The organism is Fodinibius sp. GM21 (assembly GCF_058386955.1).
In genome coordinates, this window is sequence record NZ_JBYEIQ010000008.1 from 1 (window position 1) to 46,469 (window position 46,469).

Annotated in this window: 37 protein-coding genes, 3 tRNA genes and 1 pseudogene; 34 read left to right on the forward strand and 7 right to left on the reverse strand. The window is 42.3% G+C overall.

All coding sequences use genetic code 11. From position 1 onward, the window contains the following. The 10 genes from ACT3IB_RS15050 to rpoC form a co-directional block, all read left to right on the forward strand. On the forward strand, positions 1-84 hold an 84-nt coding region (locus tag ACT3IB_RS15050; RefSeq protein ID WP_491539888.1), incomplete at its 5' end, for an EF-Tu C-terminal domain-related protein. 70 nt (positions 85-154) lie between these two features. Next, positions 155-227, forward strand: a tRNA-Trp gene (locus ACT3IB_RS15055). Between the two features lie 25 nt (positions 228-252). Continuing rightward, entirely contained in the window at positions 253-435 is a 183-nt protein-coding gene (secE, locus tag ACT3IB_RS15060; protein ID WP_491539853.1) for a preprotein translocase subunit SecE, read from the forward strand. Beyond that, positions 432-995 carry a transcription termination/antitermination protein NusG gene (gene nusG, locus ACT3IB_RS15065; RefSeq protein WP_491539854.1) on the forward strand — a complete coding sequence of 188 codons (564 nt, stop codon included), beginning with the start codon at positions 432-434 and terminating at the stop codon, positions 993-995. Before secE ends, nusG begins: the two co-directional genes overlap by 4 nt. Before the next feature lie 73 nt (positions 996-1,068). After that, positions 1,069-1,500, forward strand: coding sequence for a 50S ribosomal protein L11 (gene rplK, locus ACT3IB_RS15070; protein WP_491539855.1), 432 nt, complete (start codon positions 1,069-1,071; stop codon positions 1,498-1,500). 16 nt (positions 1,501-1,516) lie between these two features. After that, positions 1,517-2,218: a 50S ribosomal protein L1 gene (rplA, locus tag ACT3IB_RS15075; protein ID WP_491539856.1), complete on the forward strand. Its 702-nt coding sequence runs from the start codon at positions 1,517-1,519 to the stop codon at positions 2,216-2,218. 21 nt (positions 2,219-2,239) lie between these two features. Then, positions 2,240-2,764 carry a 50S ribosomal protein L10 gene (rplJ, locus tag ACT3IB_RS15080; protein ID WP_491539857.1) on the forward strand — a complete coding sequence of 175 codons (525 nt, stop codon included), beginning with the start codon at positions 2,240-2,242 and terminating at the stop codon, positions 2,762-2,764. Positions 2,765-2,819: 55 nt separating this feature from the next. Next, positions 2,820-3,191: a 50S ribosomal protein L7/L12 gene (gene rplL / locus ACT3IB_RS15085; protein ID WP_491539858.1), complete on the forward strand. Its 372-nt coding sequence runs from the start codon at positions 2,820-2,822 to the stop codon at positions 3,189-3,191. A 179-nt stretch (positions 3,192-3,370) separates the two neighbouring features. Beyond that, positions 3,371-7,186, forward strand: a complete 3,816-nt coding sequence (gene rpoB / locus ACT3IB_RS15090; protein WP_491539859.1) for a DNA-directed RNA polymerase subunit beta — start codon at positions 3,371-3,373, stop codon at positions 7,184-7,186. A gap of 52 nt (positions 7,187-7,238) precedes the next feature. Further along, a complete protein-coding gene (gene rpoC / locus ACT3IB_RS15095; protein WP_491539860.1) occupies positions 7,239-11,579 on the forward strand; it encodes a DNA-directed RNA polymerase subunit beta' in 4,341 nt (1,446 codons plus the stop codon). 134 nt (positions 11,580-11,713) lie between these two features. Here the strand turns inward: rpoC and ACT3IB_RS15100 are convergent, their stop codons facing one another. Then, positions 11,714-12,058, reverse strand: a complete 345-nt coding sequence (locus tag ACT3IB_RS15100) for a YtxH domain-containing protein (RefSeq protein WP_491539861.1) — start codon at positions 12,056-12,058, stop codon at positions 11,714-11,716. A 292-nt stretch (positions 12,059-12,350) separates the two neighbouring features. Here ACT3IB_RS15100 and fsa point away from each other — a divergent pair, with 292 nt between their 5' ends. The 3 genes from fsa (at position 12,351) to ACT3IB_RS15115 (ending at position 15,186) form a co-directional block, all read left to right on the forward strand. After that, positions 12,351-13,013: a fructose-6-phosphate aldolase gene (gene fsa / locus ACT3IB_RS15105; RefSeq protein ID WP_491539862.1), complete on the forward strand. Its 663-nt coding sequence runs from the start codon at positions 12,351-12,353 to the stop codon at positions 13,011-13,013. Positions 13,014-13,133: 120 nt separating this feature from the next. Continuing rightward, on the forward strand, positions 13,134-14,516 hold the full coding sequence (locus ACT3IB_RS15110) for a replication-associated recombination protein A (protein WP_491539863.1): 1,383 nt from the start codon (positions 13,134-13,136) through the stop codon (positions 14,514-14,516). Between the two features lie 100 nt (positions 14,517-14,616). Further along, the gene (locus ACT3IB_RS15115; RefSeq protein WP_491539864.1) at positions 14,617-15,186 is read left to right on the forward strand and encodes an NADPH-dependent FMN reductase; all 570 of its coding nucleotides are present in this window, start codon (positions 14,617-14,619) and stop codon (positions 15,184-15,186) included. Between the two features lie 51 nt (positions 15,187-15,237). Here ACT3IB_RS15115 and ACT3IB_RS15120 read toward each other — a convergent pair whose 3' ends face one another. The 4 genes from ACT3IB_RS15120 to ACT3IB_RS15135 form a co-directional block, all read right to left on the reverse strand. Continuing rightward, positions 15,238-15,942 (reverse strand): response regulator transcription factor, encoded by a 705-nt coding sequence (locus tag ACT3IB_RS15120; protein WP_491539865.1) that lies wholly within the window; start codon positions 15,940-15,942, stop codon positions 15,238-15,240. Next, positions 15,932-17,629 carry a sensor histidine kinase gene (locus ACT3IB_RS15125; RefSeq protein ID WP_491539866.1) on the reverse strand — a complete coding sequence of 566 codons (1,698 nt, stop codon included), beginning with the start codon at positions 17,627-17,629 and terminating at the stop codon, positions 15,932-15,934. The genes ACT3IB_RS15120 and ACT3IB_RS15125 overlap by 11 nt, the downstream gene beginning before the upstream one ends. 169 nt (positions 17,630-17,798) lie before the next feature. Next, positions 17,799-19,823: a M1 family metallopeptidase gene (locus ACT3IB_RS15130; protein WP_491539867.1), complete on the reverse strand. Its 2,025-nt coding sequence runs from the start codon at positions 19,821-19,823 to the stop codon at positions 17,799-17,801. A 36-nt stretch (positions 19,824-19,859) separates the two neighbouring features. Continuing rightward, complete coding sequence (locus tag ACT3IB_RS15135) at positions 19,860-20,240, reverse strand: response regulator (protein ID WP_491539868.1); 381 nt, start codon at positions 20,238-20,240, stop codon at positions 19,860-19,862. 442 nt (positions 20,241-20,682) lie between these two features. Between ACT3IB_RS15135 and ACT3IB_RS15140 the strand changes: the two genes are divergently transcribed. From ACT3IB_RS15140 to ACT3IB_RS15180, 9 genes are all read left to right on the forward strand, one after another. Further along, positions 20,683-22,056 (forward strand): TolC family protein, encoded by a 1,374-nt coding sequence (locus ACT3IB_RS15140; protein WP_491539869.1) that lies wholly within the window; start codon positions 20,683-20,685, stop codon positions 22,054-22,056. 68 nt (positions 22,057-22,124) lie between these two features. After that, positions 22,125-23,330 carry an efflux RND transporter periplasmic adaptor subunit gene (locus ACT3IB_RS15145; RefSeq protein WP_491539870.1) on the forward strand — a complete coding sequence of 402 codons (1,206 nt, stop codon included), beginning with the start codon at positions 22,125-22,127 and terminating at the stop codon, positions 23,328-23,330. A 66-nt stretch (positions 23,331-23,396) separates the two neighbouring features. Further along, the gene (locus ACT3IB_RS15150) at positions 23,397-26,534 is read left to right on the forward strand and encodes an efflux RND transporter permease subunit (RefSeq protein ID WP_491539871.1); all 3,138 of its coding nucleotides are present in this window, start codon (positions 23,397-23,399) and stop codon (positions 26,532-26,534) included. Between the two features lie 126 nt (positions 26,535-26,660). Further along, a tRNA-Leu gene (locus tag ACT3IB_RS15155) sits at positions 26,661-26,748 on the forward strand. 7 nt (positions 26,749-26,755) lie between these two features. Further along, positions 26,756-26,829: transfer RNA gene (locus ACT3IB_RS15160), tRNA-Ile, on the forward strand. Between the two features lie 330 nt (positions 26,830-27,159). Further along, the gene (locus tag ACT3IB_RS15165) at positions 27,160-28,335 is read left to right on the forward strand and encodes a tyrosine-type recombinase/integrase (RefSeq protein ID WP_491539872.1); all 1,176 of its coding nucleotides are present in this window, start codon (positions 27,160-27,162) and stop codon (positions 28,333-28,335) included. A gap of 557 nt (positions 28,336-28,892) precedes the next feature. Then, positions 28,893-29,135 carry a hypothetical protein gene (locus tag ACT3IB_RS15170; protein WP_491539873.1) on the forward strand — a complete coding sequence of 81 codons (243 nt, stop codon included), beginning with the start codon at positions 28,893-28,895 and terminating at the stop codon, positions 29,133-29,135. Beyond that, positions 29,120-29,380, forward strand: a complete 261-nt coding sequence (locus ACT3IB_RS15175) for a type II toxin-antitoxin system RelE/ParE family toxin (RefSeq protein ID WP_491539874.1) — start codon at positions 29,120-29,122, stop codon at positions 29,378-29,380. Before ACT3IB_RS15170 ends, ACT3IB_RS15175 begins: the two co-directional genes overlap by 16 nt. Positions 29,381-29,467: 87 nt before the next feature. Beyond that, the gene (locus ACT3IB_RS15180; protein WP_491539875.1) at positions 29,468-29,596 is read left to right on the forward strand and encodes a tyrosine-type recombinase/integrase; all 129 of its coding nucleotides are present in this window, start codon (positions 29,468-29,470) and stop codon (positions 29,594-29,596) included. Positions 29,597-29,705: 109 nt separating this feature from the next. On the opposite strand, the gene ACT3IB_RS15185 is transcribed toward ACT3IB_RS15180, so the two are convergent. Together ACT3IB_RS15185 and ACT3IB_RS15190 are read right to left on the reverse strand one after the other, a co-directional pair. Further along, positions 29,706-29,972 carry a type II toxin-antitoxin system RelE family toxin gene (locus tag ACT3IB_RS15185; RefSeq protein WP_491539876.1) on the reverse strand — a complete coding sequence of 89 codons (267 nt, stop codon included), beginning with the start codon at positions 29,970-29,972 and terminating at the stop codon, positions 29,706-29,708. Positions 29,973-29,983: 11 nt separating this feature from the next. Then, positions 29,984-30,247: a type II toxin-antitoxin system Phd/YefM family antitoxin gene (locus ACT3IB_RS15190; protein WP_491539877.1), complete on the reverse strand. Its 264-nt coding sequence runs from the start codon at positions 30,245-30,247 to the stop codon at positions 29,984-29,986. 477 nt (positions 30,248-30,724) lie between these two features. Between ACT3IB_RS15190 and ACT3IB_RS15195 the strand changes: the two genes are divergently transcribed. The 12 genes and pseudogenes from ACT3IB_RS15195 to ACT3IB_RS15250 form a co-directional block, all read left to right on the forward strand. Then, complete coding sequence (locus ACT3IB_RS15195) at positions 30,725-31,327, forward strand: RNA polymerase sigma factor (protein ID WP_491539878.1); 603 nt, start codon at positions 30,725-30,727, stop codon at positions 31,325-31,327. Positions 31,328-31,486: 159 nt separating this feature from the next. Further along, on the forward strand, positions 31,487-32,566 hold the full coding sequence (locus ACT3IB_RS15200) for a FecR family protein (protein WP_491539879.1): 1,080 nt from the start codon (positions 31,487-31,489) through the stop codon (positions 32,564-32,566). A 49-nt stretch (positions 32,567-32,615) separates the two neighbouring features. After that, entirely contained in the window at positions 32,616-35,963 is a 3,348-nt protein-coding gene (locus ACT3IB_RS15205; RefSeq protein WP_491539880.1) for a SusC/RagA family TonB-linked outer membrane protein, read from the forward strand. 18 nt (positions 35,964-35,981) lie between these two features. Then, positions 35,982-37,469: a RagB/SusD family nutrient uptake outer membrane protein gene (locus ACT3IB_RS15210; protein ID WP_491539881.1), complete on the forward strand. Its 1,488-nt coding sequence runs from the start codon at positions 35,982-35,984 to the stop codon at positions 37,467-37,469. A gap of 62 nt (positions 37,470-37,531) precedes the next feature. Then, the gene (locus ACT3IB_RS15215; RefSeq protein ID WP_491539882.1) at positions 37,532-38,644 is read left to right on the forward strand and encodes a glycoside hydrolase family 130 protein; all 1,113 of its coding nucleotides are present in this window, start codon (positions 37,532-37,534) and stop codon (positions 38,642-38,644) included. A gap of 66 nt (positions 38,645-38,710) precedes the next feature. Continuing rightward, positions 38,711-39,655: an ROK family protein gene (locus ACT3IB_RS15220; protein WP_491539883.1), complete on the forward strand. Its 945-nt coding sequence runs from the start codon at positions 38,711-38,713 to the stop codon at positions 39,653-39,655. Between the two features lie 13 nt (positions 39,656-39,668). Further along, positions 39,669-41,021 (forward strand): sugar porter family MFS transporter, encoded by a 1,353-nt coding sequence (locus tag ACT3IB_RS15225; protein WP_491539884.1) that lies wholly within the window; start codon positions 39,669-39,671, stop codon positions 41,019-41,021. Between the two features lie 146 nt (positions 41,022-41,167). Then, the gene (locus tag ACT3IB_RS15230; RefSeq protein ID WP_491539889.1) at positions 41,168-41,335 is read left to right on the forward strand and encodes a tyrosine-type recombinase/integrase; all 168 of its coding nucleotides are present in this window, start codon (positions 41,168-41,170) and stop codon (positions 41,333-41,335) included. A 77-nt stretch (positions 41,336-41,412) separates the two neighbouring features. Then, on the forward strand, positions 41,413-42,411 hold the full coding sequence (locus tag ACT3IB_RS15235) for a hypothetical protein (protein ID WP_491539885.1): 999 nt from the start codon (positions 41,413-41,415) through the stop codon (positions 42,409-42,411). 171 nt (positions 42,412-42,582) lie between these two features. After that, complete coding sequence (locus ACT3IB_RS15240; protein WP_491539886.1) at positions 42,583-43,269, forward strand: hypothetical protein; 687 nt, start codon at positions 42,583-42,585, stop codon at positions 43,267-43,269. An 11-nt stretch (positions 43,270-43,280) separates the two neighbouring features. Then, positions 43,281-45,587: a hypothetical protein gene (locus ACT3IB_RS15245; RefSeq protein WP_491539887.1), complete on the forward strand. Its 2,307-nt coding sequence runs from the start codon at positions 43,281-43,283 to the stop codon at positions 45,585-45,587. A gap of 120 nt (positions 45,588-45,707) precedes the next feature. Continuing rightward, positions 45,708-46,469 (forward strand): annotated as a pseudogene (locus tag ACT3IB_RS15250) (hypothetical protein); the annotation flags it as partial.

The window sequence follows — 46,469 nt, forward strand, 5'->3', positions numbered from 1 at the left end:
GCGATGGAAGAAGGTCTGCGTTTTGCGATCCGCGAGGGCGGCCGCACGGTAGGCGCCGGTGTTGTAACTGAAATTATTGAGTAATAAGTCACGTTTCTGCACATAAAATTGCACGAAAGAATAGGTTTTTCAGAGGCCTGTTCTTTCGGCATATACGGGTGTAGCTCAATTGGCAGAGCAGCGGTCTCCAAAACCGAAGGTTGTGGGTTCAAGTCCTTCCACCCGTGCAAGTTTAGAATTGGATATAAATTCATGAATAGCATAAAAGAGTATTTAAACGATGTGCGCAAGGAGATGAAGAAAGTCTCCTGGCCGGATCAAGACGAGTTGGTTGACTATACTATTGTTGTAGTAGTATTTACGATACTCTTGTCTGCATTTATTTTTGCGGTAGATCAAGTTTATAGCACGATATTAGAAGCCATTTATCAATGACACAAGAAGATCAGCATCAGTGGTATATAGTCCGTGTTTTTTCAAATCACGAGAAGAAAGTAAAGCGTTACTTGGATCGTGAGATTGAAATGCAGGGATTGGAGGACAAAATCAGTGAGGTGTTGATTCCTACTGAAACAGTCATTGAAATACGGTCAGGGAAGAAGAAGACGCGCGAAAAGAATTTTCTTCCCGGTTATATTATGTTGAAGACAATTTACGATGAAGAGGTAAATAACCTTATTCAAGGTGCTCCTTCAACAATAGGATTTTTAAAGAGTAAGAATGAACATAAGCCCAAACCGCTTCGAAAGTCTGAAGTAAATAGAATTCTTGGGCAAGTTCAGGATAATGAAGACGCAATGGAGCAGGGGGGCAAGATTGAAATCCCCTATGACGAAGGAGATATTGTTAAAGTCATTGATGGTCCATTTAAAGATTTTGATGGAACCGTACAAGAGGTTAATACTGATAAACTCAAACTACGTGTTCTTGTAAGTATTTTCGGTCGAAAGACCCCGGTTGAAGTTGGTGTGAACCAGGTAGAACCTGCAACTTGACCACAAATTAATCACTTGATGCAAAGTGAGCTATTACGCGGCAAATAAAAATTAGTACAAGCAGTAAATTAAAATGGCAAAAAAAGTAGATCAAGTACTTAAGCTCCAGATTCGTGGCGGGCAGGCAAACCCTGCACCACCTGTTGGACCTGCATTAGGTCAGGCTGGAATCAATATTATGGAGTTCTGTAAGGCATTTAATGCTGCCACACAGGAAGATGCCGGGACTATTATTCCGGTTGAAATTACTGTGTATCAGGATAAATCCTTCACTTTCATAACGAAGACTCCACCTGCTGCAGTACTGCTAAAACAAGCTGCTGGGATTAAGTCCGGTTCCGGAGAGCCAAACAGAACGAAAGTTGGCCAGGTAACTTGGACCCAGTGCAAAGAGATAGCAGAACAGAAGATGCAGGATCTCAATGCTTTTGAGATTGAGAATGCTGCAGAAATGATTGCAGGTACTGCCAGAAGTATGGGGCTGCGAGTACAAAGAGATAAATAGAAGGTAAAATTAATTTATGTCAACTAAACGAGGAAAGAAATACCAAGAGGCCGCAGAGCTCATTGACTCCGAGTTGGAATATACTCTGGAGGAAGCTTGTGATCTTGTGAAGAAAACCTCTACGGTGAACTTTGATGCATCCGTCGATTTGGATTTACGTCTGGGAGTTGATCCCCGACATGCCGATCAGATGGTGCGCGGTTCTGTTACCTTGCCACACGGTACGGGTAAAGAAATAAGCGTATTGGCTTTAGTTAATGAAGCCAAGCAAGAAGAAGCCGAAGAGGCCGGAGCAGATCATGTAGGTCTTGAAGAGTATATCGAAAAAATTGAAGAAGGATGGACAGACGTTGATGTAATTATTGCCACCCCGGATGTTATGGGGCAGATAGGTAAGCTTGGACGCATTTTGGGTCCGCGTGGACTTATGCCGAATCCGAAAAGTGGTACTGTTACAAACGATGTCGCTGAGGCAGTTCAAGAAGCCAAGGCTGGGAAGATTGATTTCCGTGTAGACAAGTACGGTATTCTGCACGCGTCAATTGGACGAGTAAGCTTTGATGCCCGCGAAATCCGTGAAAACGCTCTGGAATTTTTGCGAACGGTCATGAGACTCAGACCCGCTTCTGCTAAAGGATTATATATCCGAAGCGCGTTTATGAGTTCAACCATGGGCCCAAGCATTCCACTGAGTCGTTCATCCGTAATTTCTGCATAAAGACAAAATAGGAACTAAATAATGCCAACATTAGCAGAAAAGAAACAAACTGTTGAAGAAATTACCGAAGATCTGAAGAGTTCAGGTGCTGTATATATAACCAACTACTCAGGTATGTCGGTAAAAGAAATCAACAACATGCGTGGCGAATTCTTTGAAGGCGATATCAAGTATAAAGTGTATAAGAACACCTTGGTAAAACGAGCTATGGACGAAGTCGGCGGATATGAAGATCTGTATCCCCACTTGGTTGAACAAAATGGCTTTGCCTTTGTAGAAGAAGAGCTTGCCGCACCCGCAAAAGTGATTAAGAATCTATTTGACGAAACAGAAAAGCCAAAATTTAAAGCTGCAATCATCGACGGAGATTATTACGGTGAGGATGAGCTTGAAACCTTGGCTGCAATGAAATCTAAGAGCGAAGTTATCGGAGACATTGTTGGTCTCTTGCTTGCTCCTGTTTCCAATGTTGTAGGTGCTTTACAAGCTCCCGGTCGAAATATTGCCGGAGCCCTTGAAACAATCGCCGAGGAAGGCGACGAATAATAAATACGAACATTACGAATTTTCAATTCACAAAGACCAATCGGAGAAATAAACAATGGCTGACGTTAAAGAATTAGCTGAACAATTAGTCAACTTAACTGTAAAAGAAGCAAACGAACTCGCAAACTTTCTTGAAGAGGAATACGACATTAAGCCTGCAGCTGCTGGTGTAGCTGTTGCTGCTGGTGGCGGAGAAGGTGGCGGCGAAGAAGAACAAACGGAATTTGATGTTGTTCTTACCGGAGCCGGAGACAAGAAGATTGCTGTGATTAAAGAAGTTCGCAGCATCACTGGTCTCGGTCTTAAAGAAGCCAAGGAATTGGTTGATAATGCACCGAACCCCGTTAAAGAAGCTGTCTCTAAAGAAGAAGCTGAGGACCTTAAGTCTAAGCTTGAAGAAGCAGGCGCTGAAGTTGAGCTTAAGTAATTAACGCTCAATAAAATACTTATTTGTCATTAGCCAATATCGTTATACGGTATTGGCTATTGGCGTCTATTTGCATGCTACCCACTCACTTTGTATAAAGTGCTTAGAAGCGGCAAATTCAGCTCATCATCATCTAATTAATTTTAAAGGAGAGGTTCCTTTTGAATAAACAAAGTAAAATGGAGAAAATACCTTTCACCGACCGCTTATCATTTGGCAGTACCGAACATGTGCTTGACTATCCTGATTTCCTGGATATACAGCTCGAGTCATTTTCGGACTTTACTCAATTAGATATTGCACCGGAAGACCGTAAGAATCAAGGTCTTCAGAAAATATTTAACAACAATTTTCCAATTCAGGATTCTCGGGAAACACATATTTTGGAGTTCATGCACTACAGCGTGGATACTCCCAAATATAGTATCAAAGAATGCCAGGAGCGTGGTCTTTCATATGCCGTACCACTAAAGGCAAAGCTTCGTCTTTCTGCAGTTGACGATGATGACGAGACTACCGAAACTATTGAGCAGGAAGTATTTTTGGGTGATCTGCCTTGGATGACGGAAAAAGGCAGCTTTATTGTCAATGGATCTGAACGAGTAATTGTAAGTCAACTTCACCGATCGCCGGGTGCTTTTTTCGGTCAAAATGTACATCCCAATGGAACGCAACTGTATAACGCTAAGGTAATTCCTTTTAAAGGATCTTGGATTGAGTTTTCAACTGACATCCGAGATGTGCTTTGGGCCTATATTGATCGTAAGAAAAAGGTTCCTTTTACAACCTTGCTTCGGGCATTGGGATATTCCAGTGATGAGGAGTTGTTTAACCTCTTTGGTGGAACTGAGCTCGTTGAAATTGAATCTAAGAAGCAATATAAAAAGGAGCTTGTCGGTCGACGTCTTGCTACGGATATCGTAGAAGAGAAAATTGAAGAAGTCATTGATGATGAAACGGGAGAGGTTACGGAAGCGGAAAGCCGTGAAGTGCTCCTCGAAGTTGATCATGAATTGACGGAAGATGATTATGGGCTGCTCAAAGAAGCGGATTTAGATAAGGTTCGAGTTCAGACACTTGAGCCGGAAGAATCTGAGCGTGACGTGTTTATGAATACGATGCGTAAAGATCCTTCCCACGATGAAGAATCGGCACTTGCAGAGATCTACCGCCAGATCAGAACTGGTGAAATGCCGGATGCTGAAACGGCTCGACAGGTGCTTGAACGTCTGTTCTTTAGTGATAAAAAGTATGATCTTGGCGAAGTAGGCCGGTATCGGTTGAACAAGCGTCTGAAAATTGACGTGGACATGGATATTCGTTATTTGACGAAGGATGATATCCTGGCCATCATTAAAGAGATTATCCGACTCAAAAACATGAAGGCTCAAGTTGATGATATTGACCACTTGAGCAATCGTCGTGTTCGTACTATCGGTGAGCAAATTTCACAGCAGTTTTCTATCGGTCTTGCGCGGATGTCGCGAACGATTAAAGAACGAATGAATTCTCGTGATGCGGAGCAGCTGACACCACAGGATTTGGTTAATGCACGGACAATCTCGTCTGTTATTAACACCTTCTTTGGTACCAATCAGCTTTCGCAGTTTATGGATCAGACCAATCCTATGGCGACATTGACGCACAAACGTCGTATGTCGGCACTTGGGCCTGGTGGGTTGACGCGTGAACGAGCCGGGTTTGAGGTTCGTGACGTCCACTACACGCACTACGGTCGTTTGTGTCCTATTGAAACGCCAGAGGGACCTAATATTGGACTTATTACATCTCTGTGTGTGCATTCAAAAGTAAATGACTTTGGTTTCCTTGAAACCCCATATCGCAAGATTGAGGACGGAAGGGCAACAAAAGATATTGAGTATTTATCCGCCGAGCAGGAAGACGAGACTATTATTGCCCAGGCGAATGCTCCTATTGATGAGAAAGGAGTTTTTAAGAATAATAATATTTTCTCTCGTTTCCGTGATGGGGAAGTTGGTTTGGCCGATCCGGAAGAAATTGAGTTTATGGATGTTTCTACAAACCAGATTGCATCTGTTGCTGCATCGTTAATTCCTTTTGTTGAACATAATGATGCCAACCGTGCTCTTATGGGGGCCAACATGCAGCGTCAGGCTGTACCGTTGTTGCGACCTGAATCGCCGGTTGTTGGTACTGGATTGGAGCACCGTGCAGCAAAAGACTCACGTGCTATCATTACCGCTGATGAAGATGGAGAAGTGGTGTATGTAAGCGCAAAAGAGATCCATGTCAAGTACGATCGTACAGATATGGAGCAGCAATGCTACTTTGATGAAGGTATCAAGAAATACGAACTTTCGAAGTTTGAACGGACTAATCAGGATACAACCATTAACCAGACACCAATTGTTGAAGTTGGTGATAAGGTTAAGAAAGGTGAAACGTTGGCCGATGGCTGTGCTACTGACCAAGGCGAACTTGCGTTGGGACGAAATGTGCTGATTGGTTTTGTACCGTGGAGAGGATACAACTTTGAGGATGCGATTGTAGTAAGTGAGCGCGTTGTACAAGAAGATATGTATACCTCTATCCATATTGAAGAATTTGAACAGGAAGTTCGTGATACCAAGCGTGGTGAAGAAGAATTAACTCGCGAAATCCCCAATGTTAGTGAAGATGCTACTAAAGATCTTGACGAGCAGGGAATTGTCCGAACGGGTGCCAAGATTAGCCACGGAGATATTCTTGTAGGAAAGATTACGCCAAAGGGTGAAACCGATCCTACACCGGAAGAAAAACTTCTGCGCGCAATCTTTGGTGATAAAGCTGGTGATGTTAAAGACGCATCACTGAAAGTTCCTCCCGGGGTATCAGGTACTGTCATTGATACGAAACTCTTTAGCCGTAAGCGTGATGAGCAGATTTCACGCAAAGAGGAGAAAAAGCAGGTAGAACTCGAAAATGAGCGCCACCAGGAAAAGGTTGATGAGCTGAATAATAAAATGGTGGATAAGCTTTATACCTTATTGAGAGATAAGACATCTCCCGGGGTGTATGATTTTAGTGGCGTTGAGCTTATCCCGAAGGGTGAAAAATATCGTAAATCAGACTTTGAAGAGCTCGATCCCGTTAGAATTAATGAAAATATTCAGTGGGCTACAGATGATGAATTGGTAGAACACGTGCGATTGCTCTTTAAGAACTATCGTTCGCTTCGTAGAGAAATTGATACCGAAGCTAAGCGAAGAAAATATCAGATTCAGGTTGGAGACGATCTACCACCCGGAATTATTCAGAAAGCAAAAGTCTATGTTGCCAAGAAGCGTAAGCTGCAAGTAGGTGATAAGCTTTCCGGTCGACACGGGAATAAGGGTGTGATCGCTAAGATCGTACCGGAAGAAGATATGCCGTATATGAAAGACGGAACGCCTGTTGATATTTGTCTCAATCCGCTGGGTGTGCCATCACGTATGAACCTCGGACAGATTTATGAGACGATTCTCGGATGGGCCGGTAAGAAACTGGGTGTTAAATTTGCATCACCTATTTTTGATGGTGCCAGTGAAGAGCAGGTCAAAGAAAAAATGCGTGAAGCGGGCTTGCCCGAAGATGGCCGCGTTACATTATATGATGGCCGGACCGGCGAACCCATGGATCAGAAATCAACGGTTGGATATATGTATATCCTGAAGTTGAATCACTTGATTCAGGATAAAATGCATGCCCGCTCGATTGGACCGTATTCTCTTATTACGCAACAGCCACTGGGTGGTAAAGCACAGTTTGGTGGTCAGCGTCTTGGTGAGATGGAGGTGTGGGCATTGTATGCCTATGGAGCTTCCAGTATCCTCAAAGAGATGCTTACTGTAAAAAGTGATGATGTGAAAGGTCGTTCTCGCGTTTACGAAGCTATTGTAAAAGGCGAAAACTTGCCTGAAGGTGACGTACCAGAATCATTCAAGGTACTGCTACGCGAAATGATGGGTCTTGGCCTTGATATTCACATCGACTAATTAGAACAACAGAATTTACACTGTTAAATAAAGTCAATCCGGAGGTACTTCCTTGCCGACTACTAATACATTAACAGTTTCGAAAGACTTCGATAAAATTGGTATTTCCCTTGCGTCACCTGAGACTATCTTGTCTCGGTCGCACGGCGAAGTCTTAACTCCCGAAACAATCAACTATCGTACATTTAAACCGGAAATGGATGGTCTTTTCTGTGAAAAGATCTTTGGACCGGTTAAAGACTATGAATGCCACTGTGGCAAATACAAACGGATCCGCTATAAAGGGATTATTTGTGACCGTTGTGGTGTAGAGGTTACCAGAAAAGCCGTTCGACGTGAACGTATGGGGCATATTTCCCTTACCGTACCCGTCGTGCATATCTGGTACTTCAAGTCACTGCCCAACAAACTTGCATATTTGCTCGGTTACTCTTCCAAAAACCTTGAGAAGATTGTCTATTACGAGACCTATGTGATCATGAACCCCGGCGTTGCCCGTGATCTTGGTTACAAGAAGGGAGACCTTATTTCTGAAGAAGAGTACTATGATATTCAGGAACAACTCCCCGAAGATCAGTGGGAGATGGATGACGATGATGAAGATAAGTTCAGAGCTAAAGAAGGGGCCGAGGCTATTGAAGAGCTGTTGGCAACCCAGGATCTGGATGAACTGGCTTATCGTCTGCGTTACGAAGCCCGTAACGAAACGTCGCAGATGCGCAAGAAGAAGAAGCTAAAGCGCCTGCAGGTGATAGAATCATTCCGAGCGGCAAATCAGCACACCGAAAACCGTCCGGAATGGATGGTTCAAAGTGTGATACCTGTTATCCCTCCGGAATTGCGACCTCTGGTACCTCTGGAAGGCGGTCGATTTGCAACATCGGATCTTAATGATCTCTATCGACGAGTAATCATCCGAAATAATCGACTCAAGCGTCTGATTGATATTAAGGCGCCGGATGTGATTTTGCGTAATGAGAAGCGTATGCTTCAGGAAGCGGTTGATTCGCTTTATGACAATTCACGCAAATCCAACGCAGTACGCAATAACAACCGTCCTCTGAAATCTCTCAGCGATATGCTGAAAGGTAAGAGCGGACGATTCCGACAAAACTTGCTTGGAAAACGTGTTGACTACTCTGGCCGTTCTGTTATTGTGGTAGGACCTGAGCTGAAGATGCATCAGTGTGGTCTCCCCAAAGAGATGGCGGTTGAGCTTTACAAACCATTTATCATCCGCCGCTTAATTGAACGTGGATATGTGAAAACAGTTAAGTCGGCGAAGAAAGTCGTTGATCGCCGAGATTCGGTTGTTTGGGAAGTGCTCGAGAATGTAATTGACGGTCACCCTGTCCTTCTTAACCGGGCACCGACATTGCACAGGCTCGGCATACAGGCATTTCAGCCGGTACTGATTGAGGAAAAAGCAATACGATTGCATCCGCTCGCATGTACTGCTTACAATGCTGACTTTGACGGTGATCAGATGGCAGTTCACTTGCCTCTGAGTCATGATGCGGTGTTAGAAGCCTCCGTGCTTATGCTTGGTTCACATAACCTGCTGAGTCCTGCGAATGGTGGACCTATTGCAGTGCCATCTCAGGATATGGTTCTTGGTATCTATTATATGACCAAGATGGCCAGTGACAAGCGCGGTGAAGGTAAAACGTTTGCCAATATGGATGAGGTGCTGATCGCTTATGATCGTGACCGCATCGATATGCACGCCAAGATTAATCTTCGTATCAACAAAAAAAATGAAGAAGGCGAAGAAGTTCAGGAGATTATCAAGACAACAACCGGACGCGTGTTGTTCAACAAGATCCTTCCTGAACCAATGGAATTTGTAAACAAGACATTAGGCAAGAAAGAGCTGCGTGTCTTGATTGGCGATATCCATTATGAGGTAGGTACAGCCCGTACTGCTGAATTCCTTGACGATATGAAACGTCTTGGATTTGAGGAAGCGACAACGGGTGGAATTTCCTTTAGCCTTGAAGATATTGTAACGCCTGACGAAAAAGATCAGCTGCTTCAAAAAGCTAAAAATGAGGTGGCTGAAATTGATGAGCGTTATGAGATGGGTTTCATTACTGATAACGAGCGATACAATCAGGTTATCGATAAGTGGACAAGTACCACTAACCGTGTTTCTGAATCCCTGTTTAATGCATTGACAGAAGACAGAGATGGATTTAACCCGGTATTCATGATGGCTGATTCTGGAGCTCGAGGTTCCAAAGAGCAAATTCGTCAGCTTGGTGGTATGCGCGGTTTGATGGCCAAGCCACAGAAGAGTTCCCAACAGGAAGGAAACGAGGTAATTGAAAATCCTATTCTCTCTTCCTTTAAAGAGGGATTAACGGTTCTTGAATACTTTATTTCGACACACGGTGCCCGTAAGGGTCTGGCCGATACAGCGCTAAAAACTGCTGATGCCGGTTACCTGACACGTCGATTGGTAGATGTTTCTCAGGATATTATTATCAATGAGCAAGACTGTGGAACACTGCGTGGAATTAAAATGAAGGCTCTGAAAGATAACGAGGATGTTATCGAGAGTCTGGAAGATCGTATTCTCGGTCGCGTTTCACTGCATGATATTTACGATCCAATTACTGATGAACTTCTTTGTGAAGCTAATCAGATGATCGATGAAAAAGTCGCTCAAAGTATTGCTGAAACTTCTATCGAAGAAGTTGAAATTCGGTCGGTACTTACTTGTGAAACCGAACGCGGAGTATGCTCTATGTGCTACGGCCGAGACTTGGCCCGTGGAACAATGGTCCAGGTTGGTGAAGCTGTAGGTGTTATTGCGGCGCAATCAATTGGTGAGCCAGGTACTCAGCTTACGCTGCGAACTTTCCACGTCGGTGGTACGGCTTCTCGCATGGAGTCAGAGTCCATGCACAAGGCTAAGTTTGAAGGTGAAGTTGAGTTCGAAAATATCCGCGTTGTGGAATACGATGACGGAGAAGAAATTCACGATGTCGTACTCAGTCGTGCCGGAGAAATCAAAATTAAGGATGAAGAAGGAAAAGAACTCATTTCCTACAACATTCCTTATGGTTCTGAGCTTTTGGTAGAAGAAGGTGATGAGGTTCCCAAAGGTGTACCGCTTTGTACGTGGGATCCATATAATGCAAACATCTATGCTGAGATCGACGGTGTTGTTGAGTATAAAGACATTCTTGAGGATATTACCTTTTCAGAAGAGACCGATGCTCAAACAGGTCACCGTGAGAAAGTCGTTATCGACTCCAAAGATCGTTCTTTGATACCTACATTACTGGTTAAAGGCGATGATGATAGAGTTCGGGAGAAAACGCTTCCCGTTGATACACACATTGTTGTTGAAGACGGACAAGAAGTTGCTGCCGGACAGGTTCTCGCTAAAATTCCACGATCTACCGGTCAATCGAAAGATATTACAGCGGGTCTCCCGCGTGTTACAGAGCTTTTTGAAGCGCGTTCACCAAGCGATCCGGCTGCTGTATCAGAAATTGACGGTATTGTTAAGATGGGTGGACGTAAGCGAGGTAAGCAGGAAGTTATCGTTGAAAGTAAAGATGGCAAGACCGAAAAGACATATCTCATTTCTTTGTCCAAGCATATTCTTGTGCAGGAAAATGATTATGTGGAAGCGGGTCAACAACTGTCTGATGGAACCATACCGGCCGAAGAAATTCTGAATATTCTCGGACCTTATGCAGTGCAGTCGTACCTTGTAAACGAGATCCAAGAGGTTTATCGACTGCAGGGTGTGAAGATCAATGACAAGCACATTGAGACGATTGTTCGCACCATGATGCAGAAGGTTGAGGTAACGGATCCCGGAGATACAATGTATCTTGAGGGTGATAAAGTTGACCGATTTGAGCTTAATAATAAGAACGATGAGCTTATCGGAAAATATGTTGTTACTAATCCTGGGGGAAGTGATCTTAAGCAAGGAACACTACTCACTCGCCGTGAAGTTCGAGAAACAAATAATGAACTGATTAAAGAAGGCGTGGATGAGATCGAAACACGTGAAGCAGAACCGGCAATTTCTAAGCCGATACTGCTCGGTATTACGCGTGCTGCGCTTTCTACGGAAAGCTGGTTATCTGCGGCATCATTCCAGGAGACTACAAAAGTACTGACACAAGCATCCATTGAGGCCAAAAAGGATACCCTTCAAGGACTCAAGGAGAATGTTATTGTTGGACACAAAGTACCTGCTGGTACAGGTCTCCGTAAGTATGATGATCTCATTGTTGGAAAGAAAGAAGAGCTTGACGAAGAAGAGCAAGAAGTTGCTAAAGTATTCGATGAGCTTGCTGGATCTGAAGGCAATGGAGAGGAAGCAAAACCAACAGCAGAAGCGGATGTAGAAGAGGATGAATCATAATCAGCTCTTACAAACAATAGTATAATAAAAAGTGCCCGCCAGTGATGACGGGCACTTTTTTTATTAGTTTTTTAAAAGCAAAGTATAACTTTTCCGAAGAGTTAATATTCTTGGAAAGAAAATAGATTCTGAAGTTAGGAAGACTTATCAGCTTTCTGCTGGGTAGAATTATTTTCTTTACCACTATCAGAATCATCAATCGTATCTAACAGATCTTCCGCTTCACGGATAAGATCTTCTGCTCTGTGACGTGCATCTTCAACGACAAGATCACCTTGACGCTTAGCTTCTGAAATCGCTTCCTTTTCTTCCGAAAGACGATCAATAAGGTGTGTTAGTTCGTCAAGATAGGAACTCAAACGATAAGAAATGACATCACGGGTATTGCTTCCTTTATCCGGGGCGTAAAGTAGAGCTACTACCGAACCCACAAGTGCTCCTGAAATTAAACCAAGTGTAAAATCTTTAGATTTGCTCATAATAGACTCCTGCCTCCTGTAACCTGTTTTGTCAAATATGTGAGATTAGTTAAATACTAATTAATAACGCTAAAATTGTTTCTTTAATATGCAATTTCCTATAGATTTTTAAAAACAATAATGTCTATAAATTGTGTGTTTGAAAAAGGTTACTGAAAGTAATAAAGAATATTACTGCTCAACCACTTATTCTATGAGAATTCGGTTTTTAGAGAACATCCACATTAAGAAAGAGAACCAATTTTTTTTATCTTAACCTCAGCAAAAACAACCAACAAAGAACAGATTTCTTATGAAGTTTTTTATCGATACAGCTGATCTTGATGAAATCAAGGAAGCGAATGATTTAGGGGTATTGGACGGGGTAACCACAAATCCTAGTTTATGTGCGAAAATTGGAGTCGCAGATTTTGAGGGACATATTGCTAAAATATGTAATCTTGTAGACGGTGATGTTTCAGCCGAGGTCGTTTCTACAGAGTACGACGAGATTGTTTCTGAGGCACGTCACTTGGCAGAGATTGCTGATAATGTTGTGGTAAAGGTTCCGCTCATTAAGGAGGGCATCAAGGCCATTAAAACCTTGTCTGACGAGGGCATACGAACCAATTGTACACTTTGTTTCTCTGCAACACAGGCACTGTTAGCTGCGAAAGCCGGTGCTACCTACATTTCTCCATTTATCGGTCGATTGGATGATATCTCGGACGACGGGATGCAGCTGATCGAAGATGTGGTAACAGTATATGACAACTATGGTTTTGAGACAGAAGTTCTTGCAGCCAGCATCCGTCATCCAATGCATGTTCTCGAGTCCGCCCGACTGGGAGCCGATGTTGCTACTATGCCACTTAATGTAATCGATCAGCTATTGCACCATCCATTGACTGATCGTGGTCTCGAGCGTTTTCTTGATGACTGGAATGCGCTGCAGGAAGAGCTGCAAAATAAGTAAGCAAGTATTTAATAGGTAGCAATGCTCGGTACACATCATGCCGGGCATTTTTTATTCTTATTAAAAAGTGGATAAAATTTTAAAGTGTTAGATAACATTGGAAATTAGTGGACCATTATAATGGATTTGTTCAATGAAGAGTCCGATTCCGGAAATAAAAAGGGGGGCACGAATTTCGTAAATCCCCATGAACCGCTGGCCACACGTATGCGCCCTCGCTCTCTTGATGAGTTTGTTGGGCAGAATCATATCGTGGGTGAAGGTAAAATGCTGCATCGTATGATTGAATCTGGGGTTATTGGTTCGCTAATTTTTTACGGACCGCCAAGTTCCGGAAAAACGACTTTAGCCCATGTGATTTCACGCGAAATTAATGCTCAATATGTAGAGCTCAATGCCGTACTTGACGGTATTAAGGATCTAAGAAAAGTCGTTACTAAGGCGGAAAAAGTTCAGCAGATGAATGAGCGTAAGACCATACTGTTTGTGGATGAAATTCATCGTTGGAATAAGGCGCAACAAGATGCGCTGCTTCCTCATCTGGAATCGGGAGTAATCACCCTTATAGGGGCGACAACTGAAAATCCGTTTTATTCTCTGGTTAGCCCGCTATTGTCGCGCTGCCAATTATTTGAATTGTATGATTTGACTACAGAGCATGTCTTGAAGATGATAGACCGATCGTTGAAAGATGAAGAGCGTGGATTAGGAAAAAAGAATGTGGAAGTAACAGATGAGGCAAAGCAGCATCTTGCAGATTTTGCCGGTGGTGATATTAGAAATGCGATTAATGCCCTCGAAATAGCGGTTCTGTCCAGTGAGCCAGATGATGAAGGGAAGATTCATATCAACCTGGAAATAGCAAAAGAATGTATTCAACGTCGAGGAGTTCGCTACGATGGAGGCGGAGATGAGCACTATCATTATGCGTCAGCGTTTATAAAGTCATTGCGTGGTTCTGATGTAGATGCTGCCCTATATTGGATGGTAGCAATGTTGGAAGGCGGAGAAGATCCCAACTTTATTTTTCGGCGTATGCTGATCCAGGCTTCAGAAGATGTTGGGATGGCCGATCCGCATGCCCTATCGTTGGTCAATGCCGCTCACGAAGCATTTACCAAATGCGGAATGCCGGAGGGGCTTTATTTTTTGGCTCATGCTTGCATATATGTGGCTTTAGCTCCCAAAAGTAATAGCACTGGTGCAGTTTTTTCGGTTCGAAGGGAGATCAAGAATAAAGGTATTGGGGAAGTGCCTCCTCACTTGCGAGATAAAACAGCCAACTCTAAACAGTCGCGATACCTGGGCGTTGAGAATGCTTCTGATGATTACCACTATCCGCATTCCTACGATCATCATTGGATTCCACAAGATTATTTGCCAGACCATGTAAAGAACAAACAGTGGTATGAACCGGGGAATATTGGTCGTGAGGGTAAGCTATGGGATCGTCTTGAAAAAATTAAAGATGCCTATCAAAAGGCATCCAAAAAGAAACGATAACACAGGATATTAAGTTGTGGACGTTTTAGGTTGCGAACTACTCCCATTTTATCGATTAGAAACAGTATCTTTTGACCACGTTTGCAGTTAAGAAAATATTATGATTAGCATTAAAATTATTAGTGGAACAGACCGTCCTAATTCCAATGCCCTGCGTGTATCGAAATATGTGCAGAGAAAATACAGAAAAGAAGGGATTACAACCGACATCATCGATTTGCAGGATTTCCCACTCGAGCAAGTAGTGGGAGGTATGTACGGAGAAGACCTCCCTGAAGTTGATAGTTTTGTTGAGCAGGCAGTTACCGCGGATGGGTTAGTGGTCGTATGTCCCGAATATAATGGGGGTTATCCCGGAATTTTAAAGATGTTCATCGACTATTTGCCCTTTCCGAATAGTCTCAATAAAAAGCCGATTGCATTAATAGGAGAGGCTAATGGTGTGTTTGGAGCGATGCGTGCAGTTGAGCAGCTGCAGCAGGTGTTCGGCTACCGAAATGCGCATATGTTTCCCGAAAGAGTGTTTATTTCACGAGTTAACCAAAATTTTGATGATGAAGAGGGGATTAAGGATCAATTCCAGCATCAATTACTCGAGGACCAAATTGGTGGCTTTCCTGCATTTGTCAAAAATCTGCAAGGAGATGAATCGCTCATAACCGATGGGTAGATTGACCGTCTCGTGTTATATCTTGCTGTTATAAATTGACGATTTTGGGGATCAGCTCATTTTGAGCATATAGCCAACGCCGTGAAGGGTAACCAAGTATTTTGGATCATCCGGATGTTCTTCAATTTTTGATCGAAGTTTTGAAATATGGACATCAACAGTACGTGTATTGGTACTGAATTCGTAGCGCCATACATTCTCCAGTAGATCATCGCGCGAAACGGGTTCATTAGCATGGGTTACGAGGTACCGGATAAGTTCTACTTCTCTGGTAGTGAGTTCGAGTTCTCCTTCCTCGGGATGTTCAGCAACCGCATTTGTTAAATCCACGTGGATTGGATCAAGGTCAACTTCTTTGATAGGCTTCATTTTGGAATAGGTATCAGATCGCCGTAAACGTGCTTTTATACGTGCAAGGAGCTCTTTAACGCCGAAGGGTTTAGTGATATAATCATCTGCACCGATATTGAGACCGGTAACCTTGTCAATTTCCTGATCTCTGGCTGTTAGGATAATAATCGGAAAGGTGTAATTTTGATCTCGAACGGTACGACAAACATCAAAGCCACTCATTCCCGGCAGCATCAGGTCTAAAATCATTAGATCGGGCTGTTCTTTTTTAACGATTTCAACGGCTTCATCACCGTTTTCGGCGATAAAAACATCATAGCCCTCACTCTCTAATGTATCCTGTAATGTAAATACTAGGCTGGGTTCGTCTTCGACAATAACAATTTTTTTGGGATCAGCTGACATGTTCTTCAAACTCTTTATTTCTTGACTCTGTTTCAGGTTTCGCTGACGCTGAATTTTGCGAAGCCTTTTGACCTGAAACGCTTAAGATAGGAAATGTTATGATAAAAGTAGATCCGGAGCCCGGTTTGCTTTCAACATCAATGGAGCCAGAATTGAGCTCTACCAAGTTTTTAACAATTGATAAGCCTAACCCATGGCCCTTGGTTTTAGCAGTTAACGAATCCTCAACTCTGAAAAACTTAGTAAAGATATTGGACAGATCTTTATTCGCAATGCCAACGCCATGGTCCTCGATACAGAGTTTTAGATGATTATTTTCTTTAAAAACACGGATGCCAAGATATTTTTCTTCTGTACTGTATTTAATGGCATTGTCAATCAAATTACTGAGAATCGTTTCCAGACTATTCCGATCGATCTTTACAGCCGGTAGATCTTTATCTATAGCAATATCGAGGGTTACATCTTTATCCCGGAAAAATTTCGAGTGTTTTTCAAGAAAAGAGGTCACGACCTCTCCAATGTTAGTGGGTTGGGGTTCCACAAGTGATTCTCCTGCATTGGCTTTGGCTACATCGAGTAGTTTGTCGATCATCTTTCTAAGACGAACGGCTTCGCTAAAAATATGGCTCCCGTAATTCTTTAGGCGTTGCTGATCCTGCACACGCCCGTCGGCAAGATTTTCTCCGGCTGCCTGCATTACTGATAGAGGGGTCTTCAGCTCATGGGTAACATTAGCCAGGAAATCAGCTTGTCGTTCAGCAAGAGCACGTTCCTTTTGTGCGGATCTGAACATGAAAACCAGCGAGCCAAGCAGAAGCAGCATTGCTGCTCCCAATACGACAAGGTTTTTAATCAGGGATGCGTTACTAGCTGCTACTGTGGATTCATCCGTAAACGAAACTTCGACTTTCCAGTAGTCAAAAAAGTCGGGGAAGTTTTGAACAAATTGTATCTGCTGGTGATTGTAAGTGGCATCGGGGTTACTGCTAGCTATAATCTCATTATTCGTCCAGTCGCGCAGCCAGACATTCATGCCGGGATGTTGCTCAGCGCCAAATTTCTGAGCCAGGATTTTAGGTAAATATGAATTACGCAAAAAATCCTGGTTGAAAGGCATGGTCAGATAGCCAAAAACCTCTTGCTTCGATGGGTCAATAAGTACAATAGTAATGCTGCGATGTGAATCAAACAGTACCTTATTGTTGTATTGGTAATCGGAAAGCAGGCTTTTTATTTGGGTTCGAGCAATACCCATTCCGTCACAGACAACAGTTGAATAGTTGGATGTCGGTTGAAATTTGTTGTTGCGATCATATCGCAGGATGGGTTTTTGCTGTTGGCAGGCATCAGAACCTGAGGGAATAAAATAAATGTTGCTGTAGATGGAATCTTTAGCAGCTTTATTCAGCAATGTTTTTACCTCTGGAGTGAACTCTTCCGTAGTATAATACTGCTCCTGTAATCTATTGATGTCAACAGATCCAAGGCCGATAAACTTTTTAAAAAAGCGATATCTGATTTTATCAGTAAATTCAGCAATTTGGAGCTTTTTATTTTCTCTTGATGACTCCAGCGTGTTTTCGTGAAGGGCATACAATGAATATACATTCATACCGGTAAGCCCCAAAATGGCAATAATCCCGGCAGCAAGTAAGATCCATTGTTTTGATCCGAATCGTTTCATGCCTATGATTTTACTAAAATATTCATCACACAAGGTAAGAAATTTATCAGGTCATCAAATTCCATCCCGGTATTTTTTTACGTGATTTAATACAAGCGATGCACAGCTGTATAAATAACAAAAGGGCGCTTTGCAGCGCCCTTTTAGAAAGAGGATGCTGAGAGTAAAATTATTTTTGCCAACTGTTATTTTGTCGGTTGGCATCAGGATAGTTTTTGTCAGGATCAATGACAACATTGGTAACTTCTCCATCAACCGTAATTACAGTTTGTGTAGCCCCTTCTAACCATGTGTCAACAGGTATTTTGCGCATAATAGTAGCTCCGTCACTTTTAGTGATTTGAACATTGGCCGGCATTGGGGCCTGACCGTGATCTTCAATGACGATGCGGGTACTCCCATTTTGTGTTGATACATTACCAACAGCTTGATCAAGTGTCCATGTTTCGTAGTACCAAGCTCTCCAGAACCAGTCCAGATCCCGTCCGGCAACATCTTCAAAGGTATTAAACATATCCCAGGGATAAGGGTGCTTGTATTTCCATCGGTCGATAAATTCGTGCAGGGCTTTATTGAATGTCTCTTCACCCAAGAGGCTGCGAAGGCTTACAAGCATCGATGCGGGTTTAGGATAGGAAGCAACCCCGTAAGCAAATCCGTTGTAGTGATGATTTGACCATCGCATTATGGGTCCCTCGGCATCGGTATTGGTAATCTGCAAATAGCTGTTGATATCATTCAGATCGTAATCAGGTCCGTTCGGGTAGTAAATTTTCTTGGCCTGATTTTCATTATAGGTAGTAGTCCCTTCATCCATCCAGGCGTAGTGGCGCTCATTCGTGCTGACAATCATCGGTATCCACATATGTGCCAGCTCGTGTGCGATTACTGCATACAGAGCTTCTGATGATTGATTGTTGTAATCTCCAATAATCGTAATCATTGGAAATTCCATACCGCCGCCGATGATGCCGCCTCCTTCTACTGAGGTCATGTGAGGCCATGGATATTTGAGATCTGTCTGCTCGGACAAGTTGGTGATCGCATGCTGTGTAAACTTGGCCCCATCTTTCCATTTTGGAGCCGAACTCCGATAGATGGCATTTATATTGCTGTACTCTTCTTCGCCGTCGCCATCAAGGTCGCCCACACTTGCTCGCGTAGCATCCCACTTGGATTCTTTAGTGACGCTAAAAGCAAAGTCACGCACTTTTTGGGCTTTAAAGTTCCAGGTAAGCGTGCCTTTCTCAGGCGATTTTGTTACCGATCCGAAATCATTTTCGGTAACGACAGACATTACCGTATCGCTGTTATGAGCCTTATCAAGTCGTTGATAGATTTTATTGGCAAGAACATCTTTCCCGTTTGTAAGACGGCCTGTGGAACCAACCATCCATTGATCGGGAACGGTAATATCAACATTATAATCGGCAAAGCCGTGGTAAAATTCGGCAGTGCCGGTAAACTGATCAGTCATCCATCCAACAACATCATCGTAAACACTCATCTTCGGATACCAATATGCTATGTAGTAAAGGTTGTCTTTGCTATAACCCATGCGTCCGCTGGCGCCGCGCTGGGGTACTTTGAAATCCCAAGCGACTTGAATCTTGGCAGAATCGCCGGGGGCTACCGCGTTGTGAGGTCGGATAACAAGCAGGGTGCCATTGACACCATAACCCGATGGATCTCTGCGCGATTGCATCTGGTTAAGTTGGTTACCATTAAGTCCAACGTTATGCAGATTAAAACCGCCCGTAACCTCCTGTGGAGTGCTTCGCGTTGCCCCTTTGGCATGCAGGTTTTGAGCCAATTCCATATATAGTGAATTCAAGGTGTCGGGGGAATTATTATAATAGGTAATGGTTGCACTTCCCTTTACCAGGGTATCAGCGGGGAGCAGTTCAACATCAATGTCATAGTTAGCCCACTGTGTCCAGTAGTTTTTGCCCGGCTCACCGGACATAGTGCGGGTATCATTTTCAACAGCGTTTAAAAATGCATTGGGAATTTCTTCGGTAATAGGATTGGGAACCAGCCGATCTAATTCCGAAGGTTTTTGAACCGCTTTTTCTTGAGTGGTCGTTTGCGGTTCCTCAGTGGTTTGTTGTGTTCCGGTGCATCCTACAAATAGATATGCAGCGAAAACCACCGGAAATATCACATTCTTTAATGATAGCAATGGTCTGAACATAGCTTGGGTAATTTTAAGTAATTGTAATTACGGAACTCAGGATTTCGAAGAGAAGTGCTTGTCAATAGACATTTTTAAATCTTCAAACTCAATGGGTTTCGTCAAATAATCCAGTGGATCGGTATCTTTGGCTCGCTCTACGTGGTAGGGATCAGAATTACCGGTGATGTAAATGACGGGAACTTGTGAGAACTCACGGATTTTGAGCATTGCATCGATACCGTCAATATCTCCTTCCAGAGAAATATCCATGACAATTAAATCCGGGTTGAATTGTTTTGCTGTTTCGATAGCCGTTTTGCCGTAAACAAGCTCGCCTTCCGTTTCGAATCCGAGCCTCTCTAAATAACTTTCGTACAGTAAATTGAGAATGAGATCGTCTTCTACAATGATGACCTTCTTCTTTTCTTCACTCATATAATCTAGTAATCATTTTTTGATAACGTGTTTAAAATAGCAAAATCGTTGCATAAGACAATCTATTTATTTGTGTCAGATTTTCTCAAAAGGGATTAAATATAAATAAGTGTAAAACAGAGGATATCTATCGTTATGAACGATCATTGGAAATCCAAACATGCAGATGAATATAGTCATATTCAAGCAGTAAAATGAAGCATTCTGCAATGGCTGAAAATGCTCATTTTCCTGATATCGGATGGGTAATGCGAATATCTTCCAGCCGACGCAGATTTGGTTAAACGTTTTGAATAGGAGTATTGTTGTAAACTCAGTTTTCAGTAAGACTCGGGCATAAATACTTCAAACTTCCTATAGATTTGGGTTTTATAATAAATAATCTGCCCTAAAATATTTATAAAGCAGTAAAGAAAACCGTAGGATGATCAGCGATCTCTTTATGAGTACCAAAAATTTATTATGGGGATCTCTTGCCATATTGGTATTGGGATGTGCAGCTCAAAAAGAGACCGTTGAGTCACCCGTTCAGGAATCTGCTTCCTTTTCACAAAGTGGAACAGCAGAAGTTCCTTCACAGTGGTGGACATCATTTGAAAATGATCAGATAAATGCGCTCGTTGATATGGCCTTAAGCTCCAACTTCGATATCCGAACGGCATGGCAGCGCTTGCAAGCATCAGAAGCAGTGGTCGACCGCGAGACCGGCGGCCTTTTCCCATCACTGGATGCGAATGCAGAAGCACGGTCGACACGCAATCAGCAATCACAGTTCGGCAGCTCTGATGATTTTAGCGTGGGTTTAAGTTCATCCTATGAAATCGATTTGTGGGGACGAATTGGCTCGCAGGTAGATGCGGAGGAATATAGGGCGCAAGCCACGTTGGCCGATTATCAGACAGCGGCACTCACGGTTTCGGCAGAAGTAGTACGAAGCTGGGTACGGCTGGCAGAAGCACAGAAACAGTTGTCGTTGGTTGAAAGCCAGATTACGACGAATCAAAAAGTGTTGGATCTGCTTAAAAACAGGTTTGGAACGGGACAGATCAGAGGGGTTGATATCCTTCGTCAACAGCAGCTGTTAGAGTCCACGCGCGAACAAAAAACCAATGCCGAAGCAAATGTAAAAGTATTGGAGCATGAGTTGTCTGTGTTGCTGGGGGAATCGCCACAGGATACACTTGCTTTTACTCCGGACCAGATTCCTGAGCTGCCGCCATTGCCCGAAACCGGTGTTCCAATAGATCTTGTTCAGCGTCGCCCCGATGTGAAAAGTGCTTTTAACCTGGTTAAGGCTGCCGATCGTGACCTGGCTTCTGCAATAAGCGACCAGTACCCACGGCTAAGGTTGTCAGCCTCACTGACTTCCTCCAGCAATACAGCCGGCAACCTTTTTGAGGATTGGGTTACGTCTTTTGCCGGTAACCTGTTGACCCCCATTTTTCGTGGGGGAGAATTAAGCGCTGAGGTTGACCGGTTGGAAGCCGTCAAAAGACAACGGCTGTATGAATATGGACAAACGATACTTTCGGCTTTTCAGGAAGTAGAGAATGCACTGATCCGTGAACAGAAGCAACGCAAAAGTATCGCCCGTCTGGAAGAACAGATAGCTCTAGCTGAAAAGGCCTATAATCAGCTGCGGCTGGAATATCTCAATGGAACATCGAATTATCTGGATGTACTTACGGCACTTGATGAAGTGCAGCAATTGCAAAGAGATTTGCTGTCGGCCAAGTTGACGCTCGTTGAGTATCGTATCGGATTATATCGCGCTCTGGCCGGTTCTTTTGAAACCGAAAGGGAACAGAAAAATTGACTCTTAATTAAGTTTAATCAAACACTAAATGCCACTGTTAGTGCTTTAACAAATAGAACCATTAGCTTATGAATTGGAAACAAACACTTATTATCAGTTCTGGGATAATGGCCACCGCGGCGGTTCTTTTACTGCTTATCTTTTACACTGAACCTACGGCACAGCAATCCGGTGCCACACGGGCTACACCGATGCTTGTAGATGTTATGACGGCCGAACGTGGCACCTATCGACCTACGATTAAGGCGATGGGGACAGTTCGTCCCTCACAGGATATCAATTTGAGTCCGCGTGTAAGTGGAGAAGTAATGTCGTTATCCGAAGCCTTTACACCCGGCGGTTATGTTGAAAAAGGTGAACAAATGCTACAAATCGATTCCTCCGATTATCGAAATGTACTCGATCAGCGCAAAAGTGAGCTACGTCAAGCCCGGGCCGACCTCAAAATTGAAATGGGTCGGCAAGATGTAGCCCGCCAAGATTACCAATTGTTTGCGGATACGCTATCTGAAGAAAATAAATCACTTGTTTTGCGTGAGCCGCAGCTCGAGTCGGCAAGATCTAGCGTAGAATCTGCTCAAGCTGCAGTAGACCAAGCTCAGCTTAACTTACAGCGTACGACTATAAAAGCACCTTTCAATGCCCATATTCTGAGTCGCAACGTTAATGTCGGGTCCCAAGTATCCGCCGGACAGAATTTGGGCCGACTCGTCGGATTGGATGAATATTGGGTTGAGGCAACAGTCCCGGTATCGAAATTACGCTGGATGAGTTTTCCCGAGGGGGCGGATCGGCAGGGTTCACCTGTACGAATAAGAAATCGAACCGCATGGCCGGCCGATACTTATCGCAATGGCTCTCTTTTCAGATTGGTTGGGACACTTGAAAATCAAACTCGTATGGCCCGTGTGCTTATATCGGTTCCAGATCCCCAAGCCTACAAAACGGATAACCCGGAAGTACCAAGATTGATGCTTGGATCTTTTGTGGAAGTTCATATTTCTGCCGACGAGCTTACCGATGTGATCCGATTGAATCGAGATTACGTGCGTGAGGATGATACAATCTGGGTGATGGAGGGCAACAAACTGCGCATAAAAGACGCCGAGATCGTATTTCGTGATGCGCAATATGCCTATATCAAAAGTGGACTACAGGAGGAAAGCCGCATCGTAACTACCAATTTGTCGACTGTAAGTGACGGGGCGCCGCTGCGATTAACCAACTCGGATAGCACTGCGGCAGATTCGATGACAACCCAAACCACGAACTAGCATCCAGTGTTTTATCATCCGAATATGATGGAATTCTTCCCGATTTTACTTAAATGATTAGAGATAATGGCTGAAGAAGACGCACATACAGAGCAATCAAATGGAGGTATCGGCTCGGGTTTAATGAGCTACATGGCCAAAAATTCTATTGCGGCCAACTTATTGATGGTCATATTAATTGGTGGCGGTATTTGGTCGGCATATAATATGCAAAAAGAGGTATATCCCGAATATCAGCTTGATATTGTAGAGGTCAGTGTTGTTTATCCCGGCTCGTCGCCCGCTGAAGTAGAACAAGGTATTCTGCGCCCTGTCGAAGAAGCCATTCGCGGAGTGCAGGGAATTAAAGAGGTAACCTCCACGGCAAATGAAGGATCGGGATCGATTTCGATAGAGTTGATAACCGGTTCAGAACGCATGAAGGTATTCCAGGATATTGATCAAGCGGTAAATCGCATCCGTACATTCCCTGATGATATTGAAGAGCCGGAAGTACGATTGCAGTCGAACCAGCGGGAGGTGATGACCATTGGGTTGTATGGTGATTCTGATATTTGGGAGCTCCGAAAGCTGGCCGAAGGTTTGCGTAACCGGTTACTAAATAACGAAAATATTACCCAGGTAGAGATCGGGAACGTACCGGACTACGTGACGCACGTTGAAATTCCGCGCAATACTTTGCGTGAGTATAATCTGACCCTGGATGACATCGCGAATATTATTCGACAATCCAGTGAAGACATACCTGCAGGTGCTATAGAAACCAATGCCGGTGAAATACTGCTGCGGATGCAAGAACGTAAGCAATGGGCGGATCAATACGGAAATATTGAAGTGGTAACATCGGATATCGGAAGTAATATCAGATTGGCCGATATTGCAGAAATTACCGATGGATTTGAGGAAACCGGGTTTCACGGAAAGTTTAATCAGCAACCCACTGTTGACTTGCAAATATACCGGATTGGCGATCAGTCACCGTTGGGTATTGCTGAAACGGTCAAAAAGGAGCTTGAAATTGCACAGTCAGAGTTTCCTCCCGGGGTCAAATATCGGATTGATAGTAATAGTGCTGATGATTACCGGGAACGGCTGTCACTGCTGATGGAGAATGGCGTGCTTGCTATCATAATTGTGCTCTTTATTTTGGCCCTATTTCTCGAATACCGACTGGCTTTTTGGGTGATGATGGGGATGACGATCTCTTTCGTGGGAGGGCTGCTGTTTTTACCACTGCTGGGATTGAGTATCAACATGATCTCGATGTTCGGTTTCCTGGTGGTGTTGGGTATTGTAGTTGATGACGCAATTGTGGTGGGAGAAAATATCTATGAATATCGACAGCAGGGTATGGACTTTCTTGAGGCTGCCATAAAAGGGGTAAAAGAAATGAGCAAGCCGGTGACCTTTGCGATTTTGACAAACGTTATAGCCTTTTTTCCGCTGCTGTTTATTCCCGGTACAACTGGAAAATACTGGTGGCCGCTACCCGCCGTTGTTATTGTAGTTTTATTGGTGTCGCTTCTCGAAGCGTTGTTCATTTTGCCGGCCCACCTGGCACACAGCTCGACCAAAGAAAGCCGTTTTAAGTTAGGACAGAAGCTGCATCGCTGGCAGCAGCAGTTTGCAGATCGATTTAATAATTTCATAAATACGTATTACCGGGCTTTTCTGGATTACTGTCTCAAATACCGCTATATCACCATCAGCTCGGCTTTAGCGCTGCTTCTTATTGTTGGTGGTTACGGCTATAGCGATCATATGGGAATGGTGATGATGCCTGAAGTTGCTGCCGATGAAATTGAATCGGGAGTCCGCCTGCCAGTGGGAACCACTTCCTTTCAAGCCTCCAAGGTTGCGGAAGAGATAACCCAGTCGACCCAGCGTATGTTTGAGGAAAATGACCTTTATCGCGTAGCCGAAGGCGTAAAAACTAACGTGCGGGGCCAAAGCTTTATCGACGTAGAAATTGTCATGAAGCCTCCCAGTCAGCGGGATATGACGGCTCAAGACGTGATTGAGTTATGGCGAGATGAAATTGGGGATATTGAAGGAGTCGATCAGATTAGTTTTGAAGCTGAACGAGGACCTGCCGGCTACCTGCCCGATATTAGCGTTGATCTGAGTCATTCGGATACCGATGTGTTAGAGAATGCCAGTCAGGCATTTTTGGAACGGGTTGAGCGTTTCAATGCTACGCGCGATGTCAGCGATAATTATAACAGGGGTAAGGCCCAGCTTGATTTTAAATTGTTGCCAGAAGGACGTCGACTTGGCCTCACCCCCGAAGATGTCGGACGTCAGCTTCGAAGTGCCTTTTATGGATCATTGGCAATGCGTCAGCTCAGGGGAATTAACGAAATAGAAGTTCGAGTGAAGTTGCCTCGGGAGCAGCGTCGCGATATCTATAATCTTGAAGATTTAGTGATCCAAACACCAGCCGGAGTGGAAGTGCCCCTGCTGGATGTGGCGGAATTCAACAAGGGCGAAGCATTTACAAGTATCAACCGACGCAACGGGAGACGGGTAGTCACCGTAAGTATGGATGCTGAACCTGCAAATGCAGTATCGAGGGTGCTAGAGTCGATCCGTACAGAAACGTTACCTCAACTGCGCGAAGACTTTCCCGGTATTACCTGGACTTTTGAGGGCAGTCAGGCAGAAATGCGGGAGTCAACGCAAGCGCTTTGGGGCACTTTTGGCTTGGCAATGATTGTGATCTATGCCTTACTGGCTGTGGCCTTTAAAAGTTATTCACAGCCGATCATTGTGATGGGGGCCATTCCTTTTGGAATTGTGGGGGCAGTAATTGGACATATTCTACTCGGTTATGATCTTTCGCTTGTAAGTTTGATGGGAGTAATTGCTCTATCGGGAGTTGTTTTAAATGATTCCCTAATTATGATTGATCTGGCCAATCGAAAGCGCAAGGAGGGAGCCTCCATTTATGATGCTATTCATGAGGCCGGTCTGCGCCGATTTCGGCCTATTGCTTTAACAACATTGACGACCTTTGGCGGACTTACGCCCATGATCTTAGAAACCTCCCGGCAGGCAGCCAACCTGATTCCTATGGCCATTTCGCTTGGTTTTGGTATTGTGTTTGCCACTTCTATTATTCTTGTGATTGTTCCATGCCTCTACCTGATTCTGGAAGATGTGATTGCTACAGTTAATAATCAGGTGACTTCAGAAACTGGCTGACATTCTTCAATTAGTTTGTCAGGATAAATAAATTTATCAAAATTGCATTGTAGAAGTATCTGTTTATCCCTTATATTTGGATTCTTCAAAAATTGATCTTCCGTTCAGGAAGGTTCATCAATGTTTGCCCGAGTGGCGGAATTGGTAGACGCGTCGGACTTAAAATCCGATTGGCATCCAAATGCCAGTGCCGGTTCGAGTCCGGCCTCGGGTACACATTTGGGCCCGTAGCTCAGTTGGTCAGAGCAGTCGACTCATAATCGATTGGTCGCAGGTTCAAGTCCTGCCGGGCCCACTTTTCTTTTCCCTTCTCGAAATCGCCCTTAACAGCCTGTGAAGGTCTATTTATAGGCAAAATCCACCCCTCTTTCATAACTTTTCACTAATGAACCCCTTTACTTTTATTTCCCGCGTTTTGTAAATTTCTGTACCACATTGTGGTACATTTTGTAAAAATTTTGATTTTTAGCTGATTTTAGCGAAAAAATCGGGGTTATCAGCCTCTAAAGGCCTGTTAGTCGATTTCTGTAGATTTTACAAGCCGTTTAGAGCCTGTCAAGGCATAAATAATGTGGGAGGTGTCCACATCAACTGTGGAAATATCAACTAAATTGAGGAATAATTTATGGCAAGTTTAAAAGAGCGAAACGGCACGTATTACATCCGATTTTCACGGAGCATTAATGGAAAACGGAAACAGAAATCGTTAAGTCTAGGTACCGGTAATGAGAGAGAGGCACATAAACTGTTATGGGAGTACGAAGATAAATACCAAGCTGGAGAGATAGATCCATTTAGTGGATGGTCGCCTAAAGCTGAGCAACGAAAAAGGAGACGGGATAAACGGTTCAGCAATATGAATCTGTCAGAGGCTGCCCAAATGTTTATTGATCAGCGCAGCCAGGCAAATCAGCAAACGAAAGACAACTATCGTCGTCATTTTAATATGCTTGAAGATCTGCTTGGCTCGACCATGCCGGTAAGACAAATTTTGGAAATAGATATCCGCGAGTTTTGCTTTCGACCTGACATAGCCAAAGCTACGCAGGCCAGCTATCTACGTCATATAAAAGCCTTATTTAACTGGATGGAAAAGAGAGGAATCGTTGACGAAAACGTAACCAAGACTATTAAACCGCCTAAAATCCCTAAAAAGATTTCGCAAAAGATCATTTCGAGGGAAGAATTGGATCAAGTTTTTGAAGCCTTCGACAAATTTTATGAAGAGCAGGAAGAGAAAGGATATGTAAGTAAAGGGCATCAAAAGCGTCTTTGGTTTAAGCCGATGGTCAACATGATGTTTTACTGTGGCATGCGGGCCAGTGAGGCAGTGAATGTGCGATGGAAGCACGTTGATCTTGAGGGAGATCCCGATGATCCTGATGATCATGGACATATTGGTATTTATAACACGAAGCATAATACGACCAAGTCTGGATTGGAGCGCATTATTCCAATTCGTGAGCCCCTGAAGCCTTGGTTGATCCAGTGGCACAAAGATCTGGGAGAGCCCAAGAATGGATATATGTTTCCAAGTTCAACCGGAAAGGATCGGTTTGATGGAATGACGTCAGGGTCTTTGTCACGATCATTTAAGAAATTTGTTAGACTCGCAGATGACGTGCCAAACACGATTCATCTGCATGGACTCCGACACACATGCGCTACGGACTTGCTTCGTAAGGGTGTACCTATTCATATGGTACAGAAAATCATGGGGCATTCATCCATTGATGTGACCCAAATTTATGAGCACTTGGATCAAAAAGATCTGAAAAATGCCTTGAAGGGGATTGATTAGGAAGATTTTAAGACACAATATGAATAATTTTTGTCGTATTCTAGGTTAACCTTTTTACTCTGGGCTTATGCGTATTATCATTATTCCACAACAATAATAGGCTTATTCTTCCAGTTCTCTCTATTGTTATACTCACATATGAGTAAATTAAACCTTCGTAACTATGATTACCGATATTAAAGAAATTCAAAAGTGAAAAGAATCACTAAAGCTGGTGAATCTCCCCCCAATTCATCATCAGAAGTTTTAAATGTAGCAAGAAAACGTATTCAATAGTGACAATTAAAAAAGTGCAAAAAATATATGCTGCCCTAGTGTAAGTTAGTTAGATCTTGATAATCAGTTCAAGCAATTTTTCTGTCATAACGGTGAGTTATTTTGTGCCGGGTCAAAATAAGTCTTCATATATTTGGTCTGTACCGTAATTTTATGGCTTCTTCTTAAATATATCTTTGGTACGCTTCTTTTAGGTGATCATAAATTTAGAACTTTGTATAAATATTTTGTCTTTTCGTCGTTATAATTGTGTAACTGCTTAAATCCAAAATATTACTGTCATGAGTTCTCAAACTAAAGAGTTGAAAAGTCTGCTTCACGAAAGCATTGAAAATATTGACGACGAGTCTTTTCTCCAGACCGTAAAGCACATTTTAGATCGCAAATATCAACCCAAAGAGGAAGTAACGCTTTCATCCTATCAAGAAAAGAGGATTGATAAAGCAAAAAAAAGTATCGATCAGGGAGATTACTTAACAAATGAACAAGCAGACCAAATGGTAGCTAAATGGCTAAACGAATAATTTGGGCTCCTCAAGCAGTAGCTGATCGTATTCAAATTTTGGATTATTGGTATAAAAGGCTTGGCACAAAAGAATACTCCCGAAAACTTGATGAAATGTTTAAAGAGTCTGTGACTTTGCTTTCAGAATTTCCATTCCTAGGTCGTCAGGTCAAAAATCGAGAAGAACGGGTTTTTGTAAAAGATCATATCAGAGTTTTGCATCTTTGGGATAGCCGAAGAAATCCGGAAAAGCTTGATTTTTAAAAATTAGTCAGCGTGCTACCGTAGCCTTCCTTGAAAGTTGACAGTTTGAAATTAGAGAAAATCCACTACCCCCCCCGTGCCACCGATTTGCTTCGTAAGGGCGTACCTATCCATATGGTTCAAAAGATCATGCGACACTCATCTATTGATGTGACTCAGATCTATGAGCACCTGGACGAACGCGATCTGAAAAATGCAGTGAAGGGCATTGATTAGTGGATATACTTAAGGGGTAAGCCTTTAATTTCTTACTAGTCTACTATTTGATATAGCTTGTCACAAAGTTCTGTTGAGTCTGAATGGAGCCAAATTTGCCTACTTCAGATTAATCATAGATATCCTTCCGATGTCCAGCCCGGACAACCACAATTTCAAGCTTCTGATCCTTTATTTGATAAATAATCCTGTAATTTCCTGTTCGCAACCTACGATAGCTACTGAGTTCACCACTTAGCTGTTTGCTATTTTGGGGTCGAGGATCACGTTCTAAATCTTCTATAGCTTCAAGTATTTGTAACTTTACATCGGGATCTAACTTTTCAACTTCTTTAAATGCTTTATTTGTAAATAAAATCTTAAAACTGTCAGCCATTTGCAGTTAAATTATTGAAGCCCTAACTGAGATTTGACATCATTGAGGGATTTTAAAGGTTTATCTCCTTGTTCTTCCCAAGCTTCTTGAATGGCTTTTTTATCCAACTGGTGTTCTAATTTTTCTAGAAACTCTAAATCGTCAACAGATATAATCGCCGCAACAGGTTTGCCGTGACGGGTAACTGTAAGTCTTTCGTGACCATATGCTACACGGTTAATATTATCAGCAAACTCTTTACGGGCCTTATTGGTATTAATTTCTTTCGTAGGCATAACGGATAATTTTACTAGTATTTATCGTATTCACTTTTTTATTTCCTTACGTAAGATAATTAAAGTTGTACAAAAAATACAAAAAGTTATTTATGTACAAAAATAAGTAGGAGGGTTATATTGAAGGAATGACTCTTAATCTATTACTTGACTCAATAAAGAATTAATTAAGAGAGGGCAAATGAAGTCTAAGCTTAAGGTATCAGTTAAAGATTTGAAGGAAGAGGTTTGTAGATATATTGAAACAAGTAACTGGATGAGTGATATCTCAAAAATGCAATGAAGGTGATTGATTAGGTAAATCGTTAGACAAACTGGGTGAATAAAAAAAAGCCTTCCTTTCTAAATCCTCTACAGCTTCAAGTATTTGTATCTTTGCATACCGAGTGTAATAGTCAATTTGAATTGTATGAGCAAATTCAATATCTAACTGCCATTATTAGGGATAATATACCGGAAGGATAGGGAAAGACGGCAATGTTTTTATTTAGCAAACTCACAGATTATAAGATTCCGGGAGACGTAGATGAAGTATTACTGTGGGAAGCCTTTCGTAATGGGGATAGAGAGGCTTTAAGCAAACTATTCCGAATTCATTACGGTTCACTTTTAGATTATGGGAAAAGATTGGTTTCTAACGAAGAAGCGGCCAAAGATGGCATACAAAAACTATTTCTGAAATTATGGAATAAACGCAATTCTATCGGGGTGCCAGACTCAGTTAGAGCGTATTTGATCGTTTCATATCGCAGGATACTATTGCGTAGAAAGGAACAAAAATTCAATAGATACCGTCGCAATCAAGAGTATCTCGATGGTATTTTTGATGTTTCTTTTTCCAAAGAAGAACTAATCGTTCAGGATGAGGTTGTCGCGCAGAAAAAAGATGAGTTGGTAAAAGGTATTAATCAGTTAAGTGGTAGGCAGAAAGAAACGCTTTTCCTGAAATACTATCATGGATTGACCAACAAGGAGATCGCGGAAGTATTAGAGATCAATCACCAAAGCGTAAAAAATAATCTATATCGAGCATTCAAAAATTTAAAAGGAATTGTGAAGTCAGTTCCTATCATAGAATAAATTCAGCTACTCTTTTTTTGTTTCATTTCGCCTTCCTTCGACTTTTCTAAGAAAATTCAAAAAAATTTGAGTACTCCACTGATTTGGATGTGTCTTTACAAGTGAAAGCAGCAAAAATGCGGTTTTGCTGATAATTTTGAACTTGTAAAGTACTCTGTTTTGTCAAAATACGAAGAGAGCATTGAAAAACTATTGACCTCTGATTCCTTTGTGGCATGGATTGAGGGGACGGCAACGGATGAAGAAGGAGAGCGCTGGCAAAAATGGATTGAAAATGATCCGGCGCGAAAAAAGTTAGTAGAAAAGGCGAAAACATTGCATCGCAATATTGCATTTCGTTCTGGTGAACACCCCGAAATGGAAGCTGAATTGGAAAGGTTGGTTCATCGCCTAAAGGAAGAGGAAAAATCCTCCAAGCCCAAAATCTTTCAAATAACCCGCAGAACCTACTATTCCAGTGTAGCTGCTGTTATCGTTTTTCTTATTGCAGTGATGGGAGTCATCGGGTATGTGAATCCAGGGATATATTCTGAGACTACCGTGAAAACCCAACAAAATAAATTTGTGACCAGTACGACAACCGAGGGTCAAAAGAAACAGTTAACGCTGTCGGATGGTTCGAAAATCACTCTCAACGCCAACTCAAGAATCAAATATCCTGCCGATTATTATGGGGGCGATTTAGATATTTGGCTGGAGGGCGAAGCCTTTTTTGATATTGTTCATCACGAAGCTGACGATGCGCGAACCCTAACTGTGCATGTTACGGAAGGAAGCATCAAAGTATTAGGTACCAAGTTTAACGTTAATACCTATGAAGATGCTACAGAGGTTGTTCTTGTAGAGGGAAGTGTTAGCGTAGAGAAAAAGGACAGTGAAAAACAGACTGTAGAAAACAAGGTATTGAAGCCGGGAGAAATGAGTCGCATTCCCCAGGTGGGCCAAGATATTACAGTTAGCAAGGTACGGTCAGAAGTTTTTACCTCGTGGACTAAAGACAAGCTTATTTTTGAAAATACACCATTTAAAAATGTAATCAGGAGAGTTGAACACTTATATGATGTGCGATTCGAATTGGGTAATCAGGAGTTAGGACAAACCCCTATTTCAGGATCTCTTCCTAATAATAATCTTGAAGTTTTTCTCAACGCTCTGGAGAACTTGATGGATCAACCGGTTATCAAAGAGGGAAGTGTAATTAGAGTGGGAGCAACGAACTCTAAACAAGAAGATCAGTGATGAGCATAGATTCTAATAAGAAAATTAAAACTCACAAAGGGTTAACATTATGAAACAACTGATACTCGCAATAATTGGGTGGTTTATGGTAGCACTACCCGCAACTAATGCCCAGGTGGTCAATCAGGCATTGACCTTGAATGAAAAACAGCAGGGGCAGGAAGAAACTGTTTCACTGGAAGAGTCTCTTCGCTATCTGGAAAGCGAACACAATGTCAATTTCATCTACAAAAGCGAGTTGGTGACAGGAAAGTCAATGTCGAAAATTCTCATCGAAAGTGAGGATTTACAATCGATTTTGACCAGCATGATTCGCCAATTCGATATTCAATTCAAAAAGGTAGGCGATCGCAGCTTTTATCTGGCTGCCGCTGGTGAACCCATAGACATTAGCCAGGAAGAGGTAACCGGTACGGTGTACGATGCCGAGTCAGGTGATACCTTACCTGGTGTAAATATTATGGTAAAAGGAACAAATATCGGTACAGCAACTGGTCCCGATGGTAGCTTTGAACTCACCGTTCCCAGTTTGCAGGATACTTTGGTTGCTACATTTGTGGGATATGAACGACAGGAAATTCCCCTTGATGGACGCAGCCAGTTGGACATCCAGTTATCTGCCGAAGCAATTATGGGCGATGAGATGGTTGTAACCGGTTACACCAATACGATGAAACGTAAAGAATATTCCGGGGCCGTCTCCACGGTTGATATGGAGGATCTTTCTCAGCGCAAGGTTTCTTCGGTCTCTGAAGCTTTACAGGGACAAGTTTCTGGTGTGCAGGTCTCACAAAGCACTGGGGCTCCCGGTGATGAGGTCGAAATTAGAATTCGAGGGGAAGGGACCATTGGAAATAATAACCCACTATTTGTGGTTGATGGCGTACCTACCCGAAGCATAGGGTTTTTAAATCCTGCTGATATTCAATCAATGAATGTTCTCAAAGATGCATCAGCAGCTGCTATTTACGGTTCGAGATCATCCGCTGGAGTTATTGTAATCGAGACTAAACAAGGACGTGAAGGCGATTCTCAACTAAACGTAAATTATTATAGCGGAGTGAGTGGTGTTACAAACTTGCCCAATATGCTCAATAGGCAACAGTACATGAATACGGTTCAGGAAGCATGGAATAATGCTGGATATTCGGGTACCAATCCATATACGCAGGATATGGGCCGAAGCGATTTTGCCAATACCGATTGGCTTGGAGAAACGTTTGGCCCTGGATATACCCATAATGTGAGTTTATCTGCAAGCGGTGGCAATGAAAACACCAACTATTACCTTTCCTCTAGATATTTTACAGAAGATGGCGTGGTTGTGTATGATAATGACAAGATCCAAATTATGGATTTTCGGGCGAATGTGAATTCCGATATTACCGATCGGTTTACGCTCGGAACCAATTTACAGTTATCATATTCCAACGAAGACAATCTTAACTCCCGAGGTGATCAACCTGGTATTGTACGACATGCTATGTTGAGGCCCCCAATATTGTCTGTAAAAAAGGACCCTAGTAATCCCTACTATTCTGAAGAAGATCCATTTACTGATCTTCCTTTTTATGAAGGGCCTAATGACTATGAGTCCGGGAAGTATGAGCTCACACAAAATCCCGTAGCACTGGCTTACTTTACGGATGATGTTATTCAGCAGTATAAAGCATTCGGTAACCTGTTTGGGGAATACAGTTTTCTGGAAGATGAAAATCTCACCTATCGGACGAACTTGGGTGTAGATGTACTATTCTATCATCACAAAGTATTTAACGAAAACTTTGGAGATGATGATGGGGGAGGTCAACCGCAGGATGCCGGTCTTGGTCGTCAAAATCGACCAAATTCATTATCCCAAAATCGGGACAAAACCATAAATATTACTTGGAGTAATACGCTTAACTATACCGAAGATTTTGGTAAGCACGGCGTAAATGGTTTGGTCGGTACAGAATTCGTATCCAACAGATCTACAAATATTGCGGGCTCTCGCAATCGATTTGACTTTTCCGATGATAATTTCCGTTATCTCAATTTTGGTAGTACCGAAACGGGATTAACGAACAGTGGTTCCGGCTCAGAATGGGCACTCTTCTCTTACTTTGGATCGGTCTCTTATGATTATGCTGATCGCTATATGGTGACCGCTAATTTAAGGGCAGATGCTTCCTCACGCTTTGCTGATAACTACAAATGGGGATTGTTCCCATCGTTTTCAGCGGGATGGATGGTATCAGAAGAAGCATTTTTGGATGATATAGAATGGCTTTCACAATTGAAGTTGCGCGGTAGTTGGGGACAGCTTGGTAATCAGGAAATTCCTAATTATGCCTACTTGACACTGCTGCAACGTAATACATCGGGCCAATATGAAGTTTCTCGATATGGTAATCCAGACCTGAAATGGGAGACGACTACCCAGGCTAATTTTGGTATCGATGCCATGTTGTATGACAGGTTCAGCTTTTCAGCAGAATATTTTAACATGCTGACAAGTGATATTCTTCTGCCAATAACATTACCTGAGGTTGTCGGTGAGGTTGATCCTACCTTTGTAAACTCTGGGGAAGTCCGGAATAAAGGTTTTGAATTTAGCCTCAGCTATCAGAATAAGGAAGAAAATGCATTTAAGTATCGTGTTAATGCCAATTTTTCAACGCTGACGAATACGGTTGAAAAACTGCACCCTAACCTGCCGAGTATAATTAACAATGTAACTCGAACTGAGGTTGGTCAACCCATAAATTCCTATTACGGTTTTGTAATGGAGGGTATTTATCAGGATCAGCAAGAGGTTGACTCCCATCTCAGTGGAGAATCGAATCCATCTGCCCAGCCGGGAGATATTAAGTTTAAGGATCTGGATGGAAATGGCATCATCAATAGTGATGACCGAACCTTTATCGGTGATCCACATCCCGACTTTACGTACGGACTCAATTTCTCAGGTGAATATAAAAACTTTGATCTCTCAGTCTTTTTGCAAGGGGTTCAGGGAGTGGATCAATATAACGATAGCAAAAAGATTCTGGACTACGATACGCGTCCATTTAACTATACTACCCGCGTCCTCGACAGCTGGGATGGTGAAGGCTCAACGAACTCGATCCCTCGTGTCAGTTTTACAGACAACGGAAGCAGTCGCGTGTCAAGCATTTATGTTGAAGATGCTTCTTATATGAGGATCAAAAATGTGGAGGTTGGATATACATTCGATGGATTGTTCGGTGGCAATCAGTCAAAGGTTAAAAACTTGAGACTGTATATGTCCGGACAGAATCTACTAACAATAACCGACTACACGGGGCTGGATCCCGAAGTTACCGACTTGATGGATTATGGAACATATCCACAGTCGCGCACTATTATGGTAGGAATTAATGCATCATTTTAAATGACAGGTGATCTTATTATGAAATTTATCAATCTAAAAATACTTGTACTCGTTTTGATACTTGGTTTAGGATGTGATTCATCCCTTAACCAAAGTCCGATTGGACAGATTACACCGGATCAAATAGATAGGGATCCATCAGTTCAAACGGTTGAATCTTCGGTTAACTCTTCATACCAGTTACTCTCGAACACCCTGAACATTATTGATCAATGGAACTGGGCAGAGGGAAAGGTTACCCGAAATGACTTTATTCTCCATGATATTGCTGCCGGCGATATGAATAAAAAGTGGCAGCCCGATGGCGATCAAGCCTGGATGGATCGTGTGGGTAATTTTAGCTTTACCGCTTCAAACCAGGCCTTTCAGGGGATATGGAGTTATAATTATGAAGGTATTGCACGTACTAATAGGGCAATAAGTGATTTAACGAATGAGGAAATCATCAGCCAGATAAATATCGATTCCAATCTTAGAGATCGATTGCTGGGAGAGGCTTATTTCCTAAGAGCATTTTACTACTTTGATCTGGTCAATAACTTCGGTGGTGTGCCTCTTATTTTGGAGCCTCTGGAAAATTTTGATAGTGCATTTGAACAAGCCAAGCGGGTTGAAGCAGAGCAGGTCTGGAGTCAGATCGAGACGGATTTAGCTGAGGCGGAGCAGTTGTTGCCCGACCAAAAATATTCCAGCAATAGTGAGCCTTGGAGAGTTTCTAAAGGTGCTGCTATAGCTATGCAGGCAAAAGTGGCCCTGTTTAATGAGAACTGGCAAGACGTTATTGATATCATTAATCAGCTGGAGGGATTAGGATATTATAGCCTCAACGAAAATTATTTCCACAGCTTTAGTGTTGATCAGGAATTTCAGGAGGATGAGGTCATTTTCGCTTATGACCACAAAGCGAATCAAACGCCCAGTCAAGGAAATGGTCTCGGAGCACTTATGGGATGGGGTTTTATAGCACCGACGGATAATTTTGTAAATGAGTTTGAGCAGGATGATCCGCGCCTTGATTATACGGTTAACGTTGATGATCAGGTAATTTATAAACTGCTCGGAGCAACGAACGATCAATACAAAGGTAATGCAGATGCACCCAGTAATAGAATCTTTATTCGTTGGGCTGATGTAGTGCTCTGGAAGGCTGAAGCCTATCTTGAAACAGACAATTATGCTCAGGCTGTCCAAAAAATCAATCAGGTTCGGGAACGGGCACGTACAACCCCCACTATTGATGGAGGTCAACCCCCTCAAGGCACCTTGCCTGATCGTGATGAAAACTCTACTGATGAACAGCAAATAAGAGATTGGTTAGAACACGAACGCCGCGTTGAGCTCGGTTTTGAGCAGCAGCGTTTTAATGATCTGAAACGATGGGGCATTGCTGAAGAAGTGTTAACGGATATGGGCAAAAGCTTTATGCCGTATCATCAGCTATACCCAATTCCGCAAACCGAAATTGACAAGTCTGGTGGAGAGATGAGGCAGAACGATGGCTATTAATGCCATCAGGGAATATTCTGAATTTATAAGGACATAATATTATTAAATCTAAACATGTTACAATGAAAAAATTATTCATAGTACTATTAGTAGCCATCGTCGGCTGTTCGGGATCGGGAGTAGAGCAACAAGACGATTGGGCCTTTGGTCCATTCGAACGACCGGATGGTGTAAATCCCATTATTACTCCGAATAGTGAAACGACCTTTGAATGCCCCATGCGAGACAGTGTCTTGCATTGGGAATCGATGGCAACATTTAATCCTGCGGCGGTAGTAAAAGATGATAAAGTCCATGTCCTTTATCGGGCAGAAGATCTGACCGGTCAAATGGAAATCGGAGGGCATACCTCACGGTTGGGCATGGCTGTATCTGAAGACGGGCTTAACTTTGATCGTTGGGATGACCCCGTTTTTTATCCAGCCGATGATGATCAGAAAAAATACGAATGGCCGGGTGGTACCGAAGATCCGCGCATTGTTGAGACTGAGGGTGGTAACTATGTCATGACCTATACCCAGTGGAATCGGGACACTCCCCGCCTTGCAGTAGCTACCTCTACTGATCTCGAAAACTGGGAAAAGCATGGCCCCGCTTTCGAGGAAGCCTATGATGGCAAATATAACGATATGGAGTCAAAATCAGGTGCTATCCTTTCCGAGCGCCAGGGCGACAAGTTGGTTGCTAAGAAACACAAAGGTAAGTATTGGATGTACTGGGGCGTTCCTAAAGTTTGGTTGGCTACCTCAGACGACCTGATTAACTGGAAACCAGTTCAAAATGATAATGATGAACTTAAGCCGGTACTAACGCCTCGAGACGGGCACTTTGATTCTTGGTTGGTAGAGGCTGGTCCTCCTGCCTTAATTACGGATGATGGCATCTTGGTCATCTATAATGCCGGCAATGACGGAGAAAGCGGCGATCCCTCTATACCCGATAGTGTTTATACAGGTGGCCAGGCGCTCTATGACTTGGATAATCCTGAAAAGTTGGTTGATCGCTTGGATAAGCCGTTTATACAACCCCAGGAAGATTTTGAGAAATCCGGGCAGTACAAAAACGGGACTACTTTCTTGGAAGGGTTGGTTCATTTTCAGGATAAATGGTTCATCTATTATGGTACTGCAGACTCGCGTGTAGGAGTCGTTTCTTGGGACCCTGCTGAAAAGTAAATAAAAGGATAACAATTTATTTGGTGTATAAGCGAGCATTAGCCAACTCATTTTAAGAAGTAATAGATGCAAGCCAGTAAAAATAATTCTGCGCAACAACAATTGCTTTGGGGGCTCGATCTCGGAGGAACCAAAATTGAAGGAGTCGTACTTGACCCTTCGAATAATGAAATACTTTTCCGGGATCGAATTCCCACCGGAGCAAGTGAGGGGTACGAGCACGTATTGAGTCAAATCGTGTTTCTAGTCAATAAAATGTCTGATGAACTCTCCAAAACCCCGCTGCATATCGGTATTGGCACGCCCGGAATTATTGATCCCAAAACAGCTCAGCTTAAAAACAGCAGTAATGCTGTTTGCTTAAATGGAAAGCCCATTAAGGCTGATTTGGAGCAGCGGCTAAATGTTAAAGTTGAAATGGCTAATGATGCCCACTGCTTTGCACTGGCTGAAACGCGCCATGGAGTGGTACGAAAACAGTATCCCGATGCCTCCGTGGTATTTGGAGTAATTATGGGCACCGGTGTTGGTGGCGGCGTTGTGGTCAATAATCAGTTGATTAGAGGATTACATGGTATAAGTGGGGAGTGGGGACATAATTTTCTGGATGAGTCTGGATACGAGTGTTTCTGTGGGACCAAAGGGTGTGTGGAAAAGGTCATTTCGGGAACAGCGTTGGAAAGATTTTATGAGGAGCAGAAAGGAGAACAGCGAACGCTAAAGGAAATTGTAAGCCGGGCAGAACATGGTGAGGACCCTATTGCTCGAAAAACCATAGACCGGTTAGTTCATTTTTTTGCTAAGGCCATGGCGGTCATTGTTAATGTCCTTGATCCTGACGTGTTTGTCTTGGGTGGAGGGGTAAGTAATATTGATCGTATTTACACCGATGGCCGATCACAAATAGAAGAGCATATTTTCAATGATCATTTTAATACTCCGGTATTAAAGCCCAAGCTCGGAGATGCTGCTGGGGTAATAGGAGCAGCGTATTTAACAAGTTTAACATAGATTATATCACAGTATGGCAAAACCCAAGTCAATAATATTTTCGGTTTTAGCGGCATCCCTTGCCGGCTTTTTGTTTGGATTTGATACGATCGTCATTTCCGGCGCGGATCGTCCTATACAAGAGCTATGGAACACCAGTGATTTATTTCATGGTACATTTATTATGTCCATGGCCTTATGGGGAACCGTTGTTGGGGCACTGCTGGGGGGGATTCCCTGTGATAAACTGGGCCGGCGGACAACACTGTTCTGGATTGGGCTATTCTATCTGGTGTCAGCATTGGGTTCCGCCTTAGCAACCGATCCGTATTTTTTCTCATTTGCCCGATTTATTGGTGGACTCGGAGTAGGAGCTTCATCAGTAGCGGTACCTATTTATATTTCTGAAATTACTCCTGCCGACAAAAGGGGCGGCCTTGTTGCATCCTATCAGTTTAATATTGTCTTTGGAATACTGGTGGCCTACATATCAAACTATTTGATTGGGTTGTACATAGATGAATCTGCCTGGCGTTGGATGGTGGGCGTAGAAGTTATCCCCGCGGCTATGTATTCCCTGTTGGTATTGGGCATCCCGGATAGTCCTCGCTGGTTGGCCCTCAAAAAGAATGATGATGAAGGGGCCCGCAAAATACTCAAGCAACTCAATCCAAAAGAAAATATAGAGGAACTGCTCTCACAGATTAAAAGCTCGGTGAATAAGGCATCAAAGGATGTATTCTTTTCCAAGAAGTTTAGCTTTCCAATTTTGTTGGCTTTCTTGATTGCCTTTTTTAATCAGGTCTCGGGGATTAATTTTGTACTGTATTATGCTCCTCGCATTTTTGAGCAGGCAGGATTGGCTGCTACAGAAGTACTAGGCGCTTCGGTTCCCATTGGTATTGTAAACTTACTGTTTACCATGATGGGTATGTATCTCATTGACAAATTGGGACGTAGAGTATTGATGTTCTACGGTTCATTCGGATACATCATATCGCTTGCGGGGGTCTCATGGGGATTCTATAGCGGAGCAGAAGCGGGTGTGGTGGTGTTTTTTGTGAGTGCCTTTATTGCTTCTCACGCCATTGGTCAGGGCGCTGTAATATGGACGTTCATATCAGAAATATTCCCTAACTCGGTACGAGATTATGGGATGTCGCTTGGTTCGGGTACCCACTGGATTTGCGCGGCTATTATCACATTAATAACACCAACGGTCCTGAGCGCTTTTTCAGGTGGGACCATCTTTGCCTTTTTCGCCGTTATGATGGTATTGCAACTTCTATTCGTCTGGAAGCTGATGCCCGAAACCAAGAATAAAACGTTGGAAGAACTCGAGCAGGAGCTACTGCCTGCTGATGCAGAATTTGAGGTTTCTGAATAAGAATATACTCAAGTATTCTATTATCATTTTTAGTCATGTTATCAAGCATAATAGATTTGGTGCATCTTTGTTACATAATGATGGGAATGTAAATGAAGTTAGAGAAAGTATGAGTTGTTCAACTCGCTGATGACGTACCGAACACGATTCATCTGCGTGGACTCCGTCACACATGCGCTACGAACTTGCTTCGTAAAGGTGTACCTATTCATATGGTACAGAAAATCATGGCATACTCACCAACTGGTATGACGCAGATCTATGAGCATTTGGGTAAGCGAGACTTGCAAAATGCAGTGAAGGGTATTGATTAGAATCCATTAACCTTATTTGCATTTGTTAGTGGCTATTCCGATAGTTGTTTTCAAGAGTCGGCTTAGGAATGGGAGAAATGGATACAAGGGAAGCGCTAGAAAAAATATTGGCTGGTAATAAGGCGGGGATTGGATACTTTGCTCGTCATTGTAAAAACATTGCTTTGGTCTATCTGAAATCCAAAGTGGCCTCAGGTAATTATTATCTGAACGAAGTGAATGATAATCTTGAGGATCTTGCCTGGGATTGTATTGCTGATCTGTTTGAGCGAGATGAGCAAGGCAGCTTTGTGGAGTTGGAAACCTATTTCAATGATATAAATGACCAAGCCATATCTGAAGAAGAATTGAAGATCAAAACAAGGCGGTTGGTTTTCAGCAAGGTAAATGACGGACTATTTCGGATATTTGGCAATTACGACTCTTCCCTCAGTAAAATTATTCGAAATATTAAAAATGCTGCTTCCCAGTTAGCTTTCACCGTTAATAGAATTGATACTGCGAATCACGTTATTTTTGAAGCTGATCCAGCTGGTAGTAAACCGTTGATGCCACAGGAGTTTATCGAGATAAAACTATGTCACCGGGTGAGTACAAAAATGAATATGGTGGAGGTCATGAATGAGATAAAGTTCATCTTCAATAACCAAGATCTTTATAGAAATATTTACCCCTTAGTGGAACTTGCCAGAATTATTCGGAGGACTTATGTAAAGAGTCATGGAGAAAAGGGAGAAAAGGTTTTTCCAAAGAAACCTCTTTTTTTAAATGGCGAGCTCCAACAGTTTTTGGAGGAGGCAATTGATCGATATCATGAGCAATTCTATCAGACCTATGTAACAAAAGGAAAGATTTCAGAAGATGAGTTTGATGCCTACATGAATGCGATCAGAAATATATTGCGTCACAAGTACATCATAGAAAGTAAGCTGGGTGATGGATACTTCAATAATCTTAAACAGCATATGCCGGAACTAACAAAATCAAAATATCGCGATAATCATCGGCAGTATTTGGAATACATGGTAAAGCTTGTTAGAAGTGAGATGATTAGGCGGATAAAAAAAGTGGTATAATTGTCTGCAGTATCATAGGATTGTTAGGAATATTTAATAAAGAATATTTAGCTCTTGGATAATATCACGGAAGACCATATCGAAAAACTTGTCCGGTTTCCGAAATTGCTTTCCCAAACTGAAAAGAAAGCGATAAGGAAAGCCATATCCGATTCACAGGAATTGCAGGATTTGGCTAACTGGTTTAGATTTTTTTATAAAGAGCTTGATGATATAGGTAAGGCAGGGAAGAAGCATGTCATATCATTGGTTCCATTTAAACACCAGTCGCTTAATAGTGAAAAACATCGTCCACTTATACTTGCCGCAAAATCTAAGAAAAGGAAAAGTGATTCTCTGGAGACCCTTGCTACCTTTGTTTCTAAAGAGGAGCGAACAGTAGTTCGGGTATTGTATAAGCATTCCAAGGAAAAGTATCAGTTTCATTTGATAAGGGAAGGTGAGCCTGAAGAAGATGAGCTTTTTATTCTTAGCGTTGATGGAATCACAGATTTTGTGATAGACAAAAGCAGGCATATTACCTTTGACTCAAGCAGCAAGCTCGATGCCATAGATTGGGAGAATATCACCTTATCACTGCGCTCACCCATTGGGTTTTTCAAACTTGGTTCTCAAGAATTAAATAAAGAAGTATTCGGTAAGCCGCTTTTGAAAAACGGTTTTCAGATTGAACAGAAGCAAGAAGATCAATCAAATAGTATAATGGTTAAGAAATCCGTTTCTACAAAGGAGGTTAGCAGAATGCTTGTTGAAAGAGAAAAGCACGACTGTGAGGTTTATCATTTTGGTTCAGACAACAGTTTGCAAATCAGTTTTGAGAGATCACAAGAGAGTGTGAGCTGTTGGTTTTTTGAATAAAATTCCAGACTATGCCCAATCCTATTCATGTAGAGAGACGCTACGCAGAGCTCATTGATATTTTGGAGGGCTCTTATTCATATAGAAATCAGTGGCAAGAAGCCGGAAGCTTTTTAGATCTTATAAGAGAGGAATTTTCCACCTATGATACCTATTGCATACAGATTGTACAGAATTTGCCGGAATTTGCTAATCCTCTAAGTGTAACAGGTATAAATCCTGAGGTTTTTGCAAACTGGAATAATCAGCTCAATGAGTTGCAGGAGGCCTTACCTCAGGTCCGGGAGAATGAGAATTTCAGGATAATCCAAGCCTCTCTTCAACAGTCATTACTTTTCCTCTTTGCCTGCCTGGGAGAACTGGAGAAAGGAATCCAAGAAATTGCTTACTCGGATAATATCTATTCCAGTGAGTCAAATTCAGCTGGTATGGATGTTAAGGCTCAGATCCAAAAAACTCTTGATTCCTTGAAAACAAGCGAGGACCAACAACTACTTGAGCTGTTGACAGGTGTGAAGCAATGGTGGAGTGAAATAAACGATAACAAGGGAAAGGTAATTTATGTGCCGGTTGTAGAAAACACTCAAAGTAAAATACGATCTGGTCGCATCAGGGAACTCTCTGCCAGAGTAGTAGGAAGTGAAGAGGAAGAAGATTTTTATGAATACTATTATGCAGTGGTGGGAGCTGAAAAGGGTCGGAGCCAACACAGAACATACATGGTTTCTTCGGTTCGTGAACTTTTGAAGGAAGAATATCCGGAAGTTGTGGACACTTATTTTCACATTCAGTTTTCTTATCATCTTAAGCTTGGATTACAGCATGGTCGCTCTTCCGAACTCCCATCAGCTATATCTGCTTTTTGTTCGATCTGCGATCATATTTCTGACAGGAAACGATTTACTCCAGCATCCTATATTGCCGCGACGGGTGAGTTTGGAAGCCCCGGGGAAATTGAAGGTGTTGATCAAGATAGCATAGAGAAAAAAACAAATGCGGCTTTTTTCTCTTGGATACAGTACTTAGTGGTTCCTGAATCCCAAAAAAAACGATTTGAAGAGATTTATGATCACCTAAAACAAAAGTATCCACATAGAGATCTTTCAATTATAGGACTCGACAACTTTTCCAATTTTATCTTTGACCGTCGTATTGTAAGCAGTGAAAAGATAAGTCGTTCAACATTTTATGCTAAAAGAGCTTGGGAAAATAAGTTCAGCATTGCAGGGTTAAGTACCATTATGGCATTGCTATTTATGATTGGAGCATTATGGTATGGTCCTGTTGATAAAAATCCGGCTCTTGGAATTTACAAGGGTGAAAAGTTACACATTCAAAATATTGATGGTCAGCTCCTTGAAACGATAGAGGTGAACAAACAGACGGTTAGTATCGCCAAACAGCCACAAACCCCTAACAAAGCCAATGTGGGTTTTGCTGATATTACTGGAGATGGGAGAAATGAAATATTTTGGGGTACTCAGTTTGAGGATGATTCTTATAGCACTATTAAAGCAAAAGAGCTTGGGGCAGATACTCTACTATGGTCATATCCTGTTATATATGAGCTCTACTTTCCTAATAAAGAAAATATCCTGCCCTCCTCTTTTCAGATTGGTAAAATGAAAATGGTGGATTTTCAGGAAAATAATGGATCCGAAATAGTTGCGTCATTTAATCATTCGCCTTTTTTTCCTGGAATACTTTCCATTATTGATGCTGAGACCGGAACAGAAAGAGGCCATTTGGTAAATCCTGGTCATATTTATGACTTTGGTTTGGCTGATTTGGATGAAGATTCAGAGCAAGAAATTGTTTTTGGAGGGGTATCTAATTCTTTAGAAGCAGCATTTCTTGCTGCAGCAGATCACAACGAAATGAAAGGCGTTTTACCACACAATAAGAACTATGAACTAAAAGACTACGAATCTGCTAAAACAATTATTTATTTAGCTATACCACCTACCATATTGGGGAAATCAATCAAAAGTAAAATTCGGAGCAATAGAGTAGTAGAAATTAGTGTCATCCCTGATAAGCTTTTGATTGATGCACAAGTAAATGATACGAGGTTTCCGTTCAAAAACAGATTGGAAAAACCTCATGCCTATCTAAACTACTTTTTCGATTATAGTTTTCGGGTTAGAAATATCGGCACTTCAGATGGATATGATGCAACGGCCCAAAAATTTTATGAAGAGGGTTTAATTAATCAAATACCGAACCGTGACTACTTTGAGGCTTTCAAAGATTCACTGCTCTATTGGGATGGAAAGAAGTTTGTAAGGAGAGAAGATAGTACTTCTTATAGCGATTGATTAGTAATTTAGGTAGCGAGATTTAATTTTCTGCGGTCTAACTATAACGTAAGGAATAATTAATAAATACTTATTTAAGAAAGTGTAACCGCAGATTATATTTTGGGGAATATGTTTAATATGAAGAGAGAAGTTGTTCTTACAGCACTACTGAGTTGTATCTTATTGCTTTCTGTTTTTTTGTCTTTCCAAAATAAAGCAAAAGCATTTACTCTAAATAACGGGATTGGGGAAAAAACTTACATTGTTAAAATTAGTCCTTTTTCAAAGAATATCACTAACAAGTTTAAGTTTGAGGAATCCAATTATCAAAAAGATGCTATTGAGATAGGTGATCAAGCGCTTAATCAATTAAAGGAGTTAGATGTTCAATATGAGATTCTAGCTATTTCTATACGATACAAGCATAAAGACTCCTTTGTATTAAATAATTTAAACGGAAGCAATTCCTCTAATTACAGTATACCCGATGACGGAACTAATGTATATTCGCCAATTAGTATTTCTGGTGCTCCGTCAAATGCAATAGTTACTAAAGCAGAATTTAGACCAAATATTGACCATGATGATGTTAGTGAAGTTACTTTCAAACTAGGTACAGATAGCTGGAGCACGAGCTTTCTTTCTTCCCATAATACAGGGGATGATTGGGATGGATATAATGAAACCTTTGAACAAACTTTATCACCTTCTGTCAGTAATAATCAAACGCCTAATCAGACTTGGTATTTAGTAGCAAGAGATGAAAGCCCTGGAAATACGGGACGAGTGGATTGGTGGGAGCTAACTATTTATTATGAGGTACCTGAGGCAAAGATAAGTGTTAGTGATCAGTCATTTGATTACGGAGAGGTTACCCTGGGTGAGACCAGCACTAAAACA

Excerpts from the sequence above, each read along its gene's own strand:
- secE (WP_491539853.1), top strand. The coding sequence starts at position 253 with ATGAATAGCATAAAAGAGTATTTAAACGATGTGCGCAAGGAGATGAAG.
- nusG (WP_491539854.1), top strand. The coding sequence starts at position 432 with ATGACACAAGAAGATCAGCATCAGTGGTATATAGTCCGTGTTTTTTCA.
- rplK (WP_491539855.1), top strand. The coding sequence starts at position 1,069 with ATGGCAAAAAAAGTAGATCAAGTACTTAAGCTCCAGATTCGTGGCGGG.
- rplA (WP_491539856.1), top strand. The coding sequence starts at position 1,517 with ATGTCAACTAAACGAGGAAAGAAATACCAAGAGGCCGCAGAGCTCATT.
- rplJ (WP_491539857.1), top strand. The coding sequence starts at position 2,240 with ATGCCAACATTAGCAGAAAAGAAACAAACTGTTGAAGAAATTACCGAA.
- rplL (WP_491539858.1), top strand. The coding sequence starts at position 2,820 with ATGGCTGACGTTAAAGAATTAGCTGAACAATTAGTCAACTTAACTGTA.
- rpoB (WP_491539859.1), top strand. The coding sequence starts at position 3,371 with ATGGAGAAAATACCTTTCACCGACCGCTTATCATTTGGCAGTACCGAA.
- ACT3IB_RS15100 (WP_491539861.1), bottom strand. The coding sequence starts at position 12,058 with ATGAGCAAATCTAAAGATTTTACACTTGGTTTAATTTCAGGAGCACTT.
- fsa (WP_491539862.1), top strand. The coding sequence starts at position 12,351 with ATGAAGTTTTTTATCGATACAGCTGATCTTGATGAAATCAAGGAAGCG.
- ACT3IB_RS15110 (WP_491539863.1), top strand. The coding sequence starts at position 13,134 with ATGGATTTGTTCAATGAAGAGTCCGATTCCGGAAATAAAAAGGGGGGC.
- ACT3IB_RS15115 (WP_491539864.1), top strand. The coding sequence starts at position 14,617 with ATGATTAGCATTAAAATTATTAGTGGAACAGACCGTCCTAATTCCAAT.
- ACT3IB_RS15120 (WP_491539865.1), bottom strand. The coding sequence starts at position 15,942 with ATGTCAGCTGATCCCAAAAAAATTGTTATTGTCGAAGACGAACCCAGC.
- ACT3IB_RS15125 (WP_491539866.1), bottom strand. The coding sequence starts at position 17,629 with ATGAAACGATTCGGATCAAAACAATGGATCTTACTTGCTGCCGGGATT.
- ACT3IB_RS15130 (WP_491539867.1), bottom strand. The coding sequence starts at position 19,823 with ATGTTCAGACCATTGCTATCATTAAAGAATGTGATATTTCCGGTGGTT.
- ACT3IB_RS15135 (WP_491539868.1), bottom strand. The coding sequence starts at position 20,240 with ATGAGTGAAGAAAAGAAGAAGGTCATCATTGTAGAAGACGATCTCATT.
- ACT3IB_RS15140 (WP_491539869.1), top strand. The coding sequence starts at position 20,683 with ATGAGTACCAAAAATTTATTATGGGGATCTCTTGCCATATTGGTATTG.
- ACT3IB_RS15145 (WP_491539870.1), top strand. The coding sequence starts at position 22,125 with ATGAATTGGAAACAAACACTTATTATCAGTTCTGGGATAATGGCCACC.
- ACT3IB_RS15150 (WP_491539871.1), top strand. The coding sequence starts at position 23,397 with ATGGCTGAAGAAGACGCACATACAGAGCAATCAAATGGAGGTATCGGC.
- ACT3IB_RS15165 (WP_491539872.1), top strand. The coding sequence starts at position 27,160 with ATGGCAAGTTTAAAAGAGCGAAACGGCACGTATTACATCCGATTTTCA.
- ACT3IB_RS15170 (WP_491539873.1), top strand. The coding sequence starts at position 28,893 with ATGAGTTCTCAAACTAAAGAGTTGAAAAGTCTGCTTCACGAAAGCATT.
- ACT3IB_RS15175 (WP_491539874.1), top strand. The coding sequence starts at position 29,120 with ATGGCTAAACGAATAATTTGGGCTCCTCAAGCAGTAGCTGATCGTATT.
- ACT3IB_RS15185 (WP_491539876.1), bottom strand. The coding sequence starts at position 29,972 with ATGGCTGACAGTTTTAAGATTTTATTTACAAATAAAGCATTTAAAGAA.
- ACT3IB_RS15190 (WP_491539877.1), bottom strand. The coding sequence starts at position 30,247 with ATGCCTACGAAAGAAATTAATACCAATAAGGCCCGTAAAGAGTTTGCT.
- ACT3IB_RS15195 (WP_491539878.1), top strand. The coding sequence starts at position 30,725 with ATGTTTTTATTTAGCAAACTCACAGATTATAAGATTCCGGGAGACGTA.
- ACT3IB_RS15205 (WP_491539880.1), top strand. The coding sequence starts at position 32,616 with ATGAAACAACTGATACTCGCAATAATTGGGTGGTTTATGGTAGCACTA.
- ACT3IB_RS15210 (WP_491539881.1), top strand. The coding sequence starts at position 35,982 with ATGAAATTTATCAATCTAAAAATACTTGTACTCGTTTTGATACTTGGT.
- ACT3IB_RS15215 (WP_491539882.1), top strand. The coding sequence starts at position 37,532 with ATGAAAAAATTATTCATAGTACTATTAGTAGCCATCGTCGGCTGTTCG.
- ACT3IB_RS15220 (WP_491539883.1), top strand. The coding sequence starts at position 38,711 with ATGCAAGCCAGTAAAAATAATTCTGCGCAACAACAATTGCTTTGGGGG.
- ACT3IB_RS15225 (WP_491539884.1), top strand. The coding sequence starts at position 39,669 with ATGGCAAAACCCAAGTCAATAATATTTTCGGTTTTAGCGGCATCCCTT.
- ACT3IB_RS15235 (WP_491539885.1), top strand. The coding sequence starts at position 41,413 with ATGGATACAAGGGAAGCGCTAGAAAAAATATTGGCTGGTAATAAGGCG.
- ACT3IB_RS15245 (WP_491539887.1), top strand. The coding sequence starts at position 43,281 with ATGCCCAATCCTATTCATGTAGAGAGACGCTACGCAGAGCTCATTGAT.